The following is a 51,686-nucleotide window of genomic DNA, read 5'->3' on the forward strand; positions in this document are numbered from 1 at the left end:
AGGACGCCCACCTGGAGAGGGAGGCCAGGGCGCGCCTCCTTCCTGATCCCCGCTTCTTCGTCCCCGCCTACCGGGCGGCCCCCCTCCTCCACGCCCCCCCCGCCCTCCGCCGCCGGGCGCTCCGCCAGGTGTTGGAGGGGCTTTCCCTCCGCCCGGAAGCCCGGCTCATCGCCCTCCTGGAAGGGGCTTTGGCCGGGAGGCCCGCCACCCTGCCGGAGGGCTTCCTCGCCCGCCGCAAGGGGGGAACGCTTTTCCTCATCCCTCCTTCGCCCAAGCTTCCTCTTCCCCCGGGCTTCCGCCTTCCTGCGCCAGGAGACTACCTGGAGATGCCCTATGGGAGGAAGCGCCTAAGGGACTTCCTGGCGGAAAAGGGGGTGCCCAAGGAGCTCAAGGGCCTCTGGCCCGTGCGGGCGGAGGGAAGCCGGGTGGTGGAGGTCCTAGGCTTTTACCCCATGGGGGAGGAGGAGCGCCGCATGGGCCAGGCCCTGGCGGAGGCCAAGGCGGCCCTGGCCCAGGGGGAGGTGCCCGTGGGGGCGGTCCTGGTGGTGGGGGATAGGCTTTACCGGGCCCACAACCTTGTGGAGGCGGAGGGCGACCCCACGGCCCACGCCGAGATGCTCCTCCTCCGGCAGGCGGGCAAGGAGGCCCGGGGGGGGCGGGTGTACGTGACCCTCGAGCCCTGCCTCATGTGCCAGCACGCCCTAACCCAGGCGGGGGTGGAGGTGGTCTACGGGGCGGAGAACCTGAAGGAGGGGGCCCTCACCCGGTTTGGTCAACGGGGAAGGGTCCTGGGTGGCGTGCGGGAAGGGGAGTGTGCTAAGCTCTTAAGGGACTTCTTCGCCCGGCTCAGGGAGGGGTGCCGGAGCGGTTGAACGGGCCGGTCTCGAAAACCGGTAGGCCCCGCAAGGGGCCTCGCGGGTTCGAATCCCGCCCCCTCCGCCAAAGGCGGCCTTCGGGCCGCCCTTTTATATCCCCCATTTGGGGGATGCGCCTCCCATGGCTTAGGCTCTAGGATGCTTACAGAAAGGGAGGTGTGAGTGAACGCAAGAGGACTTAGCTTGGTGGAGCTCGTGGTGCTCCTTGCCATCCTGGCGGTGGTCTTGGCCCTGGGGGCCTTGAACGGGCGCAGGACCCTTTTGGGCCAGGAGCATGCGGCTTTTCTTAACACCCTGCAAAACGTCTTCTGGCAAGGGGCCACCGAGGCGGCGAGCCGAGGGGAAAACCTCACCCTAGAGCGCAACGGGAACCGCCTGGAGTTGAAGCGGGGTTCCACGGTCCTTCGCGCTTGGGATATACCCCAGGGTGTGACCCTATCCCTTGGGAATGGGGCTATTGCCCGGTTTACCCCTCCCGGAAAGGTCCAGAACCCTCAAGGACAACCCCTTTCCCAAGCCCTGACGTTTACCGCCTCGGTGGGTGGGCGGACCTACACGTACACCATCTCCCTGATTGGGGAGGCCAAGAGGGTGCCATGAGAAGAGGTGTTTTAGGGCTCACCTTGCTGGAAGTGCTCATTGCCCTTTCCATCCTGGCCTTGGTCTTGTTGGCCTTTAACGCCGTTTTGGTATCCAGCCTTAGGCAGACCTCCGTTTCGGGTGCCCGGACCCAAGCGGTGCAGGTCCTTAACTACCTGGGCCGGAGGATCGTGGGGGGGGATACCTTTCTCCTGGCTGGCGCCACGCCCATCGTGTACGGGTACGGGGAGCTTCGGCAAACCTTCCCCGATCTTCCCCAGGAGGCCCGCTTTGCCAACCCGGACCTATACCGGGTGGAGATTGCCAATGTGGGAACGCCAAGCTGGGCCAATGCCTTGGGTGTGAGCGTGAACGAGTACCGCATCCGGGTGTGCTGGCGGCAAGGCGGGCAGGAGCACTGCACGGAAGCCCGTACCTTTTCGGCCCCGCCTTCCGGTTCAGGTTCCTCGTCTCCCCCTCTGGAGGGCATTAACTGACAGGAGGAAGCCATGGGAAGGAAAACCGGTTTCACGCTTTTAGAGCTCCTCCTTGCCCTGGTCATTCTAGCCACGGTGATGGCCATCGCCTACGGCGGAATGGTCCAGTTCATGGGGTTTCGTTCGGACCTGGACGCTGCCGCAAGCCTCCAAGCTAAGCTTCGGCGCATCGTGGAGGTGTTTACCCAAGACTTGCGTAGCGCCGTGTTTGGCGGATTGGCCTCCACCCCGTATCCCTCGGGAGAGGGGAGTATCTCCTTCGCCCTCATTGATGGGGGAGCAGGGTATCCCGTTTTGCCCCATGACAGCGGAGGCAACAATAGCTTCAAACAAGCTGCGGAGGCTAAGATCCTCGTGCTAGCAAGCCAGGCTTCGGCTATAGGGATTTCCCCTGGGGACCACGTCCTGATGGTCAACGCCAATGGGGATGGGGTTATCCTTCCGGTTACAGGGGTAAACGCTGTGGGGGGACAGCCCAACCGTTGGCACGTGGTTCATGCCGGGTGCGGCAACACCATTGATTACACGCCCAACACGCTTCTTTTCCGGGTGCGCACCCTGGGGTTTAAATACAACGCCTCCACGAAAGAGCTCCTTTACCGGGAGGGCTCGGGCGGAGAAATCCCAGTGGCTTTCAACCTGAGCCGCTTTGCGATCCAGTATGTTTACGAGGCAGGCCAAGGAGATGTCCTGGTGAACCCGGGGAGCTATAGCTATGCCAACCCCACGGGCACGCCACCGTACCAGGTTACGCAAAACAGCAAAACCTACACCCTGAGGCGCCTCTCCTTGGTGTTGGGTGCAGAGATGCTTTCCCGCGGCCGTCCCGTGGACCGGGTGTACACGAGCCAAGTGGAGCTCTCCTCTAACACCCAGTACCAGGTGCGGCGCATTCTGCCTTGCCAATAAAGGGGGAGAGGGTATGCGGCAAAGAGGCATCGCTTTGGTTATCGCCCTGGCTACCGTTTTGGTGGTTTCGGGAATAGGCACCTTGCTTTTCCTGCGTACCTTGGGCGAGATTCGCCATAGCGGCCAGGATCAAGGGATCGTCCAGACCCTGATGCTAGCCCGGGGTGCTGCGAACACAGGGGGAACCTTCTTAAGCACCACGGCCCGGGACCGTTTGAGCGCCATTGTGCGGAGCACCGCCAGCACCACGGACTGCTGGGCCTATGGGGGGAGCAGCAACTGTCAAACGGGCTCCAATCCCGATCCCGTGGCCGTGGCCCAGGCCTTAGCGCAGGTGGCCTTGCAGTTCCAAACGCAGGTGGATGGCTACCTGTGTCCTGGGGGGACGCCGCGGAACCTGGCTCCTTCCGGTCTGAACGCCACGGTGACCCTAAGGGTCCACTTCACCGCAAGCGCCTGTGGGCAAAGCCTTCCGCCCAATACCCGCCTCCCCGAGGGGCGTTTTGTAGAGGGGGCCCCGCGGGGTGTAGGGAGCGGGGCATCCCAGACCTATGCCCTTCCCTTCGTCATGGTGGCGGAGGCGGGGCTTGGGCCTTACCGCCGCAACATCGTCTTGCAGGGGGAGTACCGGTTTGTTGTGGGGCGGGCAAGTTTTGCTAGGTGGGCGCTTTTTACCCACATCCATACCCTGCCAAACGGCACGGACGTGTGGTTTACGGACCGTACGCTTTTTGATGGCCCTGTCCACACCAACAATCACTTCCGCTTCTACCGCCAGCCTTGGTTTGGGGGTGAGGTGACGAGCGCAGGGTGCACCAACCCGGGGGATAGTGGTTGCAGCGGCCAGACCAGGCCTGGGGCCTATTTCTATGGCGTTAACGGAGGGAACCTCGTGCGTGCAAGCGATATGCAACCCTCCGCTAACGCCCCTTCCTACCGGAACACCTACGGCACCCACGCTCCCCAGTTTGCGGCGGGGGTGGACTGGAACGCTCCCTTTATTCCCTTGCCCCAGAACAACCAGGACCAGAGGAGCGCGGCGCAAAGCGCTGGTCTGTACTTCCAGCGCACCATTACCAGCCTGGAGCTCAGGCGGGTGTGTGTGAACGAGGCCACCGGCCTCGAGGTGCCTTGCAGCCTGCCTCTCCCCGTGGGGGTGACCAAGTACCAGTACATTACCGTGACCTATTGTCAGAATAACAACTGCAATCAGACCAAAACGGAAAAGTACCGCTACGGGGAGGACCGGAAGCTTTACCAGGAGGTTGCCCAGGGCCAGACGACCACCTGGCAGGCCGTGCAACGGAACGGAAGCGACGTGTACTTCAACGGGGTGATCTTTAGCGATGGGGCGATCCAGAGCCTGCGGGGTCCCCAGAGGACTAGCCCCAACGATCCGAGCACGGCAGGCCCTGCCCTTGCGGAGTTTGCCCAGATCACCGTGGCGGCCACGGGCACCATTCAGATTACCGGCGACCTCAAGTACGAAACCCCCCCTTGCTCCGGGGTGCCTACCCGGAACGTGGACGGCACGGTAACCCCTGCTACCTGCGACAACCTCAACGCGCGGAATGTCCTTGGCGTCTACAGCCAGGATGGTGATGTACTCATAGACAAAGATGCCCCTCGCAACCTACACATCCACGGTTCTCTCATGAGCGCCAAGGGGGTGGTGGCGGTGGAGAACTATAACTCCATCTCGGAAAAGGGGAACGTTTACCTTATTGGGGGCATCATCCAAAAGTACTACGGAGCTTTCGGAACCTTTAATGCACAGACCGGTCAGAATTCCACGGGCTACGGACGGGCTTTCACCTACGACCGCCGTTTCCTTCAGGGCGTGGCCCCGCCCTTCTTCCCCACCACGGGGCAGGACCAGGTGACGGGGGTAGCGGTCTTTAGCTACGGGCAGCGGGAACAGGTCTACTGAGCGGTGGGGATTAGCTGGAACCCCCACCTTCCCCCCAGGACCCCCAGGGCCGCTAGGCGGTTTTCCACCTCCTCCCTGCCCTGGGGAAGCCCTTTCAGGAGAAGGTAGAGAAGGCTTACCATCTCCCCCACCACCACGTGGCCGTAGCGCCTTTCCTCCTCTTCCCAAAGAAGCTCCATTTTGCGGTGGGCCATGCGCCAGGGAGTGGGGAGGAAGTGCCCCTTGGGGGTCTTTGCTTCGGGGGCGCAGAGGGCGGGGTCGCCGGCGGTGAGGAGGCCCCGGCAGGCCAGGGGCCTATGGGGATAGACCCCGCAAAGCCCCTCCTCCAGGAAGGGGCAGGGGGTGCGGCTTCGGAAGAAGCGGCTTGGGAAGTCCTCCTCGTCCTTTCCCTGGGCCAGGAGGGCGAGGCGCCGCTTCCCTTCCCGCAGGACCCGGTTTTTCTGCGCTTCCGTGAGGTGGGGGAGGAGGGCTTCGCCCTCGAGGCGGGAAAGGGTCACGAGGCCGAAGCAACAGGCAAAGCACCCCGCCCGGCAGGAGGGCTTGAGGCCCTTTTTCGCCAGGTAGTCGGCGAGGTCTAGGTCCAGGGCGTGCCAGGCTTCCTCTGGGGTCATCGCCTTAGGCGGTAGAGCCCCTTCCGGGGGTCAAAGGGGCAGGCGCGGAAGGCCACGTGGGGGCAGAAGCGCCGATACCGGCGCACCTCCTCCGCCAGGCCCCGGGGGAGGCCGCACCTGGGGCAGCGGGCGGGCCGCCTGGGCCATAGGAGGTAGGCGAGAAGGAGGAGCCCCAAAAGGGCCAAAGGCTCCATGCCTTCAGTCTAGCGGGGTAAACTGGGGCCATGCCCGCACCCTTCTTGGAACCCCTGGTGCCCGGGGTCTCCCCGGCCGTGTCCGCTTGGATTAGGGGCTTGGAGGAGGTTGCCTTGCACCTGGAGAAGTGGGCCTTTGACCTCCCGGAGGAGGCCTTCTGGTGGCGGCCCAAGGAGGGGGCCAACCCCATCGGCGGCCTGGTGCGCCACATCACCGGAAGCTCCTTGCGCCTAGGGGCCTACGCCCTAGGCCTTCCCCTCCCCGAGTGGGCCAAGCGGGGCCGGGAGTGGGAGCTTCAGGGGGAGGCGGAGCCAAAAGCGGCGGTGGTGGCCCGTTTTAAGGAAGCCTGGGAGGTCCTCCTCACCGCCTTCAAGGGGGTCAAGGAGGAGGCCCTGGCCGAGGAGGTCGCCGTGGGCCACCTGGGGGTGAGGGCCCCCAGGGCCCATGTCCTCCACCACCTGGTGGAGCACGCCCAGCACCACGCCGGCCAGGTCATCTACGCCCGCAAGCTCCTCTAGGGCGTTTGCCCCCTACCCTTGGGCGTAAGATGGAGGCATGGAACGCGTTGGCCTGCGCGCGGCGCCCAAGCTCACCTTGAAGGCCCTGGAGGAGGCCCTAAGGGGGGTTCGCCTTCCCGAGGCCAAGGTCTACCTCATCACCGACTGGCAGGACCGGAGGGATAGGGCCCGCTATGCCCTCCTCATCCACGGGGGAAAGAAGGACCTCCTCACCCCCGACGCCTTCGGCCCCGCCTTTCCCGGGGGAGAGGAGGCCTTGGCGGAGCTCATGGCCCTCCTCCTAAAGGGAGGGGCGCGGAGGTTCTACGAGGCCGTGGTCTCCCCGGGGGAGATGACGGCCCTTTTGGACCTGCCCCCCGAGGTGCTCGTCCAGCGGGTTTTGGCCATCGCCAACCCCACGGACCCCGGCATCTACCTACGACAAGTGGCCTAGCAACCTTCTTCACAAAAGGGGGCTGTGGCCTGCGGTAGGTTGGAGCCCGGAGGTGCTCTATGCGTGCCGTGGTGCTTAGGGGTTTTGGTGGCCTGGACATGCTAGAGGAAGGGGACCTGCCTGTGCCCGAGCCGGGACCTGGGGAGGTCCTGGTGAAGAACCTCGCCGTGGCCGTGAACCCCGTGGACGCCAAGATCCGGGCAGCGGGGCGTTGGGCAGGGGTGGAGCCTCCCTTCGTGCTGGGCTACGATGCCGCGGGGGTGGTGGCTAAGGTGGGCCCTGGGGTGAAGGACCTCAAGGAGGGCGATGAGGTTTACTACACCCCGGAGATCTTCGGCAATCCCCACGGGACGTATGCGGAGTTCACCCCGGTGCCGGCTGGCCTCGTGGCGAGGAAACCCAAGAACCTCTCCTTTGCCGAGGCGGCGGCCATACCCTTGGCCGGAGGAACCGCCTGGGAAGCGGTGGTGCGCCGTTTGGCGGTGCGCCCCGGGGAAACGGTGCTCGTCATGGGGGGCGCCGGGGGCGTGGGCTCCTTCGCCGTTCAGTTTGCCAAGGCTGCTGGGGCCTTCGTCATCGCCACGGCGAGCCAGGAGAACCTCCCTGTGTTAAGGGAACTCGGGGCGGATCTTGCCCTAGACTACCGGGGCGCTTGGCAGGAGGAGGTGCTCCGGGCCACGGAGGGCCTAGGCGTGGATGCCGCCTTTGAAACGGCGGGGGAGAACCTGGTGGAGCGGGTCATCCCCGTGGTGCGCCCCTTTGGCCGCATCGCCACCATCCTCCCTCCCCAGGGGAACCTGTCTGGTCTATATACCAAAAACCAAACCCTCTATGGGGTTTTCCTCACCCGGGAGCGCAAGCGGCTTGAGGAGATGCGCCCCCTCTTTGAGCGGGGCCAGGCCAAGCCCCTTCTGGCCGAGGTCTTGCCCTTTACCCTGGAAAACCTGCGCAAGGCCCATGCCCGCATGGATTCGGGCCACGGGCGCGGGAAGATCGTGCTGACCTTCTAGGCGTAGCGGACCTTGAGAAGCGCCGCCTCCTCCGCCAAAAAGGGGAGGCGGCTTAGGTCTACCCCCGTGGCGAAGCCCCTTTCTTCCAGGAAGGGCAGGACCCTTTCCGTGGGCAGGTTGCCCACGAGCTCGTCCCCGGCGAAGGGGCACCCCCCCACCCCCGCCAGGGCTCCTTCCAGCCAATAGACCCCCGCCTCTAAGACCGCCTCCACCTTGGCCAAGACCCCCTCGGGCCGGGCGTGGAGGTGGGCCCCAAGCCCCTCGGGGCCGAAGCGCTCCACGGCCCGGCTCAGCACCGCGAAGACCCGCTCGGCGTCCGCCACCCCGTAGGTGTCCGCCAGGGCGATCTCCTTTACGCCCAGGTCCCTTAGCCGGGCGATGGCCTCGAGGACCCCCTCCACGCTCCAAGGGTCCCCGTAGGGGTTGCCGAAGGCCATGGAGAGGTAGACCACGAGGCCAAGCCGCCCCCTTACCGCCTCCACCATCCCCGCCACCAAGGGCCAGGACTCGGCGATGGAGCGGTTCGTGTTCTTGCGCTGGAAAGTTTCCGAAAGGGAGAAGGGGTAGCCCACGTGGGTGAGGTTTTCCGCCCCCAGGGCCCTCTCCAGGCCCTTTTCGTTGGCCACGATGGCCAGGTAGGTGCGCCCCTCTGGGGGAGGAAGCGCCTTGAGCACCTCCTCGGCGTCCTGCATCTGGGGCACCCACTTGGGGGAGACGAAGCTGGTGAGGTCCAGATGGCGGAAGCCCGCCTCCAAAAGCTTCCTCAAGAAGGCCACCTTCTCCTCGGTGGGGATGAAGCGGGCAAAGCCCTGCCAGGCGTCGCGGGGGCATTCCACCCACTTGGCCTTCATACCTGGAACACCCCCACCCTAAAAGGCTCCCTCTCCGGGTTCAGGGCGCAGGCCTCGAGGGCCTTGATAAGCCACTTCCGCGTTTCGTGGGGGAAGATCACCCCGTCCACCCAAAGCCTGGCGGCGGCGTACCGGGGGTCTAGGGTTTCCTCGTAGCGCCCCTTGATGCGCTCGTAGAGCTCCCTTAGCTCCTCGTCCGAGGGCGCTTGGCCTTGGCGCTTGAGCTTTTCCACCTCCAACTCCAAGAGGGTCTTGGCCGCCTGGGCCCCGCCCATCACGGCGTACTTGGCGCTGGGCCAGGCGAAGAGGAAGCGGGGGGCGTAGGCCTTCCCCGCCAGGGCGTAGTTCCCCGCCCCGAAGGAGCCCCCGAGGATCAGGGTGATCTTGGGCACCACGGAGTTGGAGACGGCGTTGACGAGCTTAGCCCCCCGGCGGATAATTCCCGCCTGCTCCGCCTCCTTGCCCACCATGAAGCCCGTGACGTCCTGAAGGAAGAGGAGGGGGATGCCCATCTGGTTGACCTCGAGGATAAACCGCGCCGCCTTGTCCGCCGCCTCGGGGTAGATGACCCCGCCCACCTCAATCCGCCCCTTCTTTTTGAGGACCAGGCGCTGGTTCCCCACAATCCCCACGGGGAAGCCCCCGATGCGGGCGAAGCCCGTGACCAGGGTCTCCCCGTAGTGCGCCTTGTACTCCAAAAACTCCGAGCCGTCCACGATCCGGGCGATCACCTCCCTTAGGTCGTAGGGCCTAGCGCCATCGGGGGAGATGAGGCCGTAGAGGTCCTCTATGGGGTAGAGGGGCTCCCGCACCTCCTTCCGCTCCTCGGCCCAGGGGGCGAGCCGGGGGGGCGGGTAGAGGGCGGCAAGGGCCCGGATGCGTTCTATAGCGGCCTCGTCCGTGGGCTCGTAGAAGTCCACGGTGCCCGAGACCTCCGCGTGCATCCTTGCCCCCCCAAGCTCCTCCGAGGACACCTCCTGCCCGATGGCCGCCTTCACCAGGGCGGGACCCGCCAGGTAGAGCCCGCTCCCCTCCGTCATGATGAGGACATCCGTCATCACGGGAAGGTAGGCCCCCCCGGCCACGCAGTTGCCCATGATGGCCGAGATCTGCGGGATGCCCAGGGCGGACATGCGGGCGTTAAGGTAGAAGATGCGCCCGAAGTCGTCCTGATCGGGGAAGACCTCGTCCTGTAGGGGCAGGAAGACCCCGGCGGAGTCCACCAGATAGACCGTGGGGATGCGGTTTTCCAAGGCGATGGTCTGGGCCCGGATCACCTTCTTGGCGGTGATGGGGAAGAAGGCCCCCGCCTTCACCGTGGCGTCGTTGGCGATGATCATCCAGTCCCGGCCGGCGATGCGGCCTAGACCGGTGATGACCCCGCCCGCAGGGGCCCCGCCCCACTCCTCGTACAGGCCGTAGCCGGCGAAGGCCATGAGCTCGTAGAACTCCGTGCCCGGGTCTATGAGCCTTTGGATGCGCTCCCGGGCGGTGAGGCGGCCCTTTTGGTGCTGCCGCTCAATGGCCTTCGGGCCCCCGCCTTGGCGTACCCTCTCCAGGCTTTCCCTAAAGTCCCGCACCAGGGCCACCCAGGCGTCCTTGTTGGCCTTGAAGGCGGGGTTTTCCCGGTCCTCGGGGCGGAGGGCGGTTTCCAGCATGGCTTGAGTATAACGCTTTTTCGCCTAGGAGGAAAAAAGCGTGCCTTCCGGGGGTGGGGGGCAGGGGAGGCCCTTTCGCTTTGCCTCCTCCGCCCGGCGCCGGGCCTCCCGGTCCACCCGCTCGTTTTCCGGGTGGCCGGCGTGGCCCTTCACCCAGTGGAAGCGCACCCGGTGGGGGGCCATGGCCTCGAGGAGGGCCCGCCACAGGTCTTGGTTTTTTACTGGCCCGCCCTCCGCCTTCCGCCAGCCGTTTCTCCGCCACCTTTCCAACCAGCCTTCGGTGAAGGCCTTTTGGAGGTACTGGCTATCCGTGTAGAGGTCCACCTCGCAGGGCTCCTTAAGCGCCAGGAGGCCCTCCACCGCCGCCTTGAGCTCCATGCGGTTGTTGGTGGTGCAAGGTTCTCCCCCCGAAAGGAGTTTCTCCCGGCTTCCATAACGGAGGAGAGCCGCCCACCCTCCAGGCCCCGGGTTGCCCAAGGAGGCCCCGTCGGTGAAAAGCGCCACCCGTTTCACGTCCTCACTATGCCTCTTGGGTCTGGCGCAGCTCCTTCGGGGCGGGGATGCCCCCGGTGAGGAGGGTGTAGGCGGCGGCGAGGGAGACGCCAAGCCCGGCCAGGAGGAAGACCGTGGGGGCGCCCAAGGGGCCTTCCAGGGCCCCGCCCAGCATGGTGCCCAGGAGCACGGCGGCGTTCATCACGGCGCCGAAGGCGGCGAAGATCCGCCCCCGCAGCTCCTGAGGGGTGTTGAGCTGCAGGATGGAGCGGGCGGGGACGATGAAGGCCATGTTGAGGAACCCTCCCACGAAGAAGGCCACCAAGACCCAGGCGAAGACGGGGACGAGGCCCACGGAGGCCTCAAAAAGGCCGAAGAGCAAGAGGGCCATGAGGAAAAGCCTTTCCCGCGGCACCTTGGCGAGGAGCTTGGGCAGGGCAAGCCCCCCCAGGATGGCCCCCAGGGCCATGGCTGCTTCCATGAAGCCAAAGCCCGCCGAGCCCACCTTTAGCCACTTGAGGGCGAGCACCACGCCCAAGGCGGTTTCCACGGAGCCGAAGGCAGCGGCGGCGAAAAGGGTGCCCACGGCCCGGCGGATGGGAGGGGTTTGCCAGAGGTGGCCCAGGCCCTCCTTTACCCGGGCAAAGAAGCCCGCCTTGGAGACCTTTTCCGGCCGCAAGGAGGGAAGCCCGAGGAGGAGAAGCCCCGAGGCCAAATAGGTGGCTGCGTCCAGGTAAAAGGCGTAGGCGGGGCCCACCGCCGCCACCAGGACCCCGGCTGCCCCCACGAAGAGGACCTCGGAGAGGCGGTCCGAGAGGAGGATGAGGCTATTGGCCTCGTCCACCTCCTCCTTGGGGACCAGATCCGGCACCACGGCGTTCTGGATGGGGTCGTGGAGGTCGCGGAGGAGCTCTATGAGGAAGACCAGGAGGAGCAAAAAGGGCAGGCTCTTGGCCCCGAGGAGGGGAATGAGGGCCACCAGGGGGGCCCTCAGGAGGTCCGACCAGACGAGGAGGCGCTTGCGGTCTTGGGTGTCGGCCCAGGCGGAAAGGAGGGGGGAGAAGACCACGGTGCCGAGGAGTTGCACCCCCAGGGTCAAGGAAACCCACAGGGCGTTTTCCGTCAGGAGGTAGATGAGGACGAGAAGGGCTACCCGGTGGATCTTGCTTCCCGCTTGGGAAACCAGGTAGGCCAGGATGAGCCGGGCAAAGGCTTTGTGCCGGAGGACTTTCATAAAACCCCCTTTCCGGGGATTATACCAGATTACCCTGGCGGCTAGGGGGGCGTGACCACCAGATACGCAAGGCGCCTCCCTTCCCGGGCCAGGACCAGATGGGCCTCGGGAAGGCGGTAGACCAGGAGGTCCCTAAGCCGTTTGGGCACTTCCCCCGCCTGGCCCACGTAGACCACATCTTCCTTTAGGCGGAGCGAAAGGACAGAGGAGCCCAGCCTTAAGGCTAGGGGCTCTGGGGTTAAGGAAAGGAGGTGCACCTCCCCGCCCAGGGTTTCCCGGGTGGGAGGGCGGCGGCCCAGGTACTCCCTGAGCGCTTCCGCCAGGGTTTGGGCCTCCTGGGAAACTCCCAAGGCCTCGCCCACCTGGGCGAGGGGAGGATGGGGATCGGCGGGGCCCAGGCGCCTTAGGGTGAGGTCCAAGAGCTTGCGGGCGAAGTCCTGGAGGGCTTCCTCCGGGGCTTGGCGGAACTTTTCCGCAAGCTCTTTCCCAAAGCCTTGGGGTTGGAACTCCCCCTTGAGCTTGGCGGAGAGGGCGCGGAGGAGGCGCAGGTAGGCGTAGTCCTCCTTGGGGGATAGGAGGAGGGCGAGGAGGCGGCCTTCCGCCAGAAGCTCGTAGAGCCTGAGGCCGCTTCGCGCCTCCAAGCGGAGGTGCAAGAGGTTCCCCTCCCGCACCGCCCAGACCTCGAGGTCCTCCCAAGGGAGGACCAGGGTTTCCTCCAGAATGTGGTCCTCCCCCCCTAGGCCCAGGTGCCAGACGCCCTCCACCTGGCTTAAGGTGAGGACCAGGGGGCCGAGGGGGATCCGGCCTGGGGAAAGGGGAAGGGTGAGGAGGCTTTCCTCCCCTCCACCGGGCTCGGGCACCTTGGGCCAAGGGGTTTCCCCCTGGGGTGTGGGAAGCAGGTTGAGGAGGGCGAGGACCTTTTCCGAGGCCACCTGGAAGCGGCGCTTTTCCTCTTCCAAAAGGAGTTCCCGCCTTCTCTCCTCCTGGGCCTCTTTCTTTAGGCGCTCCTCCAGGTGGGCGATCTCCTGGGGGCTGGCGCCAAGGCGCCGGGCCTCCTCCAGGGCCCGCCTCAAGGCGAGGAGGTCCCGCTTAGGGGGCAGGCCGTAGGCCTCCTCCCACTCCAGGATGCGGTTCAGGAAGCGCCGGACGTAGGCCTTGGTCTCCTCGGGGGGCAAGGGGAGGTCCTCGGGGATGTGGAGGGCGGTTTCCAGGAACTCCAGGAGGAGGGCCTCCGCCACCTTGGGGTCCTCCAGGTCCAAGAGGCTTTCCGAAAGGGAGGGGATGGGGTGGGTGGGGGCGAAGCGGGAGAGGTTGAAGTCCCGCTTGAAGCCTTCCTTTTCCCGGTAGTCCAGGTAGTTTTGCAAGAAGGCGTGGATGAGCCTGAGCTCCTCCCGCCTGCCCGGGAGGAGGTCCTTGGCCCGGGCCTTGGCTTCCCGCTCCACCCATAGCCGCCACACCTTCTTGGCCAGGGCCTTGAGGGCGGGGGCGGTGTCGGGAGGGGGAGGGGCTTCGGGCTCCTCGGGGACCAGGGTGGGGAGTTCGGGGGGGGATGGGGGAGGCGCAAGGTTTCCCCGGAGGGCGCGGAAGCGGGCGTCCGCCTGGCGGAAACGCTTGGCCAGGGGGCCGGGGAGGCGGGTTTGGGCCAGAAAGGCGCGAAGGGCCAAAAGGGCCTTCTTGCCCCCCTTGGGGGTGCGGCCCGCCACCAGGTCCTCCACCCGGTACTCGTAAAGGTCCACCAGGTCGGCCAGGTGCTCCACGTTTCCATCCTATACAATGAGGCCGATGCGCCTGGCTCCCCGGTTTAGCGTGGCCGCCGTGTCCCACGTGGGACGCCGCCAGAACAACGAGGACTTTCACCGGGTCCTGAGGCTGGAGGTGCCCCAGGGCAACCTCCTCCTCCTGGCGGTGGCGGACGGGATGGGGGGCCTCGAGGCCGGGGAGTGGGCGAGCAAGGTGGCCATTGAGGCCCTGTCCGAGGCGGTGCGCGCCTACGCCGAGCACCTCTCCACGGGCCGGCCGGCGGTGGGGCTTTCCAAGGTCATGGAAAAGGCCTTTACCCTGGCGCAGAAACGGGTGGAGAAGGAGGCGGAAAAGCCCGGGAGGAAGGGGATGGGCACCACCCTCACCGCCTTCCTCTACGCCGACTGGCTCAAGGAGGGGGTGGTGGGGCACATCGGCGACTCCCGGGCCTACTTCCTGGGGCTAGGGGGGCTTAGGCGCCTCACGGAGGACCACTCCTGGGTGGCGGAGAGGGTGAAGGAGGGCGTCCTTACCCCCACGGAGGCCGAGCGCCACCCTTACCGCCACGTCCTCACCCGCGCCCTGGGTCTGCCCGAGGCGCGTTTTGACGTGATCCCCGTGCGCCTCGCCCCTGGGGAAGGGATTTTGCTGGCCACGGACGGGCTTTATGGGCTGGTGCCCGAGGAGGAGTGGGCCTTGGGCAAGGACTTACAGGGGAGCCTCGAGGCCCTCCTGGCCGAGGCGCTTCGCCGGGGCGGGGACGACAACGTCACCGCCGTGGCCTTACGGGTGGAGTGATGCAGGGACTTTTGGCCGTTCTCCTGGTGCTCCTTACCGCCCTTTTGGCGGCGCGGCTTTCCCCTTGGCCCCTCCTTTCCCTCCTCGTTCTCCTCACCGGGGCGGGGGTGGCCACGGGGGTTAGGTTGGAAGTGGCCCTTCCCTGGCTCCTCCTCGCCCTCGGCGCCTTGGCCGCCCCCCGGGTCTACCTGGGGCCGAGGCGGAGGCCTGCCCGCCGCCCGGCCAGGGCAGCCAAGCGGGAGGGGCCCAAGACCACGGAGGAGACCCAGGCCCTTTCCCAACGCTACGAGATCCTGGAGAAGGTGGGCGTAGGGGGGATGGCCACGGTCTACAAGGCCAAGGACAAGAAGACGGGCCGCCTGGTGGCCCTAAAGGTGCCCCAGGAGCGCTTCGTGGGCGACCCCCGCTTCGTGCGCCGTTTCCACCGGGAGGCGGAGGTCTTGGCCAAGCTGGACCACCCCAACATCGTCAAGGTTTACGACCACGGCCAGGTGGACGGGGTGCACTTCATCGCCATGGAGTTTCTGGAGGGGGAGGGCCTGGACAAGCTCATAGAGGAGCGGCGCCTGAGCCTCAAGCAGGCCACGGCCATCCTGGCCCGGGTGGCGGACGCCCTCAAGCACATCCACGCCCAAGGCATCGTCCACCGGGACATCAAGCCGGGGAACATCATGGTCCTCAAGGGGGCCCTCAGGGAGGACGGGGTGGATCCCCGGGGCGTGCGCCTCATGGACTTCGGCATCGCCGCCGGGAAGGTCCTAACCCGGCTCACCATCACCGGGGCCCGCATCGGCACCCCCGTCTACATGAGCCCAGAGCAGGCCAAGGGGCAGAAGCTGGACCACCGCTCGGACATCTACTCCCTGGGCATCGTGCTCTACGAGGCCCTCACGGGCCAGCCCCCCTTCACGGGCGGGTACGAGACGGTGATCCACCAGCAGATCTTCCAGGTGCCCACCCCGCCCAAGCAGCTCAGGCCGGAAATCCCCCAGGCCCTTTCGGACCTGGTCCTCAAGATGCTGGAGAAGGACCCCGCCAAGCGGCCCAGCCTGGACGAGGTGATCCGGGGCCTCGAGGGGCCCTGGGAGGAGGAAAAGGGCCTGCCCCACCCCTTCTACCTCCTCCTTGGGGTGGAGGCCAAGAAGGGAAGCGTGCGCCTTCTGGACCTGAAGGGCACCGCCTCCAGGCTCATCTCCGGCATCGGTTCCGCCCCGGGCCACTTCTCCGCCCCCCCCCTCTCCGTGGCCGCCGACCCCAAAGGGGGGATTTGGGTTTCCGTCTTTGAGCACGGGGCCAAGCTCCTCCACCGCTTCTCCCCGGAAGGGGAGCTTCTCCTTTCCGCAGGGCCTTACGGGATGAAGCCCGGGGAGTTCCTCTTCCCCGCCTCCTTGGCGGTGGCGGACGGGGCCCTTTACGTCCTGGACGCCGAGACCGCCACCATCAGCCGCCTGGACCTGGAAGGGCGGTACCAGGGGCGCTTTGGCGGGCAGGGGCCGGGCCGCGGCACCTTCCAAGACCCCAAGGCCCTGGTGGCGGCGGCGGGGTCCCTCTTCGTCCTGGACTACGGGAACCGCCAGGTGCAACGCCTGGGCCTGGACGGGCGGTACCTCTCCCGCTACGCCTTCCGCCGCTCTAGGGAAAGCGAGGAGCTCAGGCTTCTCGGGGGCGTGGGGGCGGACGGAAACAGGCTTTACCTCTACGACGTGGAGGCGGCCAAGGTGCGGGTGGTGGACTTCTCCGGGGCCCTCCTCGCCTCCTGGCCCCTGCCCCTTTTGGAAGGGGAGGACGCCCGGAGCCTGGTGGAGCTTCTGCCCTTGGAGGGCATCCTCTACGCCGCCCGCAGGGGGTCAAGCCGCCTCCACCGCCTGGACCTAAAGACGGGGGAGGCCCTTCCGCCCTTGGAGGTCTACGCCCCCGTGCGGGCCTTGGGGGCATGGCGGAACCCGGCATGAGGGTCCTCTTGGTGGAAGACGACCCTGGGGTGCGGGAGGCCCTCAGCCTGGGGCTATCCCTGGAGGGGCACGAGGTGAGGGCCACGGAAAGCCCCAAGGAGGCCTTGGCCCTCCTCCCTTGGGCGGAGGTGGTGGTCCTGGACGTGCTTCTGCCGGAAGGGGACGGTTTTTCCCTTCTCAAGGAGATCCGGGCCCGCTCGGAGGTGCCCGTGCTCATGCTCACCGCCTTGGATGCGGTGGAGTGGCGGGTGAAGGGCTTGAGGGAGGGGGCGGACGACTACCTGGTGAAGCCCTATAGCCTCCAGGAGCTTCTGGCCCGCCTCGAGGCCCTGGGGAGGCGCGCTAGGAGGCCCGAGGAGGTCCTCTCCTACAAGGACCTCCGCCTCTACCCGAGGCGCATGGAGGCCTATAGGGGGGAAAGGCGGCTTAGCCTTTCCCCCAAGGCCTTCCTCCTCCTCAAGGCCTTTTTGGAACACCCCGAGGAGGTGCTCTCCAAAGAGGCCCTGATGCTTAAGGTCTGGGGGGAGGTGGTGGAGCCCGCCACCCTGGAGGTCCACCTCTCCGCCCTGCGCAAGGCCTTGGGGGAGCCGAACCCCATCCAGACCCTTCGCGGCTATGGGTACCGCCTTTTCCTCCCTTAGGGCGAGGCTTTTCGCCCTCCTCTTCTTGGCGCTTCTGCTCCTCGCCTTTCCCCTTGCCCTCCTCTCGGCCCGGGAGGCGGAGCGGGCGGCCACGGAGGACCTGCGGCGGGCCCTTTTGACCCGGCTTTTCCTCCTCAAGGAGGAGGGCCCCAAGGAGGAGAAGGCGCTTTTGGCGGAGCTTTTCCGCCTAAGCCAGGTTTTCGGGGGCGGCACGGGGTTCGTGGTGGGGGAAGGGGTGCGCACCACCGAGCTCGCCCCCTTCGCCCTGCCCCCCGCCCTCCTGCCGGCCCTGGCGGAGGGGCGGGCCTACCAAGGGGTGTGGCGGGGGGTGCTCTACGTGGCCCTGCCCCGGGAAGGCGGGGGGTTTGGCCTGGCGGTGCCCTTGGAGGGGGTGGCGGGGCTTGGGCGGCGCCTTCTCCTCCTCTACGCCACCTGGGGGGGTGGGGTTTTGCTCCTGGTCTTCGCCCTGGCCGCCTTGGGGCTTTCCTGGGCCTTGGGGCCCCTGAAGGCGCTCGCCCAAACCCTTCAGGGCCGCACCCCACAGGACCTCGCCCCCCTCCCTTCCCCCCAGGTGGCGGAGCTTAGGCCCGTGGTGGAGGCGCTCAACGGCCTCCTCGCCCGGGTGCGGGGACTGCTGGAGGAGCTTTCCGAAAAGGAAGCCCAGGCCCGCCGCTTCGCCCGCCACGCCTCCCACGAGCTCAGGAACCCCTTGGCCGCCCTAAAGGGGTACCTGGAGGTCCTGGCCCGAAAGGGGGAGCCCAAGGCCCTGGAGGGGGCCTTGCGGGAGGTGGGGCGCCTCGAGGCCCTCCTCGCGGGCCTCCTTCGGCTTTCCCAGTTGGAGGCCACCCCCTTGCGCCTAAAGCCCGTAAGCCTCGCCGCCTTCTTGCGGGAGCGGGGCGTGGAGGGGGTGGGGGACGCGGAGGTCCTAGTGGACCCCGAGCTTCTGGCCCTGGCGGTGGAGAACGTCTTGGAAAACGCCCGCCGCCACGGGAAGCCCCCGGTGCGGGCGGAGATCCTCAGGGAGGGCGAGGGGGTTTGGCTTTGGCTCGTGGATAGCGGGCCCGGCTTCCCCGAAACCCTCCTTCCCCGGGTCCTGGAGCCTTTTGTCCACGGGGGACGGGGAACGGGGCTTGGGCTTGCCCTGGTGGCGGCGGTGGCCCGGGCCCACGGGGGAAGGGCGCGGGCGGAGAACCGGGGCGGGGCGGCGGTGGGGCTTTACCTGCCTTTGGCTCCGCTTAAGGTTTCCCCCGCTGCGGGCTTTGGCCAAGGGGGCTAGGTTGGGGGGCGGAGGTGATGGGGATGCGCAAAGCCCTTTTCGGTGTGGTTCTCTTGGCTATGGGCCTTTCCTTGGCCCAAGGGACGGAGTACCGCCAGGCGGCCCTGGCGGCCTCGGCTTTGGCCCGGCTCCAGGCCCTGGCCCAGACCGCCCAGGGGGAGGCCAAGCTTCTGGACTGGGCCAAGGCGGTGCAGGCCAGGGCGGAGAAGGACTTTGAGGCCAAGGCCTACTTCAAGGCGGCCCGGGAGGCCCAGGCGGCCCTCCTCCTCTACCGGGCGGCCCAGGGAGAGCCTCAGGCGAAGGCGCCCGCCCGCCCCGCTCCCCGCATGGGCTTCCACCACGGCCATGGCCCTGGGCCTCGGGCCTGGGGGAAGGAGGCAAGGGCCTCGGCGCCCCGGTGGGCGGAGGGGGCGAGGCTGGCCGTGGACCGGGCGGAAAAGGAGCTTGCCTACTACCGCGCCCAGGACCCCTTGGTGAAGGACCTGGTGGCGGAGGCCAAGGGCAGGCTGGAGAAGGAGCCGGGTAGGGCCTTCCTCCTGGCCCGGGCGGCTTTGGCCCTCATCTCGGCGGAGCGGGGCTTCTAGATGCGGGGGCTCGCCCTTCTCCTCCTCTTGGGCCTGGCCTGGGCCCAAGGAGGGGAGGAGCGGGCCCTCGCCCGTTGCGTGGAGGTGGTGCGGACCCTGGAGGTGCAGGCCCTCTACCGGGAGGACGGGGTGGTCCTGGTCCTTCTGGGCCGGGAACACCCCCTCCTCCTCCTGGCCCTGGAGGGGGGAAGGCCCATGCCCCACGCCGGACCCCCTCGAGGCCGCCCCCTGGGCCGGCGGCCCCTGCCCTTCCTGCGCGAGCTCACCCTGGCCCGCTTCGTGGTGGTGGGGGAGAAGGAGTACCGTTGCTTCGTCCTTCACCGGGGGCGGGTGGTGGGGGTTTTGCGCTTGGCCAAGGACTTTTCCCCTTTGCCCTTAGAAGGCTTTTCTCCCTGAGTAAACTAGGCCCATATGAAGCCGGGCCTCTATCCCGTGGTGGGGCCGCCGGCTTCGGGGAAGACCGCTTGGGCCCTGGAAAAGGCCCTGGAGGCCCTCGGGCGGCGGGAAAGGGTGTGGTGGGTGGGGCTTCCCCACCAACGGGCCTACCTCTACCGCCTCTTGGCGCAGAGGGGGGCTTTTTTGGGCCTGGAGTTCCTCTCCTTCCAGGCCCTTTACTACCGGGTGGTGGCGGAGGCGGGGAGGCTTCGCCCCCTTCTGCCCGGGGCGGGGCGGGTGGCCCTGGTGGGGGAGGCCTTGCGGACCCTTTTCGGGCCCCAGGTGGCCCCGGGGGAGGCCCGCCTCTTCGCCCGGGCCATCGCCGAGCTGAAGCGGTTTGGCCTTTCCCCCTTCGCCCTGCCCAAGGAGGGGGAGGCGGGGCGGCTGAGGCGGGTCTACTTCCGCTACGAGAGGCTTAAGGGAAGGGCCCTGGACTACGATGACTTCCGCCGCTTGGCCGGGAAGGTGCCCTTAAGGCTTTTTCCGAGGCCGGGCCTGGTGGTGGTGGACGGCTTCCGGGAGATCGGCCCCTTGGACCTCCGCTTCCTCCGCCGCCTGGCGCAGGAGGTCCCCGTCCTCCTCACCCTGGAGCTCCTCCCCGAGGGGCTTGAGCCTATGGAGGAGCTTTCGCCAAGGCCCATCCGGCGCCAGGTCTACGCCCTCGCCAACCCCGTGGAGGAGAGCCGCTACCTCCTCCGGGCCCTGAAGCGGGCCCTCGCCCCCAAGGAGCTGGGCGGGGAGGGGCTTAGCCCGGAGGACATCCTGGTGGTGGCCCCGGAAGGGCGCATCCCCGGCCTCCTCCTCCTCAAGGAGGAGTACGGCCTTCCCCTGGTGGACGGCAGGGAGCGGGCCCTGGCGGACACGGAGGACGGGGAAAGGGTCCTTGCCCTCCTCAACCCCTTTCCCACGGGAAGGGACCTCTTGGCCTTGGGGTTTCCCCGTCTGGGGCGGAAGGCCCTCCGCCTGGGCCTGGCGGGGGAGGAGGCCTTAGGGGCCTTGGCGGAGCGGGAGGGCCTCCTGGAGGAGTGGCGGGCCTTTTGCGCCCTGAGGACCCCAGGGGAGGACCCCTTGGCCTGGGGGGAAGCGGTCTTGGAGCGGCTTGGGGTTTCCGCCAAGGAGCCCTTTCTCGCCCGGCTCCGCCTGGCCCTGCGGGTGGACCGGGGAAATCCCCTTCCCTGGTGGCGGAGCCTCCTCCTGGACGAAACCCTGCCCCCCGAGCCGGAACGGGGCGTCCCCCTCCTTCCCCCCTTGCGGGCCACGGGGGTGAGGGCCCGGCGGGTCTACGTGTTGGAGTGGCTCGCCGGGCGGTACACCCTGGGGGAGCGGGAGGACTACTTCCTCCTGGAGGAGTTGCGGGAGAGGGGCCTTCTCCAGGGGCTTCCCCGGCGGCTTCGGGGGCTAGACCCCCTGTTCCAAGAGGAGGTGGCGAGCCGGGGGGAGGAGGTCTTCCTCCTCTACCCGGAGGCGGGGCCCTCGGGGCCCTATGAGCCCTTGGAGAAGGGGGAAAGGCCAGAGCCCTTGCCCCCGGCAAGCCTTCTAGAGGCCCTGCCCTTTGAGCCCTTCGCATCCCCCCCGCCCCGGAGCAAGGCCCCGCCGCCCCACCTCGAGGTCCTCCGCCGCTACCGGGAGTGCCCCTTCCGCGCCTACGCCGAGCGCTTTGGGTTTTCGGACGGGGAGCAAGAGGCCCTGGGTTGGCACCTTCTGCCCAGGGAGCTTGCGCGCCTCAAGGAAGACCCCGAGGTGGGCCCTTGGCTTGCCAAGCACCAGGACCACCTGGAGGGGATGGAGTTTTGGAAGCTTTGGCGGGGCAAGCGCTACGCCCTCCGGCTAGACGGCGTGCGGCGGGAAGGGAAGACCCTGCACCTCTACCGCCTCCTGCCCCAGGGGAAGGACCCCGACCTGAACCCGAGGGACCGCTGGACAGAGTGGATGGCGCTGGAGGCCCTGTTGCGACGGGAAGACGTGGACAGGGTGTACCTCTGGACCTGGGCCTGGTTGGAACGCCCCAGGCCCTGGCGCAAGGCACCCTTTGACCGGAAGAGCCTCCTTCCCCAGGCACAGGAGGTGCGCTCACGGGTGGAGGAGGCCCTGCAGGGGTGGGAAGCGGGGGTTTTTGACCCCAAGCCTGGCGCGCACTGCCATACCTGCCAACTGGGCGATGTCTGCCGCAAGGAGGCGCTATGAAGCTCTACGTGGCCTCGGCGGGCACGGGGAAGACCCACACCTTGGTGCAGGAGCTCCTGGCTAGCCTCCGCGCGGGGGTTCCCCTTAGGCGCATGGCCGCCATCACCTTCACCCGCAAGGCGGCGGAGGAGCTGAGGGGGCGCATCCTGGAGGCGGTGGAGGCCTTGGGGGACGGGGAGGCCAAGCGGGAGGTCTATGGGGCAGTCTTCACCACCATCCACGGCTTCATGGCCGAGGCCCTGCGCCACACCGCCCCCTTCCTCTCCCTAGACCCCGACTTTGCCGTCTTGGACGAGTTTTTGGCGGAGGGCGTGTTCCTGGAGGAGGTGCGAAGCCTCCTCTACCTCAAGGGCCTTCCCTCCCATTGGGAGGAACGCCTCCAGAAGCTCTACGAGAAGCGCTCCCTGGCGGAGGCCTTTTCCCCCCTTGGGGAGGAGAACCGCCTCCTCGTGGACCTTTACGGGGAGGCCCTTTCGGGCTACCGCAAGCGGCTTTCGGAGGCCTTAAGTCCAAGCGACCTCGAGGCCCTTTCCCTGAAGCTCGCGCATCACCCGAAGGCCCTTGAGCGCTTGGTGGCCCGCTTTCCCTATCTCTTCGTGGACGAGTACCAGGACGTAAACCCCCTGCAGGCCCGCTTCTTCGGGGCCTTGGAGAAGGCGGGGGCGAGGCTTGTGGCCGTGGGGGACCCCAAGCAGTCCATCTACCTCTTCCGCAACGCCCGGGTGGAGGTCTTCCGCCAAGCCCTGGCCCGGGCGGAAAGGCATGAGCTTCGGGAAAGCCGCCGCCACGCCAAGCGGGTGGCCGACTTCCTCAACCGCTTCCTGGCCCTCTTCCCCGAGGAGGAGCGGGCTCCCCTGGTCTCCCTTAGGGAGGAGGAGGGCCGGGTGGAGGTGCACTGGGTGGTGGGGGAGGCGCCTTTGGAGGCCAAGCGGGCCTTTGAGGCGCACCTCTTGGCGGAGAGGCTTAAGGCGCTCCGGGAGGAGGGGGTAGAGTTTCGCGAGATGGCCGTCCTGGTGCGGAGCCGCACGAGCCTTCCCCTCCTGGAAAGGGCCTTCCGGGCCCAGGGGGTGCCCTACGTCCTGCGGCGGGGGCAGAGCTTCTTCACCCGGCCCGAGGTGCGGGACCTCTACCACGCCCTGAGGCTTTCCCTCCTGGAAGGCCCTCCTACCCCCGAGGAGCGCCTCTCCCTCCTCGCCTTCCTGCGGGGGCCTTTTTTGGGCCTGGACCTTGGGGAGGTGGAGGAGGCCTTAAGGCGGGAAGACCCCATCCCCCACCTGCCCGAGGAGACCAGGGGGCGCCTGGCCTGGCTTAGGTCCTTGGCGGAGCGGAGGCCCCTGGAGGCGCTAAGGACCTTGGCGCAGGAGGAAAGCTTCCTGAAAAAGCTCCCTCCCCGGGCCCGGGCCAACCTGGACGCCCTCCTCCTCCTGGCCGCCCGCGAGCGCTTTCCCGACCTCGAGGCCCTCCTGGAGTGGCTTAAAGTGCGGGCCAAGGACCACGAGGCCGGGGAGCTCCCCGAGGGGGGCGAGGGCGTCCACCTCCTCACCGTCCACGCCGCCAAGGGCTTGGAGTGGCGGGCGGTGGCGGTCTTTGACCTGGCCCGGGGGGAGCGCCCGGACCAGGAGCCCCTCCTGGTGGGGGAGAGGGGAGAGGTGGCCCTGAAGGGGACCCCAGGCTATGGGCCCTTGGCCCAGGCCCTGAAGAAGGCCCAGAGGGAAGAGGCCTTGCGCCTCCTCTACGTGGCCCTTTCCCGGGCAAGGGACGTCCTCCTCCTCACGGGAAGCCTCTCCGGGCGCCCCGGGCCTTGGGCGGAAGCCCTTTCCCTCTTGGGCCTAGGACCCGATGGGGAAGACCCCTTGGTGCGCCGCCACCCCGTGGCCCCCACCCTTCAGGCGCCTGCAAGGAAGGGGGTAGAAAGCCAAAAACCCGCCCCCTACGCCAACTGGCGCCTCGAGCAGAGCCCCTTGCCCCGGGTCTTCTCCCCGAGCGCCCTCCGCAAGGAGGAGCCCAAGCCCTTGGCGGAGGCCTTGGAAGGGGAGGCTATGCCGGAGTACGCCAGGGCCTTGGGCACCCTGGTCCACTACGCCATCGCCCGCAACCTGGACCCCCGGGACGAGGCGGCCATGGCGTCCCTCCTCCTCCAGGAGGTGGTCTTCCCCTTCGCCGAGGGGGAAAAGGAGGCCCTCCTCGCCGAGGTGAAGGGCCTCCTTTCCCGCTACCAGGCCCTTTTGGGCGGGGTCCTGCCCGCCCTCGAGGCCCGGGATGAGGACCACCCCGAGCTCCCCTTGGTCCTCCCCCTGGGGGGCACCGTCTGGTACGGGGTTCTGGACCGCCTTTACCGGGTGGGGGAGAGGTGGTTTCTGGACGACTACAAGACCGACCAGAAGATGGAGCCCGAGGCCTACCGCTTCCAGCTCGCCCTCTACGCCGAGGCGGTGCGAAGGGCCCTGGGGGTGGAGGCGGAGGCCAGGCTCGTCTACCTAAGGCACGGGAAGGTCCACGCCTTCTCCCGGGAGGCCCTGCGGGAGGCCCTGGAGGCGCGAAGGCAAAACCCCCCGGGATGGGTCCCGGGGGGAGGGAAGGGCTACGCCTAGCGCTTGGACCACTGGGGTCCCCGGCGGGCCTTGTGCTTGCCGTACTTCTTCCTTTCCACCATGCGCGGGTCGCGGGTGAGGAAGCCCAAGGGCTTGAGCTTGGCCCGGTAGTCGGGGTTGTAGCGCAAGAGGGCCCGGGCCACCCCCAGCTTGATGGCGTCAATCTGGCCGCTCTTGCCGCCACCCCTCACGGTGATGTAGGCGTCAAAGCGGCCCAAGGCGTCCACCACCCGAAGGGGCTCCAGGGCGGCCACCGCCCGCACGATGCCCTGGAAGTAGTCCTGGAAGTCTTGGCCGTTCACGGTGACCTTGCCGCTTCCGGGCCTTAGGAATACCCGGGCCACCGCCTCCTTACGCCTGCCGGTGCCGTAATACTGCTCCATCACTGGACCTCCAGCTTCACGGGCTTCTGCGCCTGGTGGGGGTGGGTGGGCCCGGCGTAGACCTTAAGCCGCTTGAAGAGCTTCCGCCCCAAGGGCCCCTTGGGGAGCATGCCCTTCACCGCATGCTCCAGCACCCGCTCGGGGTGGGTGGCGAGCATCTTTTCCGCCGGGATCTCCTTGAGGCCCCCCTGGTAGCCGCTATAGCGGGTGTAGATCTTCTGCTTGAGCTTCTTCCCCGTGAGGCGGATCTTGTCGGCGTTGACCACCACCACGAAGTCCCCCATGGCCACGTTGGGGGTCCAGTCGGGGCGGTGCTTGCCCCTGAGGAGGGTGGCGATCTGGGTGGCGAGCCGCCCCAGGGTCTTGCCCTCGGCGTCTATCAAAACCCAACGGGGCTTAATCTCCTTCGGCACGTACGTTTGCATGACCAGGGCCCTCCTAGAAGTTCTTGCCGGGGGATCGGGGGACCCCGCAAGAACGCCAAAGAAGACTCTACCACAAACCAGGCCCTTCCGCCAGATGTGGTAGGCTAAAGTCCCGTGAACAGGGTTTCCGATAGCCCAAAAAGGCCCAGGAAGTACGTGTTCGTCACCGGGGGCGTGGTGTCTAGCCTGGGGAAGGGGATCCTCACCTCCTCCCTGGGGGCCCTTTTCCGGGCCCGGGGGTACCGGGTCACGGCCATCAAGATTGACCCCTACGTGAACGTGGATGCGGGTACCATGCGCCCCTACGAGCACGGGGAGGTCTTCGTCACCGCCGACGGGGCCGAAACCGACCTGGACATCGGCCACTACGAGCGGTTTTTGGACATGGACCTCTCCCGGGGGAACAACCTCACCACGGGCCAGGTCTACCTGTCCGTGATCCAGAAGGAGCGCCGGGGCGAGTACCTCTCCCAGACGGTCCAGGTCATCCCCCACATCACCGACGAGATCAAGGACCGCATCCGCAAGGTGGCGGAGGAGCAGAAGGCGGAGGTGGTGGTGGTGGAGGTGGGGGGCACGGTGGGGGATATAGAGAGCCTCCCCTTCCTCGAGGCCATCCGCCAGTTCCGCTTTGACGAGGGGGAGGAGAACACCTTCTACATCCACCTCACCCTGGTCCCCTACCTGGAAACCAGCGAGGAGTTCAAGACCAAGCCCACGCAGCACTCCGTGGCCACCCTAAGGGGGGTGGGCATCCAGCCCGACGCCGTCGTCCTGCGCTCGGTGAAACCCGTGCCCGAGGAGGTGCGGAAAAAGGTGGCCCTCTTCACCAACGTCCGCCCCGGCCACGTCTTTTCTAGCCCCAACGTGGAGCACCTCTACGAGGTGCCCCTCCTTCTGGAGGAGCAGGGTCTGGGCCGGGCGGTGGAGAAGGCCTTGGGGCTTGAGCCCGTCTTCCCCAACCTCTCCTTCTGGCAGGAGGCGGTCAAGGTCCTCAAGCGCCCCGAGCGCACGGTGCGCATCGCCATCGCCGGCAAGTACGTGAAGATGCCGGACGCCTACCTTTCCCTCCTCGAGGCCCTGAAGCACGCGGGCATCAAGAACCGGGCCCGGGTGGAGGTGAAGTGGGTGGACGCCGAAGCCCTGGAGGCGGGGGACCTGGACGAGGCCTTCGCCGACGTTTCCGGCATCCTGGTCCCCGGGGGCTTTGGCGTGCGGGGGATTGAGGGCAAGGTGCGGGCGGCCCAGTACGCCCGGGAGCGGAAGATCCCCTACCTGGGCATCTGCCTGGGGCTCCAGATCGCCGTCATTGAGTTCGCCCGGAACGTGGCGGGGCTCAAGGGGGCCAACTCCACGGAGTTTGACCCCTATACCCCCCACCCCGTGATTGACCTCATGCCGGAGCAGCTGGAGGTGGAGGGCCTAGGGGGGACCATGCGCCTCGGCGACTGGCCCATGCGCATCCGGGAGGGCACCCTCCTCCACCGCCTCTACGGCAAGGAGGAGGCCATGGAGCGCCACCGCCACCGCTACGAGGTGAACCCCCTTTACGTGGACCAGCTGGAGCGGGCGGGGCTCGTGGTTTCCGCCATCACCCCGGGGATGCGGGGCCGGGGGGCGGGGCTGGTGGAGGCCATTGAGCTTAAGGACCACCCCTTCTTCGTGGCCCTCCAGAGCCACCCCGAGTTCAAAAGCCGCCCCATGCGCCCCTCGCCCCCCTTCGCCGGCTTCGTGGAGGCGGCCTTGCGCCACGGCTAGCCTAGGAGGCTTGCCGCCTGCCGGGCCACCCGGCCGGAAAACCCCTTTTGCAGGGCGAAGCGGAGGGCTTCCTCCTCCTCTTTGGCCGTGAGGGGCCGGCCCAGGTGGTGGGCCACCGCCTTGAGGTAGAGGGCCTTGTCAAAGGGCGGGAAGGTGAGGACGAGGCCGAAGCGCTCGGAAAGGGCCAGGGTGTCCTGGAGGGCGTCCCAGGCCTCGGGAGCCTCGCCGGGCAGGGGGTTTTCCCCGAGGCGGCGCACCAGGTGGCGGCGGTTGGAGGTGGCGAGGAGGAGGACGTTTTCCGGAGGCCCCTCGAGGCTCCCCTCCAAAAGGGCCTTCAGGTGGTGGAAGGCCTCGCCCTCCGGGTCCAGGGAGAGGTCGTCTAAGAAGAGGAAGAAGCGCTGGGGAAGGAGGGCCAGGGTTTCCAGAAGGGTTTCCAGGCGGGAAAGGGCCCGGGGCTCCACCTCCACCATCCGGGCCCCCTCCAGGCGCAGAAGCCCCTTGGCGGCGGTGCTCTTCCCGGTGCCCCGGGCCCCGTAGAGGAGGGTGTGGAGGGCGGGCCTGCCCGAGAGGAAGCGCCGGGCGTTTTCCTCCAGGGCCTGGCGCTGGGCCTCGTAGCCCAAGAGCTCCCCTTCCCGGGGAAGGCGGGGGGAGGGAAGGGGGTGCACCTCCCCGTCAAAGCGGAAGGCGCGGTAGAGGGCGAAGGGCCAGGGCCCGTGGGCTTTTAGCACCTCCACCAGGGCCAGGGGGTCGCGGGCGAGGAGCGCTCTAAGGGCCCCTTCCTCCGCCGGATGGGGTGGGCGCTCCCCGAGGCTTCCCAAGGGGTATTCCCGCCGCAGGCGCTCAAGCTCCAGGTAGAGGGCCTCGAGGTCCAGTCGGATGAGGTCCAGAAGCCCCGGGGTGGGCCGGAGGGCGCGGAAGGCCCACGGGGCCTTGAGGAGGCTCTGCGCCAGGGCGTAGCCCCAGGGCTCCCCTTCGGGGAGGTCCAGGGACAGGAGGTCTAAGGGGGTCTTGGGGCGGTCCATGGGGACATGATAAGGAACCCCCGGGCTTCCCCGGGGGGCTTCTGGTGGGCCGCACAGGACTCGAACCTGTAACCCACCGATTAAGAGTCGGTTGCTCTACCGGTTGAGCTAGCGGCCCAAACGCCAAAAGCTAGTGTAGCCCCGCTTTTTCCCGCTGTCAATAGACGTAGAGCACCGCCCGCCCCGCCGCCACCCGTACCCGCACCTCCCCCAGGGCTTCGTTCTCCAGGGTGCGGGTGGTGGCCGCCAAGGGGGTTGGGGGCAGGTTCCAGCGGGCCCCTTCCAGGGCCAGGGTGGCCTCGAGGAAGGGGACGAGGCTAAAGGGGGTGCCCGCTTCCATGGGGAAGGCGTGCTCCCCCGGAAGGAGGGGGTAAGCCCAGGTGAGCCCGTCCGTGAGGGCCACCCTTACCCCCCTTTCCGCCAGGCCGAAAGCGAGGGCCAGGTGGGCCAGGGTGTGGTCCAGCCTCCCCCCAATCCCCCCCAGCAAAAGCACCTCCTCCGCCCCCAGGGCCAAGGCCCTCCGCAAGAGGGCTTCCCCGTCCGTGAGGTCCTTGTCCTGCGGCAGGACCTCCTTGGGAGCGGGAAGGGCCTTTTGGAGCCAAGCGGGGCTTGAGTCAAAGTCCCCAAGCCACAGGTCCGGGGTAAGCCCCAAGGCCAGGGCGTGCCTCCCCCCGGAGTCCGCCGCCAGGAGGCGGAAGCCCTTAAGCCGCTCCCGCAGGGCCTGGGTTACGAGGAGGGGTCCTCCCAGGAGAAGGGCGAAGCGCCTCATCCCTCCAAGGCTACCGCCTGCGCAAGGTCCAGGTGGAGGCCCATTTCCTCGCCCTCCTCGGGGCCTTCTGGGGCCTCGAGGTAGAGCCTTAGCCCTTCCAGCCGCACCCATAGCCCCACCCGCCCCCCGTAGAAGAGCCTTTCCTCCACCACCCCCCGCCGTTTTCCCCCCAGGGAAAGGGCCTTGGGGGGGAGGAGGTGGGCCTTGGGGGGCAGGCCCAGGCGGGTGCTTTCCTCGGGGCTAAGGAGGTTTTTGTGCCCGAGAAAGCGGGCGGTCCAGGCGTCCTTGGGCCGGGCATAGACCTCCTCGGGCCGGCCTATCTGCACGAGCCGGCCCTCCCGCAGGAGGGCCACCCGGTGGGCGAGGAGGAAGGCTTCCCCTTGGTCGTGGGTCACGAGGAGGGTGGTGATGCCCTCCTCCCGTAAGGTCCTTCGCAGGAAGAAAAGGAGCTCTTCCCGAAGCCGGAGGTCCAAGGCCCCCAAGGGCTCGTCCAGGAGGAGAAGCCGGGGCCTCGCCGCCAGGGCCCGGGCCAGGGCCACTCGTTGCTTTTCCCCACCGGAGAGGGCCTCGGGGCGCTTTTCGGCATGGGGGGTGAGCTCCATGCGGGAAAGAAGCTCCTGTACGCGTGCCTCCCGCCTTTCCCTAGGCCAGCGGGCCTCCACCAGGGGAAAGGCGATGTTCTCCGCCACGGTGAGGTGGGGGAAGAGGGCGTAGTCCTGGAAGAGGAAGCCCACCCCCCGCCGTTCGGGGGGGAGGGGGGTGAGGTCCAAGGGGCCTAGGCGCACCTGGCCCCGGTCTGGGGTGAGAAGCCCGGCCACCAGGCGGAGCAGGGTGCTCTTGCCGCTCCCCGAGGGGCCCAGGAGGGCTAAGACCTCTCCCGCCTCTACCTCGAGGCGCACCTCCAGGTGAAACCCGGGGAAACGCTTCTCCAAGTCAAGGGCGAGCACCCCCCCATTAAAGCAGGGCCCGGGGCCTAAAGGCCCCGGGTACACCCAAAGTTTCCTTACTTGAGCCCGAGCTTCTTCCGCTCCTCCAATACCTGCTGTGGGGTGAGCTTCTTACCCCGCAGGGCCTTGACCTCGGCGGCGGTGAAGGGCTTGAAGCCCGGGACCTTCTTGTCGTCCCCCCAGGCGGTGGCGATGTGGTTGAGGAGGGCGGCGATCTCCTCGTCCTTTAGGCCGCCAAAGGCGGGCATAGCCCCGCTATATTTCATCCCCTTGACCTCAATCGGCCCCTGGAGGCCCCAAAGGAGAACCTTGATCAGGTACTCCCGTCCTCCCTGCTTGGCGAGGATCTCCGCCATCTGGCTGGCGAGGGGCGGGAAGGCGCCCGGGATCCCTTGGCCGTTCGGCTGATGGCAGCCCGCGCACTGTGCGTAGAGCTTGGCGCCGTCCGCCTGGGCGAAGGCCAGGCTGCCGAGAAGGAGGAGAGCCACCATGGTCCGCTTCATCTTTACCCTCCGGGGTATAGGGTAGTTTGTCCCTTAAAACCCGTCAAGAGGGATGGCTTTAGGAAAGCTTAAGCTAAGCGCCAAGGCACTTTACGGGATGGGGGTATGCATTTCCCGACCTTTATGTGGGTCATTGCAGGGGGTATAACGTGAAGGATTGCTTGAACGAGTGTAGCTAACCCCTTGATTTTTAGCGGCGAAACTTGGTAAGGTACAAATGTCCTTGGGTGTACCGAGGTGGTGTAAGGTATGTACGTGTACCGGGTAATTTGGCCGACGCTCCTCATGGGCCTAGCCCTCGCCGCGCCGGATTTTGGCCGTTGGTATCCCTTCCGTGAGGCCCAGGCCCTGGCCCAGGAGCACGCCCGGGTTCTCATGGTGTACTTTCATAGCCCCCACTGCCCCTACTGCGACCAGATGAACACCTTCGTCCTCTCCGACCCTGCGGTAAGCCGCCTTCTGGAGGAGCGGTTCGTGGTGGCCTCCGTGGGCACGGAAACCCCGGAGGGGCAGGACCTGGCCCGGCGCTTTCGCGTGCCGGGCACCCCTACCTTCGTCTTCCTCGTCCCCAGGAAGGGGGCGTGGGAGGAGGTGGGCCGGTTTTTTGGCAGCCGGCCCCGGGCGCAGTTCCTCTTGGAGCTGCGCCAAATGTGCGCCAAAGGAGGTGCGTGTGAATAGGCGAGCGTTTCTGAAGGCAACCGGTGCGGCCCTTTCCGCCCTGGCCGTGGCGGGGCTACCCGCCATGGCCCAAGGGCTGGAAGGGGAGGACCTGGCCCACTTGGAGAAGGCCTTGCAGGAGGCCTTGGGCAAGGGCTTTAAGGACCTTACCCCCTCCAACCTGGTGAAGCTCACCATGCCCGCCATCGCCGAAAGCGGGGCCAACGTGCCCGCCGAGGTGGAGGTGAACCTGCCCTCCAACCAGGTCAAGGCCATCCACCTCTTCGCCGACAAGAACCCCACGCCGAGGTTGGTGACCTTCATGCCCATGAAGGCCCTGCCCTACTACGCCACCCGGGTCCGCCTGGCGGAAACCACCGCCATTCGGGCTGTGGTGGAGACCACGGACGGCAAGTTCCTTCTGGCCTCGGCCAGCACCCGCGTCACCGTGGGGGGCTGCGGTTAAGGAAAGGAGGTAGAAGATGCCCATCCGCACCATCGTTCGCCTGACCCCGGCCAAGCCCAAGGCGGGAGAGGAGTTTCGGCTACAGGCGGTGGCCCAGCACCCTAACGAACCGGGCACCCGGCGGGACGCCCAGGGTAACCTCATCCCCGCCAACTACATCAACCTGGTAGAGGTTTACTTTGAGGGGGAAAAGGTGGCGGAGGCCCGGCCCGGTCCCTCCACCAGCGCCAACCCCCTTTACGGCTTTAAGTTCAAGGCGGAAAAGCCGGGGACCTTCACGGTGAAGCTTAAAGACACGAGCGGCGACACGGGGGAGGCCCAGGTCAAGCTGGAGCTGGCCTAAGGCGAGGCGCCCGGGAAACCGGGCGCCTTTATGGAGGTTGGGTATATGCGGCCCAAGGCGTGGTGGGTGGTGGGTGCGGCCCTTCTCTTGGCCCTCGGCTTGGCCCAGGAAGGAGACCCCCGGGAGGAGGCCAGAAGGCAAAAGAAGCTCCTCTTGCAGACCGCGGGCATCGAATCCGAGTTCAACACCAAGCCGGCGGTGGGGTCTAGATGAACCGTAGGGACGTCCTTTTCCTCCTATCCACCCTTGCGGGCCTGGGGCCCAAGGCCCTCGCCCAGGCCTTGGAAAACCCGGCCCGCCTCTACGACCTTCCCCCCTATGGGGAGGCCACCCTCCTTTTCTTCTCCGACCTCCACGCCCAAGCTTTTCCCCACTACTTCATGGAGCCCCCAAACCTCATCGCCCCTAAGGCCTTGATGGGGCGGCCCGGATACCTGACGGGGGAGGCCATCCTCCGCTACTACGGGGTGGAGAGGGGAACGCCTTTAGCGTACCTTCTTTCCTACCTGGACTTCGTGGAGCTTGCCCGGGCCTTTGGCCCCGTGGGGGGGCTTCCCGCCCTCACCGCCCTGATCCGGGAGCAAAAGGCCCGGGCGGAGGCGGATGGGGCCAAGGTCTTGGTCCTGGACGGGGGGGATACCTGGACCAACTCCGGCCTTTCCCTGCTTACGGATGGGCAAGCCCTCGTGGAGTGGCAGAACCTCACGGGGGTAGACCACATGACCTCCCACTGGGAGTGGACCTTGGGGCGGGAGCGGGTGGAGGCCCTTCTCCGGCAATTTCGCGGGGAGCACCTGGCCTACAACGTGGTGGACGAGCTCTTTGGGGATCCCCTCTTCCCCGCCTACTGCCTCCATCCCGCAGGCCGCTACACCTTGGCCGTGGTGGGGGCGGCCTACCCCTACGTGAAGGTGTCCCATCCGGAAAGCTTTACCGAGGGGCTTTCCTTCGCCCTGGACGAGCGGCGCCTGCAGGAGGCGGTGGACGCCGCCCGGGCCGAGGGGGCGGACGCCGTGGTCCTCCTTTCCCACCAGGGGATGCAGCTGGACGCCGCCTTGGCGGAGCGCATCCGGGGCATTGACCTGATCCTTTCCGGCCATACCCACGACCTCACCCCCTTGCCCTGGCGGGTGGGGAAGACCTGGATCGTGGCGGGGAGCGCCGCCGGCAAGGCCCTGATGCGGGTGGACCTGAAGCTGCGCAAGGGCGGCATCGCCAACCTTCGGGTGCGGGTCTTGCCCGTCTTGGCGGACCACCTGCCCAAGGCGAAGGAGGTGGAGGCGTGGCTGGCGGAGAAGGTGGCCCCGAACCGGGAGCACCTCTTTGCGCCCTTGGCCGTCACGGAAACCCTCCTTTACAAGCGGGACACCCTTTACTCCACCTGGGACCATCTGGTGGGCCAGGCGGTGAAGGCCCTTTACCCGGAGGTGGAGGTGGTCTTTAGCCCGGCGGTGCGCTGGGGCACCACCCTTCTCCCGGGGCAGGCCATCACCCGGGACCACCTCTATGCCTACACCGGCTTCACCTACCCGGAGCTTTACCTTTTCCGCCTGCGGGGAGTGCAGATCCAGAGCGTCTTGGAGGACATCGCCAGCAACGTCTTTACCCCTGACCCCTTCTACCAGCAGGGGGGGGACGTGAGCCGCACCTTTGGCCTTTCCTACGTTCTGGACCCCGATGCGCCCACGGGCAGGCGGGTGCGGGAGGTTTCCGTGGGGGGTAAGGCTTTGGAGCCGGAGCGCCGCTATCTGGTGGCGGCCTACGGGGGTAGGCTTCAGCGGCTGGGGGAGGCCAAGCCGGGCCTCGAGCCCAGGCCCATTTACGCCCTGCTGGAGGAATACCTCAAGGGCGTGGGGCGGGTCGGGGTGTTGCCCGAGCCCAACGTGAAGGTTCTTGGACGCAACTACCGCGTGCCGGAGGTGATGGGATGAAGCGAATAGGGTTATTGGCGCTAGGCATTCTGGCGCTGGGTGGGGCCTTTTCCCAGGTGGGCCCCTTTAGGGCCCGCCTCGAGGCCCTGTTGCACGCGGGAGGGCACGAGTTCGCCCAGGTGATGCTCTCCCAGGACAAGGCCCAGGCCCTTTGCTCCCAGTACCGGGACAAGCTTCCCCCGGACCTCATCCCGGGGTTTTTGGCGGAGCAGAAGGCCCTGATCAAGTACCCGGCAAGCGGCAAGCTCATGGGGGACTGGAGAAACGGGGAGAAGGTCTTCACGGACCCCAGGCGGGGCAACTGCTACGCCTGCCACGCCGGGGACCCCAATGAGGTGGCCTACGGCACCATGGGCCCAAGCCTCACCGGCTACGGCCAGCGGGGCACCGCAGAGGCGGTGGTGCGCTACACCTACGAGAAAATCTACAACGCCTGGGCCTTTGTCCCCTGCTCCCTCATGTACCGGGGCGGGGTCCACGGGCTTTTCACCCCCGAGGAAACCGCCGACCTCGTGGCCTTCCTCTTAGACCCCGAGTCCCCCATCAACCGGAGGTGAGCCGTGCGGAGGAAACGAGCGCTCGTTCTTGGGCTTGCGGCCTTGGGCGTCCTGGGGGGGTTTTGGGCCTACACCCAGGGGCAGAAGCCCTTGGACCCCTTTGAGGAGGCCATGCGCCAGCGGCAGATGTACCTGGAAACCTTCGGCGTCCTGCCGGGGGAGCTTTTCGTGGAGGAGGGCAAGGAGCTCTTCTTCCGCAAGGGCCCAAGCGGCCAGACCCTCGAGGCCTGCGACTTCGGCAAAGGTCCTGGGGTCTTGGAAGGGGTTTACGCCATCTTGCCCAGGTACTTCCCGGACACGGGGCGGGTGGAGGACCTGGAAACCCGGGTCTACACCTGCATGCAACGGGTGCAGGGCTTTAAACCCGAAGAGATTAAGCGGGACGAGGTTAAGGCCATCACCACCTACATCGCCTCCTTCTCCTCCAAGGCCAAGATCCAGGTGGTCCCCAAGCACCCGGCGGAGCTTGCCATGTACAACCTGGGCCGGGAGCTCTGGTACCAGCGGGCGGGGGCCCGGGACATGAGCTGTGCCGTCTGCCACGAGCAGAATGCCGGGAAGCGGGTCCGGCTTTCGCCGGTGCGGAGCCCCAAGGAGGGCCTAGGGAACGAGTGGCCCGCCTACCGCTTTGAGGCGGACAAGCTCTACACCATGGAGGACCGCATCGCCTTCTGCTACGATTCCATCGCCATCCCTGCTCCGGAGTTCTACTCCGAGCCCTACATCGCCCTGACCCTTTACATGCTGGCCGAAGCGGCCAAGGCCGGGCACTCCTTTGAGGAGTTGCCCTTCTTCACCCGCTAGCCATGCGCCGCCGCCACCTCTTCGCCCTTTTGCCCCTTCTCCTCCTCCGGGCCCGGGGGGAAGGGGAGGGGGATTGGGTGAGGGCCTTTGGGGCCTTTCTGAAGCGCGTGCCCCCGGCGGGCTACCTGGTCTACCCCACCGAGGCCAAGGACCTCCTCCTCTTTGAGCCCTTCATCCTGGAGGTGCGCACGGCGGAGGAGCGGAAAAGGGGGTATATCCCGGGCTCGGTGCACATCTACGCCGGCGAGGTGCCGGACCGCCTGGCCGAGCTTCCCAAGGACAAGGAGGCCCTCCTTCTCGTCTACTGCAACTCGGGGAGCGTTTCTGCGGTGGTGGCGGCCTACTTGCAGGCGCTAGGCTACAAAAACGCCAAGAACATCGCCCATGGGTTCAAGGGCTGGCTGGACGCCGGCCTGGAAGTGGAGGGAGGATCATGAAAAAGGTTCTGGCGCTGGTGGTGGCTTTGGGCCTCTCCTTGGCCCAGTCCTTGGTGGTGCAGGTTCCAGGGAGGTTGGAAGCCGTGGAGGCCCGGGTGCTGGAGGCCCTGAAGGGGGTGGGCCTCGAGCCCGACCGGGTCCTGAACCTGGGGGAGCAGGTGCGCCAGGTCACGGGCCCGGGCTTCCCGGACTACCGCCTGGTGGTCCTAAAACCGGATAGAGGGAGCCAGGAAGCGGTGAGCAAGAACCCCATGGCCGCCATCGTCCTGCCCCCCACGGTCTTCATCACCGGGGAAGGGGAGAAGTACCTGGTGGGGGCCTTTGACGGCAGGCTCCTTTTCGGCATGCTCGGGGTGTACGGGGGCGAGGTGGAGCGGCTTGTGTGGCGCCTCGAGGCGGCCTTGGGCCGGCTTGGCCCGGTGCGCAAGGTTGCTCCCGCCATGATGCCGGACCCCAGTAGCGGCATGATGCCCGCTTTGCTCTACCGGGTGCGGGGGGCCAAGGTGGAGGACGTGGTCCTCATGGTGGAGACCGAGCTCACCTCCGCCGGGCTTAACCTCCTGCCCAACGTCAAGGTGGGTCCCGTGACCGTGATCATGCCCTGCAAGAGCGAGTGGGCCCGGATCATGTTCCTCACCCAGCCCGCTGGGGGCTTTGCCGCCCCTTGCCGCTTCTTCGCCATGCAGATGGGGCCTGACGTGCTGGTGGGGGCCATTGAGCCCATGCTCATGACCATCATGCCCGGGGTCATGGGCTCCCCGGCGGTTACAATGCTCCAAGAGGCCAGGCAGGTGATGACGGGCATCCTGGAAGCCGTGGGCGGGGAACCCTACCGCCCTGGTCAATGAAGGAGGGAGCTATGGCAAAGGTGAACCGGAGGGATCTTCTGAAGACGGGGGCCGCTTTAGCGGCGGCACAGGCCCTGGGGGGCACGGCCTTCGCCCAGGAGTTCTACGCCCGCCCCGCCACCCTGCTCCCCCGCACCCGCAAGCCCCGGGTGGTGGTCATCGGGGGCGGCTGGGGCGGGACCACGGTGGCGCGGAAGCTCGTCCAGTCTGGGGTGGACGTGGAGGTGGTCCTGGTGGAGCAGAAGCCCATCTTCATGTCCTGTCCCATGTCCAACCTCTTCCTGGCGGGGGTTAAGCCCTTGGAGTGGCTCGTCTTTGACTACACCAACGTGGTCAAGGACGGGGTGATCTTCGTCCAGGAGAAGGTCTTGGACATCAACCGGGACCGCCGCTTGGTGCGCACCACCGGGGGGTACCTGGCCTACGATTTCCTGGTCCTGGCCCCGGGCATTGACTACATGTACGAGGCCATCCCCGGCTACGCCGAGGTGAAGCACCTCATGCCCGTGGGCTTCAAGCCTTTTGAGCACATCGCCCTGAGGCGCCTGCTGGACCAGTTTGACGAAACGGGCGGCGAGCTCGTCCTGTACATCCCCACCCCCCCCTACCGGTGCCCCCCGGGCCCCTACGAGCGGGCGGCCATGCTGGCCTGGCGGCTCAAGACCAAGGGGGTAAAGGGCAAGGTCATCGTCCTGGACGCCAACCCGCAGCCCCTTTCCAAGGCCCCGGGCTTCCTCGCCGCCTACAACGAGCTCTACAAGGACTACCTGGAGTACGTCCCCAATACCCGCATCACCGGGCTGGACTACGAGAAGAAGCAGGTTCTCACGGAGCTCGGCGAGGTGCCCTTTACCCTCGCCAACGTCATCCCCCCCATGAAGGCGGGGGAGCTCGTCCGGGTGGCGGGGCTTGGGGAGCGTTGGGCCAACGTGCGCATCCCCTATTTCCTCTCCGAGAAGGACGACCGCATCTACCTGGTGGGGGACATCACCGGCAACACCCCCTATCCCAAGAGCGGCATGGTGGCCTACGTTTCCGGCACCATCGTGGCCCGGCACCTGGCGGAAAGGCTTCGGGGCAAGCCCCTGGCGGAAATCCCCCCCGAGCTTCCCCAGAACATCTGCTACTCCTTCGTGGATTCCGAGGAGGCCATCTGGGTTTCCGCCAACTACTCCTGGGACGAGGCGGCCAAGCAGATTAGGGCGCAAAGCGCCGTGGACAACCAGCGCTCCCAGGCCAACGGCCAAGCGGCCATCGGCTGGGCCACGGGGATCTGGAACGACATGTTCGGCCCCGCCTAAAGCCTGGCCTCCCGCCCCCCAAGGGGGGCGGGTTTTTCTTGCGGCCTAGGGATACGATGGGAGGGTATATGGACCGCAGGAAGTTCTTCCGGATGCTGGGGGCAGGAAGCCTCTTCGGCCTCCTCAAGGCCAAAGCCCAGACGCCCCCTTGGGACGAGGAGACCTTCGCCCCCACCAAGACCCTAGGGGCCCCGCTAAGCGAGTACGGGAGCCGGAGCCCCTTTGAGGAAGGGGTGGTGCGCTACATCTCCCCTAACCTGCGCACCCGCCACTCGGGGGCGGATTTCGCTCCTTTAGAGAAGCTGGAGGGGGTCATCACCCCCAACGGCCTCCACTTTGAGCGCCACCACGCCGGCGTGCCCCAGGTGGACCCCAAAAGCTACCGCCTGGTGATCCACGGGATGGTGGAAAGGCCCTTGGTCTTCACCTTGGAGGACCTCAAGCGCTTTCCCTCCGTGACCCGCACCTACTTCATTGAGTGCGCCGGGAACGGGCAGAACGGCTACCGGGAGCCCCCGGACCCCAACCTCACCGCCACCCGGAGCCGGGGCCTCGCCTCCAACGCCAGCTGGACCGGGGTACCCCTGGCCCTCCTCCTCAAGGAGGCGGGGGTGAAGCCGGGGGCCAGGTGGCTCATCCCCGAGGGCATGGACGCCGCCATGTACACCCGCTCCCTGCCCTTGGAAAAGGCCATGGAGGACGTTCTGGTGGCCTATGCGCAAAACGGGGAGGCGTTGCGCCCCGAGCAGGGCTACCCCGTGCGCCTGGTGGTGCCGGGCTGGGAGGGGAGCATCCAGGTGAAGTGGCTAAGGCGCATCCTGGTCACGGACCTGCCGGCCATGGCCAAGGACGAGACCAGCGAGTACACGGACGTCATGGCCGACGGGAAGGTCCTCGCCTTCACCTGGGTGATGGAGCCCCAGTCCATCATCACCTACCCCTCGGGGGGGCAGGTGATCCGGCCGGGCTTCCACGAGATCCGGGGCCTGGCCTGGAGCGGCTTTGGCCGCATCGCCAAGGTGGAGATCTCCCTGGACGAGGGCAAGACCTGGCGGCAGGCCACCCTCGAGCCCCCCGTGGAGCGCTACGCCTTTGTCCGCTTCAAGATGCCCTGGCAGTGGCGGGGCGAGGAGGTGGTGCTCTGGAGCCGGGCCTGGGACGAGAAGGGGAACACCCAGCCCACCCGGGAGGAGTTCTTCCAGCGTTGGGGCAAGAACAACCGCTACCACTACAACGCCATCCAGGCCTGGCGCATCCTGCCGGATGGCCGGGTGGTGAACGGGGACAAGCCCCTGGGCGTGCGGGCCGCAGGCCCCGTGGGCGGGTGCGACGGGGAGGTGTTTGATGGCTAAGAAGGTCTTCTTCGCAGTGGCCCTTCTGGGCCTGGCGTTGGGGGCGCGCTACGGCCTCGGCACCCCCATTTCCGAGGAGCTCGCCGCCCAGTACGACCTGAGGCCCGTGGTCCTGCCCGACGGCCGGGGGCTTCCCCCGGGGGAGGGGAAGGTGGCGGAGGGGGAGCGCATCTATGCGGAGAAGTGCGCCTCCTGCCACGGGGCCAGGGGGGAGGGCTACCCCTTTAACCGCCTGGTGGCCGAGCCCTTCCCCATCACCCCGGACACGGAGCCCGTGGAGTACGCCATCGGCAACTACTGGCAGTACGCCACCACCCTTTACGACTACATCCGCCGGGCCATGCCCTTCGGGGCTCCGGGAACCCTAACGGACGAGGAGGTCTACCACCTGGTGACCTTCCTCCTCTACATGAACGGCATCACCGAGGCGGACGAGCCCATCAACGAGAAGACCCTGCCCCAGGTGCGCATGCCCGCCCGGGAGCTTTTGGAGGTGGACCCGGAGACGAAGCGCCGTTTCCCCTGGCTCACCTTGCCCTAGGATGGGGTCATGACGCTTTCCTTGGGCGCAGCCTTTTTGGCGGGGGTGCTCTCCTTCCTCTCCCCGTGCGTGCTTCCCCTGGTGCCCACCTACCTCTTCTACCTGGGGGGGGAAAGGGGGCGCCCCCTTTTCAACGCCCTCTTCTTCGTTTTGGGCTTCGGGGCGGTGTTCTTCCTCCTGGGGCTTCCCTTCACCCTGCTTGGGGGGCTTCTCTTTGAGCACCGCCAGACCCTGGCCCGCCTGGGGGGGGTGGTCCTGGTCCTCTTCGGGCTTTACATGCTGGGCCTGAGGCCCAAGTGGGGGGTTTCCCTCCGCTACGAGGGGGAGACGGGCCGCCCCTTGGGGGCCTTCCTCCTCGGGGCCACCCTGGCCCTGGGCTGGACCCCCTGCATCGGCCCCATCCTGGGGGCCATCCTCACCCTCACCGCTGTGGGGGGCGGGGTGGGGTTTCTCCTCGCCTACATCCTGGGCCTCGCCGTGCCCTTTTTGCTGGTGGCCCTCTTCGCCGAGCGGCTCAAGGGGTGGCTGAGGCGGGCGGGGCGGTTTTCCCACTACGTGGAGGTCTTCGCCGGGGTGGTGTTGGTGGTGGTGGGGGTGCTCCTCTTCACCGGGACGTACTCGGCCCTGAACACCTTCTTCCTCCGGATCACGCCGGAGTGGTTGCAGAAGTACCTCTAGGGACGCTTGTCCCCCGGGGATACCCCTAGACTGAGGAGGAGCATGTTGCGCCTCGAGGCCGTTTCCAAGCGCTTTGGCCGGGACTGGGTCCTGAAGGACCTCACCTTTGCCCTTGCCCGGGGCGAGGTGGTGGCCCTCCTTGGGCCCAACGGCTCGGGGAAGACCACCCTGCTAAGGCTCATGGCGGGCCTCTTGAAGCCCACCCGGGGCCGGGTGGTGCGGGAAGGAAGGGCGCTCTTCCTCCCCAACCCCCCCGCCTTCCACCGCCACCTCACCGCCCGGGAGCACCTCCTTTACGACCTGGCCTTTCACGGAAAGGAAGGGGACTGGCGGGAGGCCCTGGCCCGGTATGGCCTGCCCGAGGACCTGCCCCTTGCCGCCTTCTCCAGCGGCATGAAAAAGCGCCTGGCCCTCGCCCGCTTGGAGCTCCTTTCCCCGGACCTTTGGCTTTTGGACGAGCCGGAAACCGCCTTGGACGTGGAGGGCCGGAAACTCCTCTTAGGGGTTTTGGCGAAGGGGCGGAAGGAAGGCGGGGTGGTCCTCGCCACCCACGACCGGGCCCTGGCGGAGGAGGTGGCGGACCGGGTCCTATGGCTGGGGGCGGCGTGAAGGCGGAAACGCAGAGGAGCCTCGGGAAGGGGGGCTTGGGGGTGGGGCGGGTTTGGCTTCTGGCCCTACGGGACCTGCGCCTAGAGGTGCGGGACCGGGCAGGGGTGCTCTCCGCCCTAAGCTTTTTGGCGGTGATGCTCTTCGTCATGGCCTTGGCCCTGGGCCCGGAGGAAGGGGCCTTGCGCCGGGCCGCCCCTGGGGTCTTGTGGGTGGCCTTGGCCTTCCTCGCCACCCTCCTTTCCACCCGGGCCTTCGCCCTCGAGGTGGAGGACGCCACCTTGGACGACCTCCTCCTCACCCCCGGGGGCAAGGAGTGGGTTTACTTTGGGAAGCTCCTTTTCCAGATGCTCCTCCTCCTCCCCCTTTCCGCCTTGGCCCTTTTCCTTGCGGCGGGCCTCTTCTACCTGCCCTTGGAAAAGGCCCTTCCCCTCTTCCTCACCCTGGCGTTGGGGGGGCTTGGCTACGCCAGCGTGGCCACCTTTTACGCCGGGCTCCTCGCCCGGCTAAGGGGAAGGGAGGTGCTTTTGCCCCTCCTCCTTTTCTCCTTGGTGGTGCCCGTGGTCCTGGCGGGGGTTAGGGCCACGGCGGGGCTCTTGGAGGGGTTGCCCGTGGCGGAGGTGGCTTCCTGGTGGCAACTCCTCCTGGTCTTTGACCTGGTCTACCTCACGGCGGGGGCGCTCCTTTTCCCCGTGGTGATGGAGGGGTAGACGGCCACAGATTTTTCACCTGGTGGCGGGCTATGCTTAGGTGCGTGGAGGCAAGCGATGCTTAAGGCGGCACACCCTGAACGACCGGATGCCCTCACCTGGGCCTTCTTGGGCCTAGGGGTACTCCTTTTACCGGTGGGGCTTTACCTGGCCCTTTCCGCCCCGCCGGACGTGAACCAAGGCTATCTGGTCCGGATCATGTACCTGCACGTGCCGGGGGCCTGGCTCGGCTACCTGGCCTTTTTCGTCACCTTCCTCTATTCCCTCCTTTACCTCCTGCGGCAGGACCCCCGGTACGACCGGGTGGCCCTGGCCAGCGCCGAGATCGGCCTCGTCTTCATGGGCCTGGCCTTGGTGACGGGGATGCTCTGGGCCCGCCCCACCTGGGGGGTGTACTGGACCTGGGAGCCCAGGCTCACCACCACCGCCATCCTCTTCGCCGTGTACGTGGGCTACTTCCTCCTTAGGGGGGCCATTGAGGACCCGGAGCTTCGGGCCAAGGCGGCGGCGGCGGTGGGGGTTTTGGGCTTCATCAACGTGCCCATCAGTTACATGTCGGTGAAGTGGTGGCGGAGCCTACACCAGACCCAGTCCATTGACCTCACCACGGGCAAGGTCCACATGGACCCCGCCATGCTCCAGGCCCTCCTCTTCAATCTCTTGGTCTTCACCCTGCTCTACCTGGGCTTCGTGCGCTTTCGGGCCTTGGTGGCGGCCCTCGAGGCCAGGAAGGAGGAGGCGTGAACGAGGTCTTCGTCACCTGGGTCTACGCCCTCACCTACCTCACGGTCTTTGGCTACCTGGCCTACCTCTTCTGGCGCTATAGGAGGGCCCGATGAGAACCAAGTACCTCCTGGGCCTTGCCGTGATCCTCGGGGCTCTGGGCTACCTCGTCTTTGGGGGCTTAGGGCAGAACCTGGTCTATTTCTTGACCCCTTCGGAGTACCTTCAGGACCAGGCCCGCTACCAAAACCGCCCCGTGCGCCTCGGGGGGTTGGTGAAGCAGGGCACCGTGCAGTACGACAAGGACCGCTTAGAGCTCCGCTTCGTCCTCACCGATGGGGTGGCGGAGGTCCCCGTCTTCCACAAGGGCACCCCTCCGGGGATGTTCAAGGAGGGGCAGGGGGTGGTGGTGGAGGGGCGCTTCCAAGACGGGGTCTTCCAGGGCACCAACCTCCTGGTGAAGCACTCGGAAACCTACCAGGCGCCCAAGGCGGGCTGGACCCCGGAGGAGGTGCGCAAGCTCATTGAGGAGGCCAAATGACCCCTGCCCTTTTGGGCAACCTGGGCGTGAGCCTGGCCCTGGCCTTTAGCCTCCTGGGCCTGGCCCTTGCCCTCCTCGCCTACGGGCAGGGGGATGGCCGCTATCTGCGGGGGGCCAGGCGCCTCGTCTTCCCCGCCTTCCTCGCCGCCTTGGCCGCCTTTTTGGCCCTGGAGTGGGGGCTCCTCACCCACGACTTCTCCTTGGCCTACGTGGCCAAGAACCACTCCCTCCAGGACCCCTTGTGGGTCACCCTGGTCACCCCGTGGGCGGCCCTCGAGGGGAGCATCCTCCTCTGGGGGCTCTTGCAAACCCTTTACACCCTCTTGGCCAGCCGCCGGAGCCTAGACCCCTGGCGGGCTTCCTTGGTGCTTGCCGTGCTCTTCGGCGTCCAGGTCTTCTTCTTTGGGGTCATGGCCACCATCGCCAGCCCCTTTGAAACCCTCCCCAACCCTCCCCAGGACGGGGTGGGCCCCAACCCCCTCCTGCAGAACCACTGGATGATGGCCGTCCACCCCGTGCTCATGTACCTGGGCTTCGTGGGCCTGAGCGTCCCCTTCGCCTACGCCATCGCCGCCATGGCCACCCGCCGCTACCAGACCTGGGTGGAGGAGACCCGGTGGTGGACCCTGGTGGCCTGGGGCTTCCTCACCGCCGGGAAGGTGGCGGGGATGTGGTGGAGCTACGAGGTCCTGGGCTGGGGCGGGTACTGGGCCTGGGACCCGGTGGAAAACGCCAGCTTCGTCCCTTGGCTCCTGGCCACGGCCTTTTTGCACACCGCCATCGTGCAAAAGACCCGGGGGGCTTTCAAGGCCTGGAACTTCGCCTTCGTCACCCTGGCCTTTGCCGCCACGGTCCTCGGGACCTTCCTCACCCGAAGCGGGGTGATCCAGTCCGTGCACGCCTTCGCCGAGGGGCCGGTGGGGCCCGCTTTCTTGGGTTTCTTCCTCCTCGCCACCTCCCTTGGCCTAGGGCTCCTTTCCCGGGTTTCCCGGGAGGTGCGGGACACCGCCCTTTTCCGGCCCTTCTCCCGGGAAGGGGCGCTCCTTTTGGGGGCCTTCTTCTTCGCGGGCTGGGCCTTGGTGGTGGTCCTGGGCACCTTTTATCCCCTTTTGGTGGAGGCCTTCGCCGGGGCCAAGGTGAGCGTGGGGGCCCCCTTCTTCAACCAGTTTTCCGCGCCCCTTGGGGCGGGGATCTTGCTCCTCATGGGGGTGGGGCCCTTGCTCCCTTGGCGCAGGGCCAGGGTGGAGGTCTTCCGCAACCTTTACCTGCTCCTAGCCGTCTTGGCCTTGGGCACGCTTCTCGGCCTCCAGAGGGGGTATACCTGGGGGGCCTCCTTGGCCCTGGGGCTTTTCCTCTACAACCTGGCCGCCATCCTCCTCCTGGTGCGGGAAGGGGTCTTGGGGCGGGTGCGGGCGGGGCTTTCCCCGTGGGGTTTCTTGGAGAACCGAAGGCGGGTGGGAAGCCTCGTGGTCCACTTCGCCGTGGCCCTCATGGGTCTCGCCATCGCCTTTAGCCAGACCTACCGCCTGGAGAGCGAAAAGACCCTTTACCGGGGGCAGGCTTGGGAGGTGGCGGGCTTGAGGCTCACCTTCCAGGGCGTGCGGGCCTTGGACGAGGGACGGCGCTTCGCCGTGGAGGCCTTGGTCCAGACGGACCGCTTCGGCGAGGTTAGGCCCAGGCTCCACTTCTACCCCCAGATGAACTCCCCCCTGCCCTCTCCCAAGGTGGTCTACACCCCGGGGAACGACTACTACTTCCTCCTCATGGACTTTGACCGGGAGAAGGGGGAGTGGGCCTCCTTGCGCCTCATCGTCACGCCCTTGGTCTTCTGGATGTGGGTGGCGGGGGGGCTTATGGCGTTGGGGACCCTCTACATCCTTTGGCCGGCGTCCCGCAGGGAGGAGGTCAGGGGGGTGAGCCCGGCATGAGGGCTTGGCTTTGGGTGCTAGGGGTGCTGGCCCTAGGGGGGTTATTCCTCTGGGGCATGCAGCGAAACCCCAAGGAGCTCCCCTCGGTCCTGGCCAAGGAAAGGCGCCCCGCCCCCGACTTCACCCTGCCCGTCCTGCCCCCTTACCGGGCGGCGTGGGGGGAGACCTTCCGCCTGGCCGATCACTTGGGCAAGCGGCCCATCGTCCTCAACTTCTGGGCCAGCTGGTGCTACCCCGCCTGCTACGAGGAGGCCCCGGTGCTGGAGGCCGCCTGGCAGCGCTACAAGGACCGGGTGCTTTTCCTCGGGGTGAACATCCAGGACAAGGAGCCGGAGGCCCTCAGGTTCATCGCCCAGTTCGGCCTCACCTTCCCCCAGGTCTTTGACCCCCGGGGCCGGGTGGGGGTGGACTACGGGATGTACGGGGTGCCGGAAACCTTCTTCATAGACGGAGAGGGGCGGGTCCTGGCGCGCCATGCCGGGGCTCTAGACCAGGCCACCTTGGAGAAGTACCTAAAGGAGGTGTTGCCGTGAGGTGGGTTTTGCTCGCCCTCTTGCTCGTGCCCGCCTTCGCCCAAGCGGGGCCTCCCCCGGACCTTTCCCCGGAGGTGTTCCGCATCGCCCGGGAGCTCCGTTGCCCCGTGTGCCAAGGGGAGAGCGCCGCCGAGAGCAACTCGGGGGTGGCGGTGGAGATGCGGCGCCTCATCGCCGAGATGCTTCAGGAGGGCAAGACGGAGGAGGAGATTAAGGCCTTTTTCGTGGACCGGTACGGGGAGTGGATCCTGTACGCGCCCCCGAGGCGGGGGGTGACCCTTTGGGCGTGGGTGTTGCCCCCTTTGGCCCTTCTCCTCTTGGGTTTGGGGCTTTTCGCCTACTTCCGCCCCAAGAGGGTACCCCAGGACCTACTGGAGGAGGCGGAGCGCCGCCTAAAGGAGCCCCCGGCATGACCGCCACCCTCCTTTTCCTCGCCCTTTTCCTCCTGGGGCTTGTCCTGGCCCTCAGGCCCCTCCTGGGCCCGAAGGAGCCCTTTCCCGAGCCCCCCAGGCGGGAGGAGCTTCTTCGGGAGCTGGAGGTCCTGCGGGCCGAGGTGGAGGCCCTCGAGGGGGAGGAGAAAAAGCTGGCCCTCGCCCGCATGGTGGCCCTGGAAAGGGCTCTGGAGGGCTACCGCCCGCCGGAAAGGCGCCCCCTCAACCCCTTGCCCGTGGCCCTGGTCTTGGGGGTGGTGGCCCTTTTGGGGGTAGGCCTTTGGCGCTACACCCTGCCCCGCCTGCCCGGGGAGACCACGGTGACGCAACGGGCCGAGGCCCGGGAGCTAAAGGCCCTGGCGGATAAGGCGAAGAGGACGGGGGCCGTGGAGGACCTCCTCGCCTGGGGCCGGAGGGCCTATGCGCTCCAGGCTTATGACCAAGCGGCGGAGGCCTACCTGGAGGTGCTGAAGAAAGACCCTAGGAACGTGGAGGCCTTGCGGCGGGTGGGGATCCTCCTCTTCATGGGGGGGAGGCCCGAGGAGGCCCAGATGTTCTTGGAAATCGCCCAGCACGCTGACCCCAAGGCCGCCGAGGGGTGGCTTTTCCTGGGCAACCTCTACTTCCAAAAGGGGGAGATGGACCGGGCCATCGCCGCCTGGGAGCGCTACTTGGAGGTGGGGGGCGAGGCCAAGGAAAGGGTGGAAGGCCTCATCGCCATGGCCCGGGCCCAGGCCCAAGGGGGAAAGGACGGGCAAAGCGTCTACCTGGCCCGCTGCGCCCTTTGCCACGGGGCGGGAGGGGAAGGGGGCGTGGGGCCGAAGCTTCAAGGAAACCCCATCCTGAAGGCGCCGGAGGCGGTGCGGGAAATCGTGCTCAAGGGAAGGGGCCAGATGCCCCCCGTGCCCCTCTCCGAGGGGGAGCTTGCGGCGCTTCTCGCCTACCTCCAGGGGCTATGAGGCGGCGGGACCTCTTCTTCTACGTGCCCGTGGCGGTGGCGGGGGGCTTTTTCGCCTGGTTTGGCGTGCGCACCTATAACCTCCGCTTCCGCCCCCGGCCCGAGGCGGGCGAACCCGTCTGGCGGGAGGGGCCCAAGGTGGCGGTGGCCCGGCTGGGGGAGCTTGCCCTTTGGCAGGCCAAGCCCTTCCTTTACCCCCTGCCCCAGGGGAAACTCCAGGCCTTTCTCCTGCGGCTCCCCGAGGCCCCCCCTGGAGGGCTTTCCCTAGGGGAGGAGCACTACATCGCCTTTAGCCGCATCTGCACGCACCAGGGGTGCACCCTGAACTACGTCCCCGACCCCGAGGCCGCCTCCCTCCTCTACAACTTCCGCTACGAAAGGCCCTTCCTGGGCTGCCCCTGCCACTTCGGCGCCTTTGACCCTTTGCTTGGGGGAAAGGCCATTTACGGCCCTCCCCGCTACCCCCTGCCCCGGCTCCGCCTCGAGGCGGAGGGGGACACCCTTTACGCCACCGGCCACGAGGTGCCCTTAAGGCCCATGGAGGGGGTTTAGCCCTCCGCAAGCCGCACCCGCACGAAGCGGTCCTTCCCCCGTTGCAGGACCAGGGGCTTGGAGAGCTCCACCTCCAGGCTCGGGTCGGTGACCACCTCCCCGTCAATCCTTAGGCCCCGGTTCTGGATGAGCCTCCGGGCCTCGGCGTTGGAGGGGGTGAGGCCCGCTAGGGTAAAAAGCCGCGCCACCCAGATCCGTCCCTCCTTGAGCTCGGAGGGGGAAATGGCCACCTCGGGGATGTCCTCGGGGATCCCGCCCTTGGCCACCTCATCGTAACGGGCCTCCGCCTGCCGCACCTCCTCGGGGCCCGCCTCCTTGTCCCTTCCCAAGGCCTTCCAGTCATAGCCCAGGCTCTCGTAGAAGGCCCGGTCCAGCCGGGCGGGGATCCGGGGCCTGGCGTAGGCGGCGGTGAGGAGGCGGGCCAGGACCCGGTGGGCGGGGACCGGGCCCGCCTTTAGGAGGGTTTCTATCTCCTCCTCCGTGAGGTCCGTGAGGAGGCGGAAGTAGCTTGGGAGCAGGGGGTCGGGGACCCGCATGAGCTTTTTGAACATCACCTCGGGGGGTTCGGCCACCCCGATGTAGTTGTCCAGGCTCTTGCTCATCTTTTCCCGCCCATCCAGGCCCACCAAAAGGGGCATGAGGAAGCAGACCTGGGGGTCTTGCCCGTAGGCCCGTTGCACCTCCCGCCCCACCAGGAGGTTGAACTTCTGGTCCGTTCCCCCCATTTCCACATCGGCCCTTATGGCCACGGAATCGTAGGCCTGGGCGAAGGGGTAGAGGAACTCGTGCAAGGAGATGGGGATGCCCGCCTCGTAGCGCTTTTTGAAGTCCTCCCTTTCCAGCATCTGGGCCACGGTGAGGAGGGAGGTGAGGCGCACCACCTCCTTGAAGGTGAGGTGTTCCAGCCACTCGGAGTTGTAGCGGAGCTCAAAGAGCTCGGGTTCTTGCCTAAGGATTTTGCCCGCCTGCTCCACGTAGGTCTTGGCGTTTTCCCGGGTTTCTTCCAGGGTGAGGGGCGGGCGGGTCTTGCTCCGCCCCGAGGGGTCCCCGATCATCCCGGTGAAGTCCCCGATGATGAGGACCACCTTGTGCCCAAACTCCTGGAACTGGCGCATCTTTCTCAGGACCACCGCATGCCCCAGGTGGAGGTCGGGCCGGGTGGGGTCGGCCCCGAGCTTCACCGTGAGGGGCCTGCCTTCCTTGAGCTTAAGGAGAAGCTCTTCCTCGGGGATGATCTCCTCCGCTCCCCGCTTGAGAAGGGCGAAGGCTTCTTCTGGCGGGATGTGGCCCGTGCCTGCCATGTGCCCAAGTATACTTAGGGCAATGCGGAGCCTGCTCCTTTTGGCCCTGGCGGCCCTGGGCCTTTACTGGTACGCCGAGCGGTACGGCCTCGCCGTGGGTTACCCGCCCTTCCTGCCCGTTTTCTACTGGAAGTACACGGGGGAGGCCCGCTACCCCTTGCGGGTCACGGGGCTTTACGATGCGGTGAAGGTGCGGGTGGAAGGAAGCCTCCAGGAGGGGAGGTTGGAGGTGGCCCTGGTCCAGGGGGGGAGGGTCTTGGGGGAAAAACGCTATAGCGGGCGTTTCCAGGAGGAGGTGCGCTTTCCCGTTTCCTCGGGGGAGTACCTCCTCCGCTTCCGCCTCCAAGAGGCCAAGGGCCAGGTGCGCTACGACTGGGTGGCCACCAAGTTTGCCCCGTAGGGCGGGGTGTGCTACACTTAGGCCTGGTCTGCCCCGAGGGGGCATAAGGGGAGAACGATGGCGCAGAAGAAGCCCAAGAGGAACCTTTCCGCTCTGAAGCGGCACCGGCAGTCCTTGAAGCGCCGGCTTCGCAACAAGGCCAAGAAGTCGGCCATCAAGACCCTGAGCAAAAAGGCCGTCCAACTGGCCCAGGAGGGCAAGGCGGAGGAGGCCATCAAGATCCTGCGCAAGGCCCAGAGCCTGATTGACAAGGCGGCCAAGGGCTCTACCCTGCACAAGAACGCCGCCGCCCGCAGGAAGTCCCGGCTGATGCGCAAGGTGCACCAGCTCCTTTCCGCCCAAGGGGCTAGCGCCTAAGGAGGGAAAGCATGGGCAAGGGTGACCGTCGTACCCGTAGGGGCAAGATCTGGCGGGGCACCTACGGCAAGTACCGTCCCCGCAAGAAGAAGTAACCCAAAGGGGCTTGGGAGCCTAGGTGCGCCTAGGCTTCCCCTTCTTTTTCCATCTCCCAGGTGAGGTCCCGCAAGAGCCAGCCCCGCCCCGGGGGCGCAAGCTCCCCGCTGCTCAGGGCCTGGACCAGATAGCGGCGCACCAGGCCCACGGGCACCCCGCTGGCGATGACCTCGCCCAGGTTGCGGGTGCCGTCCAGGAGGGCCTGGAGCTGGCCGAACTCCTCCAGGGTTTTGCCTTTGCGCCCTTGGTAGCGGATGCGCAGGGCGTACCAGGCGTAGCGGCGCAAGGGGTAAAGGTCCCCTTCCCTAACCCCCATGTAGGCTCGCTCCATGGCGATGAGGAGGGGTACGCCCCAGGCCTTGGCGGCGGCCCGGACGCTTTTCCCCCCCTGGAAGACCTCTAGAGGGGGTTTGGGGCGGATGGCCTCCAGGACGCGGCTTGGGGAGTCCACCAGGGTGCGGAAGCGGTCCCACTCGTCGTTGACCCGGGCCCACTCCCCCAGCAGGGCGGCGAAGGGGAGGAGGGGGCGTTCTTGGGAGGGGGGGGTGGGCTGGAAGCGGAAGGGGCCTTCCTTGGGGTGGAGGGGGAAGGTGAAGAGGGCCTCGAGGCCCTCCCAGTCCAGGATGGCCGCCCCCACCACCTCCCCGGCGGAAAAGCGCAAGGAAAGGGGCAAAGGGCCCACCTGCACCTCCAAAACCCCCGAGCGGCGGTGTCCGTGGATGAGCTCCAAGAGCTCCGTAAGAGGGATGGTGTTCAGGTTTCCTTCCAAAAGTATCCCTCCCCTAGGTTCAAGACCCAAGTCTGGCCCTGGCCGCGGTAGGCCTCCAGGGCCCGGGCCACCCCTTCCTCCTCCCCTTGGCGCACCAAGGCGGCCAGGGTGGGGCCGGCCCCGCCCACGAAGGCGGCCAGGGCCCCCGCTTCCAGGGCGCTTTCTATGGCCTCCAGGACCCCAGGCATGAGGTGGGCCCGGTGGGGTTGGTGGAGGCGGTCCCGGCAGGCCTCCTTTAGGGCCTCGAGGCGCCCGGAGGCCAGGGCGGCGGGCCAGAGGGCGCTTCGGGCCAGGTTGTAGACGGCATCGGCCAAGGGCACCGTTTCCGGCAGGGCCGCCCGGGCCCAGGGGGTGGGCACGGCATAAGGGGGGATGGCGAGGACGAAGCGCACCCCTTCGGGCCTGGGCAGGGGGATGGCCAAGGGGGGGTCGCTCAGGGCGGCCACAAACCCCCCGTAGACCGCGGGAGCCACGTTGTCCGGATGGCCTTCCAGCCGGGCCGCCACCCGGAAGACCCCGTCCCGGCCAAGCCGCCCTCCGGAAACCCAGTCCGCCAGGGCCACCCCCGCCACCAAGGCGGCGGAGGAGCTCCCCATGCCCCGGGCCAAGGGGATGGGGTTGAAGGCGCGGATGGCCAGGGGCTCCGCCTTAAGGCCCAAAGCGGCCATTCCCGCCCGGTAGCCCTGGTGGATCAGGTTGTCCGTGCCCTTCACCAGGCCCTCCCCTTCGTAGAAGAAGGCGTCTTCCCGGGCCGGGGCGGCCTCCACCTCCAGGTAGAGGTCCAAGGCCACGCCCAGGGCGTCAAACCCCGAGCCCAGGTTGGCCAGGGTGGCGGGAACGTAAAGCCGGGGCAGGTCCATGGTCCGGGGCAAAACCCCTTGCCCAAGACTATACCAGGGCGAAGGGCAGGCCTAGGCCCTTTTCCAAGGCCCGCCGCGCCCGGGGCAGGGCTTCCGCCACCTCCCGGGCGAGGAGGCCCACCCCCCTTTCCTCCGCTAGGAGGTCCCCGGCGAGGCCGTGGAGGTAGACGGCGAGCCTTGCGGCGTCAAAGGGGGCAAGCCCCGCCGCCATGAGGGCGGCGATGGCCCCCGAGAGGACATCCCCGGTGCCCCCGGTGGCCAGGGCGGGGTTGCCCGTGGGGTTCACGGAAAGCCGCTTTCCTTCCGCCACCACCGTGGGGTTTCCCTTGAGGACCACGGTGAGGCCCGTGGCCTCCGCCAGGGCCCGGGCGGCGGCCAAGGGGTCCTGGGTTACCTCCTCCGGAGGGAGGCCAAGAAGCCTCCCCGCCTCCCCGGCGTGGGGGGTGAGGACCGCCTTGACGCCGGCTTGGCGGTAGAGGGCCACCACCTCGGGATGAAGCGCATCGGCGTCCAACACCGTGGGCAGGCCCGCCTTTAGGGCCTCCAGGGCCCAGGCCTTCCCCCAAGGCCCCCCGCCCATGCCCACCGCCAGGGCCTCCACCCGCATGGGGGGAAGGGCTGGGGCGGGCACGGGGTGGAAGACGGCTTCCAGGGGTTCCAGGGGCGTTCCCTCCGGGACGGCCAGGTGCACGAGCCCTGCCCCCATGCGGTAGGCCCCCAGGGCGGCGAGGATGGGGGCCCCGGCGTAGCGCAGGGTGTCCCCCCGGTAGCCGCCCAGCACCCCCACCCGGCCCACGCTCCCCTTGTGGGCGGTGAGGGGGCGCCTGGGGAGGAGGGGCTTTAGGGCCTGGGGGGTCGCCACCTCGGGGAGGTCTCCCCGCTCCAAGAGGGCCTTTGGCAGGCCGATCTCGGCTAGAAAGAGCTTTCCGCAGGCCTCCCGGTGCAGGAGGTGGGGGGTTTTCAGGGCGGCGAAGGCGAGGGTGGCCGTGGCCCGCACGTGGGGGGTGAAGGGGAGGCCCGAGGGCAGGTCCAGGGCGAGGACGGGCAGGCTCGAGGCGTTCACCCGCTCCACGAGCCCGGCGTAGAACCCCTCCAGGGGCCCCTTGAGCCCGGTGCCGAAAAGGGCGTCCACCAACACCTCCCCCGCCCCCCAGGAGGCCTCCTCCAGGGGAAGGAGGGGAAGGCCCAGGGCCTCCAGGGCCTGGC

58 protein-coding genes, 2 tRNA genes and 1 pseudogene (2 of these 61 cut by a window edge) are annotated in these 51,686 nt (G+C 67.3%); 43 read left to right on the forward strand and 18 right to left on the reverse strand.

Annotated features, from left to right (window positions below; all coding sequences use genetic code 11):
- The 6 genes from tilS to LXN00_RS02485 form a co-directional block, all read left to right on the forward strand.
- Positions 1–872, forward strand: the 3' portion of a protein-coding gene (gene tilS, locus LXN00_RS02460) for a tRNA lysidine(34) synthetase TilS (RefSeq protein ID WP_234504290.1). 664 nt of this gene lie to the left of the window's left edge; the window shows 872 of its 1,536 coding nt (coding positions 665–1,536); its start codon lies beyond the left edge, outside the window; its stop codon occupies positions 870–872.
- Positions 851–942: transfer RNA gene (locus tag LXN00_RS02465), tRNA-Ser, on the forward strand. The genes tilS and LXN00_RS02465 overlap by 22 nt, the downstream gene beginning before the upstream one ends.
- 95 nt (positions 943–1,037) lie before the next feature.
- Positions 1,038–1,475, forward strand: coding sequence for a type IV pilin (locus tag LXN00_RS02470; RefSeq protein ID WP_234504292.1), 438 nt, complete (start codon positions 1,038–1,040; stop codon positions 1,473–1,475).
- Positions 1,472–1,951, forward strand: coding sequence for a prepilin-type N-terminal cleavage/methylation domain-containing protein (locus tag LXN00_RS02475; RefSeq protein ID WP_234504294.1), 480 nt, complete (start codon positions 1,472–1,474; stop codon positions 1,949–1,951). The genes LXN00_RS02470 and LXN00_RS02475 overlap by 4 nt, the downstream gene beginning before the upstream one ends.
- Positions 1,952–1,963: 12 nt before the next feature.
- Complete coding sequence (locus LXN00_RS02480; RefSeq protein ID WP_234504296.1) at positions 1,964–2,860, forward strand: prepilin-type N-terminal cleavage/methylation domain-containing protein; 897 nt, start codon at positions 1,964–1,966, stop codon at positions 2,858–2,860.
- Positions 2,861–2,873: 13 nt separating this feature from the next.
- A complete protein-coding gene (locus LXN00_RS02485; protein ID WP_234504299.1) occupies positions 2,874–4,790 on the forward strand; it encodes a DUF4900 domain-containing protein in 1,917 nt (638 codons plus the stop codon).
- Here the strand turns inward: LXN00_RS02485 and LXN00_RS02490 are convergent.
- Positions 4,784–5,401 carry a YkgJ family cysteine cluster protein gene (locus tag LXN00_RS02490; RefSeq protein ID WP_234504302.1) on the reverse strand — a complete coding sequence of 206 codons (618 nt, stop codon included), beginning with the start codon at positions 5,399–5,401 and terminating at the stop codon, positions 4,784–4,786. The genes LXN00_RS02485 and LXN00_RS02490 overlap by 7 nt on opposite strands.
- Complete coding sequence (locus LXN00_RS02495) at positions 5,398–5,595, reverse strand: hypothetical protein (protein ID WP_234504304.1); 198 nt, start codon at positions 5,593–5,595, stop codon at positions 5,398–5,400. Before LXN00_RS02495 ends, LXN00_RS02490 begins: the two co-directional genes overlap by 4 nt.
- A 30-nt stretch (positions 5,596–5,625) precedes the next feature.
- On the opposite strand from LXN00_RS02495, the gene LXN00_RS02500 reads away from it, so the two are divergent.
- From LXN00_RS02500 to LXN00_RS02510, 3 genes are read left to right on the forward strand one after another with little or no spacing between them, the layout of a single operon-like run.
- Complete coding sequence (locus LXN00_RS02500) at positions 5,626–6,114, forward strand: DinB family protein (protein WP_234504307.1); 489 nt, start codon at positions 5,626–5,628, stop codon at positions 6,112–6,114.
- A gap of 37 nt (positions 6,115–6,151) precedes the next feature.
- Positions 6,152–6,547: a DUF3197 domain-containing protein gene (locus LXN00_RS02505; RefSeq protein WP_234504310.1), complete on the forward strand. Its 396-nt coding sequence runs from the start codon at positions 6,152–6,154 to the stop codon at positions 6,545–6,547.
- A gap of 59 nt (positions 6,548–6,606) precedes the next feature.
- Positions 6,607–7,557: a zinc-dependent alcohol dehydrogenase family protein gene (locus LXN00_RS02510; RefSeq protein WP_234504313.1), complete on the forward strand. Its 951-nt coding sequence runs from the start codon at positions 6,607–6,609 to the stop codon at positions 7,555–7,557.
- Here the strand turns inward: LXN00_RS02510 and LXN00_RS02515 are convergent.
- Genes LXN00_RS02515 through LXN00_RS02535 form a run of 5 tightly spaced genes read right to left on the reverse strand, consistent with a single transcriptional unit; the run spans position 7,554 to position 13,549 of the window.
- A complete protein-coding gene (locus LXN00_RS02515; protein WP_234504316.1) occupies positions 7,554–8,408 on the reverse strand; it encodes a hydroxymethylglutaryl-CoA lyase in 855 nt (284 codons plus the stop codon). The two genes, LXN00_RS02510 and LXN00_RS02515, sit on opposite strands and share 4 nt — an antisense overlap.
- Positions 8,405–10,066: an acyl-CoA carboxylase subunit beta gene (locus tag LXN00_RS02520; RefSeq protein WP_234504320.1), complete on the reverse strand. Its 1,662-nt coding sequence runs from the start codon at positions 10,064–10,066 to the stop codon at positions 8,405–8,407. The genes LXN00_RS02515 and LXN00_RS02520 overlap by 4 nt, the downstream gene beginning before the upstream one ends.
- A 24-nt stretch (positions 10,067–10,090) precedes the next feature.
- Entirely contained in the window at positions 10,091–10,579 is a 489-nt protein-coding gene (rnhA, locus tag LXN00_RS02525; RefSeq protein WP_234504322.1) for a ribonuclease HI, read from the reverse strand.
- A 7-nt stretch (positions 10,580–10,586) separates the two neighbouring features.
- Positions 10,587–11,792, reverse strand: a complete 1,206-nt coding sequence (locus LXN00_RS02530) for an MFS transporter (RefSeq protein ID WP_234504325.1) — start codon at positions 11,790–11,792, stop codon at positions 10,587–10,589.
- Between the two features lie 41 nt (positions 11,793–11,833).
- Complete coding sequence (locus LXN00_RS02535; RefSeq protein ID WP_234504328.1) at positions 11,834–13,549, reverse strand: hypothetical protein; 1,716 nt, start codon at positions 13,547–13,549, stop codon at positions 11,834–11,836.
- A 25-nt stretch (positions 13,550–13,574) separates the two neighbouring features.
- Here LXN00_RS02535 and LXN00_RS02540 point away from each other — a divergent pair, with 25 nt between their 5' ends.
- From LXN00_RS02540 to LXN00_RS02575, 8 genes are read left to right on the forward strand one after another with little or no spacing between them, the layout of a single operon-like run.
- The gene (locus LXN00_RS02540) at positions 13,575–14,330 is read left to right on the forward strand and encodes a PP2C family protein-serine/threonine phosphatase (RefSeq protein WP_234504331.1); all 756 of its coding nucleotides are present in this window, start codon (positions 13,575–13,577) and stop codon (positions 14,328–14,330) included.
- The gene (locus tag LXN00_RS02545) at positions 14,330–16,282 is read left to right on the forward strand and encodes a protein kinase domain-containing protein (RefSeq protein ID WP_234504334.1); all 1,953 of its coding nucleotides are present in this window, start codon (positions 14,330–14,332) and stop codon (positions 16,280–16,282) included. The genes LXN00_RS02540 and LXN00_RS02545 overlap by 1 nt, the downstream gene beginning before the upstream one ends.
- Positions 16,279–16,923 carry a response regulator transcription factor gene (locus LXN00_RS02550; protein ID WP_234505144.1) on the forward strand — a complete coding sequence of 215 codons (645 nt, stop codon included), beginning with the start codon at positions 16,279–16,281 and terminating at the stop codon, positions 16,921–16,923. The genes LXN00_RS02545 and LXN00_RS02550 overlap by 4 nt, the downstream gene beginning before the upstream one ends.
- Complete coding sequence (locus tag LXN00_RS02555; RefSeq protein WP_234504337.1) at positions 16,898–18,199, forward strand: sensor histidine kinase; 1,302 nt, start codon at positions 16,898–16,900, stop codon at positions 18,197–18,199. The genes LXN00_RS02550 and LXN00_RS02555 overlap by 26 nt, the downstream gene beginning before the upstream one ends.
- Before the next feature lie 23 nt (positions 18,200–18,222).
- Positions 18,223–18,783, forward strand: coding sequence for a hypothetical protein (locus LXN00_RS02560; RefSeq protein WP_234504340.1), 561 nt, complete (start codon positions 18,223–18,225; stop codon positions 18,781–18,783).
- Positions 18,784–19,179, forward strand: a complete 396-nt coding sequence (locus tag LXN00_RS02565; protein ID WP_234504343.1) for a hypothetical protein — start codon at positions 18,784–18,786, stop codon at positions 19,177–19,179. It begins immediately after the preceding gene.
- 15 nt (positions 19,180–19,194) lie between these two features.
- Positions 19,195–21,402, forward strand: a complete 2,208-nt coding sequence (locus LXN00_RS02570) for a hypothetical protein (RefSeq protein WP_234504345.1) — start codon at positions 19,195–19,197, stop codon at positions 21,400–21,402.
- The gene (locus LXN00_RS02575) at positions 21,399–23,993 is read left to right on the forward strand and encodes a UvrD-helicase domain-containing protein (RefSeq protein WP_234504347.1); all 2,595 of its coding nucleotides are present in this window, start codon (positions 21,399–21,401) and stop codon (positions 23,991–23,993) included. Before LXN00_RS02570 ends, LXN00_RS02575 begins: the two co-directional genes overlap by 4 nt.
- Here LXN00_RS02575 and rpsI read toward each other — a convergent pair.
- Together rpsI and rplM are read right to left on the reverse strand one after the other, a co-directional pair.
- A complete protein-coding gene (gene rpsI / locus LXN00_RS02580) occupies positions 23,990–24,376 on the reverse strand; it encodes a 30S ribosomal protein S9 (RefSeq protein ID WP_234504350.1) in 387 nt (128 codons plus the stop codon). The two genes, LXN00_RS02575 and rpsI, sit on opposite strands and share 4 nt — an antisense overlap.
- Positions 24,376–24,801 (reverse strand): 50S ribosomal protein L13, encoded by a 426-nt coding sequence (gene rplM, locus LXN00_RS02585; protein WP_234504353.1) that lies wholly within the window; start codon positions 24,799–24,801, stop codon positions 24,376–24,378. The genes rpsI and rplM overlap by 1 nt, the downstream gene beginning before the upstream one ends.
- A gap of 114 nt (positions 24,802–24,915) precedes the next feature.
- Between rplM and LXN00_RS02590 the strand changes: the two genes are divergently transcribed.
- Positions 24,916–26,559: a CTP synthase gene (locus tag LXN00_RS02590; RefSeq protein WP_234504356.1), complete on the forward strand. Its 1,644-nt coding sequence runs from the start codon at positions 24,916–24,918 to the stop codon at positions 26,557–26,559.
- Here the strand turns inward: LXN00_RS02590 and LXN00_RS02595 are convergent.
- From LXN00_RS02595 to cycA, 5 genes are all read right to left on the reverse strand, one after another.
- Positions 26,556–27,581, reverse strand: coding sequence for a DUF815 domain-containing protein (locus tag LXN00_RS02595; protein ID WP_234504359.1), 1,026 nt, complete (start codon positions 27,579–27,581; stop codon positions 26,556–26,558). The two genes, LXN00_RS02590 and LXN00_RS02595, sit on opposite strands and share 4 nt — an antisense overlap.
- A 42-nt stretch (positions 27,582–27,623) precedes the next feature.
- Positions 27,624–27,699, reverse strand: a tRNA-Lys gene (locus tag LXN00_RS02600).
- A 39-nt stretch (positions 27,700–27,738) separates the two neighbouring features.
- The gene (locus tag LXN00_RS02605) at positions 27,739–28,350 is read right to left on the reverse strand and encodes a thiamine diphosphokinase (RefSeq protein WP_234504363.1); all 612 of its coding nucleotides are present in this window, start codon (positions 28,348–28,350) and stop codon (positions 27,739–27,741) included.
- On the reverse strand, positions 28,347–29,297 hold the full coding sequence (locus LXN00_RS02610) for an ABC transporter ATP-binding protein (protein WP_234504366.1): 951 nt from the start codon (positions 29,295–29,297) through the stop codon (positions 28,347–28,349). The genes LXN00_RS02605 and LXN00_RS02610 overlap by 4 nt, the downstream gene beginning before the upstream one ends.
- A 56-nt stretch (positions 29,298–29,353) precedes the next feature.
- Positions 29,354–29,800, reverse strand: coding sequence for a cytochrome C-552 (gene cycA, locus LXN00_RS02615; protein ID WP_234504369.1), 447 nt, complete (start codon positions 29,798–29,800; stop codon positions 29,354–29,356).
- A 249-nt stretch (positions 29,801–30,049) separates the two neighbouring features.
- On the opposite strand from cycA, the gene LXN00_RS02620 reads away from it, so the two are divergent.
- The 22 genes and pseudogenes from LXN00_RS02620 to LXN00_RS02725 all read left to right on the forward strand — a co-directional run bounded on the left by LXN00_RS02620 (position 30,050) and on the right by LXN00_RS02725 (position 46,697).
- Positions 30,050–30,478 (forward strand): SoxW family protein, encoded by a 429-nt coding sequence (locus LXN00_RS02620; RefSeq protein ID WP_234504372.1) that lies wholly within the window; start codon positions 30,050–30,052, stop codon positions 30,476–30,478.
- Positions 30,471–30,923, forward strand: a complete 453-nt coding sequence (soxY, locus tag LXN00_RS02625) for a thiosulfate oxidation carrier protein SoxY (protein WP_234504376.1) — start codon at positions 30,471–30,473, stop codon at positions 30,921–30,923. Before LXN00_RS02620 ends, soxY begins: the two co-directional genes overlap by 8 nt.
- 16 nt (positions 30,924–30,939) lie before the next feature.
- Positions 30,940–31,266 carry a thiosulfate oxidation carrier complex protein SoxZ gene (gene soxZ / locus LXN00_RS02630; RefSeq protein ID WP_071676640.1) on the forward strand — a complete coding sequence of 109 codons (327 nt, stop codon included), beginning with the start codon at positions 30,940–30,942 and terminating at the stop codon, positions 31,264–31,266.
- 45 nt (positions 31,267–31,311) lie between these two features.
- Positions 31,312–31,437: pseudogene (locus LXN00_RS02635) on the forward strand (sulfur oxidation c-type cytochrome SoxA); the annotation flags it as partial.
- Between the two features lie 38 nt (positions 31,438–31,475).
- Positions 31,476–33,197 carry a thiosulfohydrolase SoxB gene (gene soxB, locus LXN00_RS02640; RefSeq protein ID WP_234504389.1) on the forward strand — a complete coding sequence of 574 codons (1,722 nt, stop codon included), beginning with the start codon at positions 31,476–31,478 and terminating at the stop codon, positions 33,195–33,197.
- Positions 33,194–33,754 (forward strand): sulfur oxidation c-type cytochrome SoxX, encoded by a 561-nt coding sequence (gene soxX / locus LXN00_RS02645; protein ID WP_234504391.1) that lies wholly within the window; start codon positions 33,194–33,196, stop codon positions 33,752–33,754. Before soxB ends, soxX begins: the two co-directional genes overlap by 4 nt.
- Positions 33,755–33,757: 3 nt before the next feature.
- Entirely contained in the window at positions 33,758–34,558 is an 801-nt protein-coding gene (soxA, locus tag LXN00_RS02650) for a sulfur oxidation c-type cytochrome SoxA (RefSeq protein ID WP_234504394.1), read from the forward strand.
- A 2-nt stretch (positions 34,559–34,560) separates the two neighbouring features.
- Positions 34,561–34,995 (forward strand): rhodanese-like domain-containing protein, encoded by a 435-nt coding sequence (locus tag LXN00_RS02655; protein WP_234504397.1) that lies wholly within the window; start codon positions 34,561–34,563, stop codon positions 34,993–34,995.
- Positions 34,992–35,843 carry a translation initiation factor 2 gene (locus LXN00_RS02660; protein WP_234504400.1) on the forward strand — a complete coding sequence of 284 codons (852 nt, stop codon included), beginning with the start codon at positions 34,992–34,994 and terminating at the stop codon, positions 35,841–35,843. Before LXN00_RS02655 ends, LXN00_RS02660 begins: the two co-directional genes overlap by 4 nt.
- A gap of 11 nt (positions 35,844–35,854) precedes the next feature.
- Positions 35,855–37,144: an FAD-dependent oxidoreductase gene (locus tag LXN00_RS02665; protein WP_234504403.1), complete on the forward strand. Its 1,290-nt coding sequence runs from the start codon at positions 35,855–35,857 to the stop codon at positions 37,142–37,144.
- A 68-nt stretch (positions 37,145–37,212) separates the two neighbouring features.
- Entirely contained in the window at positions 37,213–38,496 is a 1,284-nt protein-coding gene (soxC, locus tag LXN00_RS02670) for a sulfite dehydrogenase (protein WP_234504408.1), read from the forward strand.
- Positions 38,489–39,037 (forward strand): c-type cytochrome, encoded by a 549-nt coding sequence (locus LXN00_RS02675; RefSeq protein ID WP_234504411.1) that lies wholly within the window; start codon positions 38,489–38,491, stop codon positions 39,035–39,037. Before soxC ends, LXN00_RS02675 begins: the two co-directional genes overlap by 8 nt.
- Positions 39,038–39,046: 9 nt before the next feature.
- Positions 39,047–39,715 (forward strand): cytochrome c biogenesis CcdA family protein, encoded by a 669-nt coding sequence (gene ccdA, locus LXN00_RS02680; RefSeq protein WP_234504414.1) that lies wholly within the window; start codon positions 39,047–39,049, stop codon positions 39,713–39,715.
- 42 nt (positions 39,716–39,757) lie between these two features.
- On the forward strand, positions 39,758–40,324 hold the full coding sequence (locus LXN00_RS02685; RefSeq protein ID WP_234504416.1) for an ABC transporter ATP-binding protein: 567 nt from the start codon (positions 39,758–39,760) through the stop codon (positions 40,322–40,324).
- A 41-nt stretch (positions 40,325–40,365) separates the two neighbouring features.
- Positions 40,366–41,031 carry a heme exporter protein CcmB gene (locus tag LXN00_RS02690; protein ID WP_234505146.1) on the forward strand — a complete coding sequence of 222 codons (666 nt, stop codon included), beginning with the start codon at positions 40,366–40,368 and terminating at the stop codon, positions 41,029–41,031.
- A gap of 57 nt (positions 41,032–41,088) precedes the next feature.
- Positions 41,089–41,775 carry a cytochrome c biogenesis protein CcsA gene (gene ccsA, locus LXN00_RS02695; protein ID WP_234504418.1) on the forward strand — a complete coding sequence of 229 codons (687 nt, stop codon included), beginning with the start codon at positions 41,089–41,091 and terminating at the stop codon, positions 41,773–41,775.
- A gap of 91 nt (positions 41,776–41,866) precedes the next feature.
- Positions 41,867–42,295, forward strand: coding sequence for a cytochrome c maturation protein CcmE (gene ccmE, locus LXN00_RS02700; RefSeq protein WP_234504423.1), 429 nt, complete (start codon positions 41,867–41,869; stop codon positions 42,293–42,295).
- Positions 42,292–44,223: a heme lyase CcmF/NrfE family subunit gene (locus LXN00_RS02705; RefSeq protein ID WP_234504426.1), complete on the forward strand. Its 1,932-nt coding sequence runs from the start codon at positions 42,292–42,294 to the stop codon at positions 44,221–44,223. The genes ccmE and LXN00_RS02705 overlap by 4 nt, the downstream gene beginning before the upstream one ends.
- Positions 44,220–44,756: a TlpA family protein disulfide reductase gene (locus LXN00_RS02710; RefSeq protein ID WP_234504429.1), complete on the forward strand. Its 537-nt coding sequence runs from the start codon at positions 44,220–44,222 to the stop codon at positions 44,754–44,756. Before LXN00_RS02705 ends, LXN00_RS02710 begins: the two co-directional genes overlap by 4 nt.
- Positions 44,753–45,169, forward strand: coding sequence for a cytochrome c-type biogenesis protein (locus LXN00_RS02715; protein ID WP_234504432.1), 417 nt, complete (start codon positions 44,753–44,755; stop codon positions 45,167–45,169). Before LXN00_RS02710 ends, LXN00_RS02715 begins: the two co-directional genes overlap by 4 nt.
- The gene (locus LXN00_RS02720; RefSeq protein WP_234504434.1) at positions 45,166–46,146 is read left to right on the forward strand and encodes a c-type cytochrome; all 981 of its coding nucleotides are present in this window, start codon (positions 45,166–45,168) and stop codon (positions 46,144–46,146) included. The genes LXN00_RS02715 and LXN00_RS02720 overlap by 4 nt, the downstream gene beginning before the upstream one ends.
- Positions 46,143–46,697 carry a Rieske 2Fe-2S domain-containing protein gene (locus LXN00_RS02725; protein WP_234504436.1) on the forward strand — a complete coding sequence of 185 codons (555 nt, stop codon included), beginning with the start codon at positions 46,143–46,145 and terminating at the stop codon, positions 46,695–46,697. Before LXN00_RS02720 ends, LXN00_RS02725 begins: the two co-directional genes overlap by 4 nt.
- On the opposite strand, the gene tyrS is transcribed toward LXN00_RS02725, so the two are convergent.
- The gene (gene tyrS, locus LXN00_RS02730; protein ID WP_234504438.1) at positions 46,694–47,998 is read right to left on the reverse strand and encodes a tyrosine--tRNA ligase; all 1,305 of its coding nucleotides are present in this window, start codon (positions 47,996–47,998) and stop codon (positions 46,694–46,696) included. The two genes, LXN00_RS02725 and tyrS, sit on opposite strands and share 4 nt — an antisense overlap.
- A 22-nt stretch (positions 47,999–48,020) precedes the next feature.
- On the opposite strand from tyrS, the gene LXN00_RS02735 reads away from it, so the two are divergent.
- From LXN00_RS02735 to LXN00_RS02745, 3 genes are read left to right on the forward strand one after another with little or no spacing between them, the layout of a single operon-like run.
- Positions 48,021–48,398 (forward strand): hypothetical protein, encoded by a 378-nt coding sequence (locus LXN00_RS02735; RefSeq protein WP_234504440.1) that lies wholly within the window; start codon positions 48,021–48,023, stop codon positions 48,396–48,398.
- A gap of 57 nt (positions 48,399–48,455) precedes the next feature.
- Entirely contained in the window at positions 48,456–48,755 is a 300-nt protein-coding gene (rpsT, locus tag LXN00_RS02740) for a 30S ribosomal protein S20 (RefSeq protein WP_234504442.1), read from the forward strand.
- 11 nt (positions 48,756–48,766) lie between these two features.
- Positions 48,767–48,850, forward strand: a complete 84-nt coding sequence (locus LXN00_RS02745; RefSeq protein ID WP_008632889.1) for a 30S ribosomal protein THX — start codon at positions 48,767–48,769, stop codon at positions 48,848–48,850.
- Positions 48,851–48,879: 29 nt separating this feature from the next.
- On the opposite strand, the gene LXN00_RS02750 is transcribed toward LXN00_RS02745, so the two are convergent.
- The 3 genes in view from LXN00_RS02750 to LXN00_RS02760 are tightly spaced (at most 28 nt apart) and all read right to left on the reverse strand, a layout consistent with a single transcriptional unit that may run on beyond the window.
- Entirely contained in the window at positions 48,880–49,620 is a 741-nt protein-coding gene (locus tag LXN00_RS02750; protein ID WP_234504445.1) for a DUF4388 domain-containing protein, read from the reverse strand.
- Positions 49,605–50,480, reverse strand: a complete 876-nt coding sequence (thrB, locus tag LXN00_RS02755; RefSeq protein ID WP_234504447.1) for a homoserine kinase — start codon at positions 50,478–50,480, stop codon at positions 49,605–49,607. Before thrB ends, LXN00_RS02750 begins: the two co-directional genes overlap by 16 nt.
- Positions 50,481–50,508: 28 nt before the next feature.
- Positions 50,509–51,686, reverse strand: partial view of an NAD(P)H-hydrate dehydratase gene (locus LXN00_RS02760; RefSeq protein ID WP_234504449.1) — the 3' portion only. The gene runs 268 nt beyond the window's last position; only the last 1,178 of its 1,446 coding nucleotides appear in the window; its start codon lies off the right edge, out of view; its stop codon occupies positions 50,509–50,511.

This window comes from Thermus brockianus (assembly GCF_021462505.1).
Lineage (GTDB): Bacteria > Deinococcota > Deinococci > Deinococcales > Thermaceae > Thermus > Thermus hydrothermalis.

What these genes read in the sequence shown, in the direction of transcription:
- ccsA (WP_234504418.1), top strand. Translation starts at nt 41,089, where the DNA reads ATGCTTAAGGCGGCACACCCTGAACGACCGGATGCCCTCACCTGGGCC.
- LXN00_RS02510 (WP_234504313.1), top strand. Translation starts at nt 6,607, where the DNA reads ATGCGTGCCGTGGTGCTTAGGGGTTTTGGTGGCCTGGACATGCTAGAG.
- soxB (WP_234504389.1), top strand. Translation starts at nt 31,476, where the DNA reads ATGAACCGTAGGGACGTCCTTTTCCTCCTATCCACCCTTGCGGGCCTG.
- rpsT (WP_234504442.1), top strand. Translation starts at nt 48,456, where the DNA reads ATGGCGCAGAAGAAGCCCAAGAGGAACCTTTCCGCTCTGAAGCGGCAC.
- LXN00_RS02575 (WP_234504347.1), top strand. Translation starts at nt 21,399, where the DNA reads ATGAAGCTCTACGTGGCCTCGGCGGGCACGGGGAAGACCCACACCTTG.
- LXN00_RS02725 (WP_234504436.1), top strand. Translation starts at nt 46,143, where the DNA reads ATGAGGCGGCGGGACCTCTTCTTCTACGTGCCCGTGGCGGTGGCGGGG.
- LXN00_RS02555 (WP_234504337.1), top strand. Translation starts at nt 16,898, where the DNA reads ATGGGTACCGCCTTTTCCTCCCTTAGGGCGAGGCTTTTCGCCCTCCTC.
- LXN00_RS02560 (WP_234504340.1), top strand. Translation starts at nt 18,223, where the DNA reads ATGCGCAAAGCCCTTTTCGGTGTGGTTCTCTTGGCTATGGGCCTTTCC.
- LXN00_RS02505 (WP_234504310.1), top strand. Translation starts at nt 6,152, where the DNA reads ATGGAACGCGTTGGCCTGCGCGCGGCGCCCAAGCTCACCTTGAAGGCC.
- LXN00_RS02570 (WP_234504345.1), top strand. Translation starts at nt 19,195, where the DNA reads ATGAAGCCGGGCCTCTATCCCGTGGTGGGGCCGCCGGCTTCGGGGAAG.
- soxC (WP_234504408.1), top strand. Translation starts at nt 37,213, where the DNA reads ATGGACCGCAGGAAGTTCTTCCGGATGCTGGGGGCAGGAAGCCTCTTC.
- LXN00_RS02620 (WP_234504372.1), top strand. Translation starts at nt 30,050, where the DNA reads ATGTACGTGTACCGGGTAATTTGGCCGACGCTCCTCATGGGCCTAGCC.
- LXN00_RS02520 (WP_234504320.1), bottom strand. Translation starts at nt 10,066, where the DNA reads ATGCTGGAAACCGCCCTCCGCCCCGAGGACCGGGAAAACCCCGCCTTC.
- LXN00_RS02665 (WP_234504403.1), top strand. Translation starts at nt 35,855, where the DNA reads ATGGCAAAGGTGAACCGGAGGGATCTTCTGAAGACGGGGGCCGCTTTA.
- soxX (WP_234504391.1), top strand. Translation starts at nt 33,194, where the DNA reads ATGAAGCGAATAGGGTTATTGGCGCTAGGCATTCTGGCGCTGGGTGGG.
- LXN00_RS02490 (WP_234504302.1), bottom strand. Translation starts at nt 5,401, where the DNA reads ATGACCCCAGAGGAAGCCTGGCACGCCCTGGACCTAGACCTCGCCGAC.
- rplM (WP_234504353.1), bottom strand. Translation starts at nt 24,801, where the DNA reads ATGCAAACGTACGTGCCGAAGGAGATTAAGCCCCGTTGGGTTTTGATA.
- LXN00_RS02540 (WP_234504331.1), top strand. Translation starts at nt 13,575, where the DNA reads ATGCGCCTGGCTCCCCGGTTTAGCGTGGCCGCCGTGTCCCACGTGGGA.
- LXN00_RS02705 (WP_234504426.1), top strand. Translation starts at nt 42,292, where the DNA reads ATGACCCCTGCCCTTTTGGGCAACCTGGGCGTGAGCCTGGCCCTGGCC.
- cycA (WP_234504369.1), bottom strand. Translation starts at nt 29,800, where the DNA reads ATGAAGCGGACCATGGTGGCTCTCCTCCTTCTCGGCAGCCTGGCCTTC.
- LXN00_RS02655 (WP_234504397.1), top strand. Translation starts at nt 34,561, where the DNA reads ATGCGCCGCCGCCACCTCTTCGCCCTTTTGCCCCTTCTCCTCCTCCGG.
- LXN00_RS02485 (WP_234504299.1), top strand. Translation starts at nt 2,874, where the DNA reads ATGCGGCAAAGAGGCATCGCTTTGGTTATCGCCCTGGCTACCGTTTTG.
- LXN00_RS02500 (WP_234504307.1), top strand. Translation starts at nt 5,626, where the DNA reads ATGCCCGCACCCTTCTTGGAACCCCTGGTGCCCGGGGTCTCCCCGGCC.
- LXN00_RS02720 (WP_234504434.1), top strand. Translation starts at nt 45,166, where the DNA reads ATGACCGCCACCCTCCTTTTCCTCGCCCTTTTCCTCCTGGGGCTTGTC.
- LXN00_RS02530 (WP_234504325.1), bottom strand. Translation starts at nt 11,792, where the DNA reads ATGAAAGTCCTCCGGCACAAAGCCTTTGCCCGGCTCATCCTGGCCTAC.
- thrB (WP_234504447.1), bottom strand. Translation starts at nt 50,480, where the DNA reads ATGGACCTGCCCCGGCTTTACGTTCCCGCCACCCTGGCCAACCTGGGC.
- LXN00_RS02685 (WP_234504416.1), top strand. Translation starts at nt 39,758, where the DNA reads ATGTTGCGCCTCGAGGCCGTTTCCAAGCGCTTTGGCCGGGACTGGGTC.
- LXN00_RS02745 (WP_008632889.1), top strand. Translation starts at nt 48,767, where the DNA reads ATGGGCAAGGGTGACCGTCGTACCCGTAGGGGCAAGATCTGGCGGGGC.
- LXN00_RS02550 (WP_234505144.1), top strand. Translation starts at nt 16,279, where the DNA reads ATGAGGGTCCTCTTGGTGGAAGACGACCCTGGGGTGCGGGAGGCCCTC.
- soxZ (WP_071676640.1), top strand. Translation starts at nt 30,940, where the DNA reads ATGCCCATCCGCACCATCGTTCGCCTGACCCCGGCCAAGCCCAAGGCG.
- LXN00_RS02475 (WP_234504294.1), top strand. Translation starts at nt 1,472, where the DNA reads ATGAGAAGAGGTGTTTTAGGGCTCACCTTGCTGGAAGTGCTCATTGCC.
- LXN00_RS02675 (WP_234504411.1), top strand. Translation starts at nt 38,489, where the DNA reads ATGGCTAAGAAGGTCTTCTTCGCAGTGGCCCTTCTGGGCCTGGCGTTG.
- LXN00_RS02735 (WP_234504440.1), top strand. Translation starts at nt 48,021, where the DNA reads ATGCGGAGCCTGCTCCTTTTGGCCCTGGCGGCCCTGGGCCTTTACTGG.
- tyrS (WP_234504438.1), bottom strand. Translation starts at nt 47,998, where the DNA reads ATGGCAGGCACGGGCCACATCCCGCCAGAAGAAGCCTTCGCCCTTCTC.
- LXN00_RS02660 (WP_234504400.1), top strand. Translation starts at nt 34,992, where the DNA reads ATGAAAAAGGTTCTGGCGCTGGTGGTGGCTTTGGGCCTCTCCTTGGCC.
- LXN00_RS02480 (WP_234504296.1), top strand. Translation starts at nt 1,964, where the DNA reads ATGGGAAGGAAAACCGGTTTCACGCTTTTAGAGCTCCTCCTTGCCCTG.
- LXN00_RS02515 (WP_234504316.1), bottom strand. Translation starts at nt 8,408, where the DNA reads ATGAAGGCCAAGTGGGTGGAATGCCCCCGCGACGCCTGGCAGGGCTTT.
- LXN00_RS02710 (WP_234504429.1), top strand. Translation starts at nt 44,220, where the DNA reads ATGAGGGCTTGGCTTTGGGTGCTAGGGGTGCTGGCCCTAGGGGGGTTA.
- ccdA (WP_234504414.1), top strand. Translation starts at nt 39,047, where the DNA reads ATGACGCTTTCCTTGGGCGCAGCCTTTTTGGCGGGGGTGCTCTCCTTC.
- LXN00_RS02605 (WP_234504363.1), bottom strand. Translation starts at nt 28,350, where the DNA reads ATGAGGCGCTTCGCCCTTCTCCTGGGAGGACCCCTCCTCGTAACCCAG.
- LXN00_RS02595 (WP_234504359.1), bottom strand. Translation starts at nt 27,581, where the DNA reads ATGGACCGCCCCAAGACCCCCTTAGACCTCCTGTCCCTGGACCTCCCC.
- rpsI (WP_234504350.1), bottom strand. Translation starts at nt 24,376, where the DNA reads ATGGAGCAGTATTACGGCACCGGCAGGCGTAAGGAGGCGGTGGCCCGG.
- LXN00_RS02545 (WP_234504334.1), top strand. Translation starts at nt 14,330, where the DNA reads ATGCAGGGACTTTTGGCCGTTCTCCTGGTGCTCCTTACCGCCCTTTTG.
- LXN00_RS02565 (WP_234504343.1), top strand. Translation starts at nt 18,784, where the DNA reads ATGCGGGGGCTCGCCCTTCTCCTCCTCTTGGGCCTGGCCTGGGCCCAA.
- LXN00_RS02495 (WP_234504304.1), bottom strand. Translation starts at nt 5,595, where the DNA reads ATGGAGCCTTTGGCCCTTTTGGGGCTCCTCCTTCTCGCCTACCTCCTA.
- ccmE (WP_234504423.1), top strand. Translation starts at nt 41,867, where the DNA reads ATGAGAACCAAGTACCTCCTGGGCCTTGCCGTGATCCTCGGGGCTCTG.